59 protein-coding genes, 2 tRNA genes and 2 pseudogenes (2 of these 63 cut by a window edge) are annotated in these 57,421 nt (G+C 38.3%); 48 read left to right on the top strand and 15 right to left on the bottom strand.

The annotated features are described in order from the left end of the window. The 5 genes from AC2TFD_RS17725 to AC2TFD_RS17705 form a co-directional block, all read left to right on the top strand. Positions 1-521, top strand: the 3' portion of a protein-coding gene (locus tag AC2TFD_RS17725; RefSeq protein ID WP_484673654.1) for an ABC transporter permease. It extends 1,207 nt beyond the left edge of the window; only the last 521 of its 1,728 coding nucleotides appear in the window; its start codon lies beyond the left edge, outside the window; the stop codon is at positions 519-521. Between the two features lie 14 nt (positions 522-535). Next, entirely contained in the window at positions 536-1,267 is a 732-nt protein-coding gene (locus AC2TFD_RS17720) for a creatininase family protein (RefSeq protein WP_484673653.1), read from the top strand. Positions 1,268-1,289: 22 nt separating this feature from the next. Further along, positions 1,290-2,813, top strand: coding sequence for an argininosuccinate lyase (argH, locus tag AC2TFD_RS17715; RefSeq protein ID WP_335510479.1), 1,524 nt, complete (start codon positions 1,290-1,292; stop codon positions 2,811-2,813). Next, entirely contained in the window at positions 2,806-3,759 is a 954-nt protein-coding gene (locus tag AC2TFD_RS17710; protein WP_484673652.1) for an N-acetylglucosamine kinase, read from the top strand. Before argH ends, AC2TFD_RS17710 begins: the two co-directional genes overlap by 8 nt. A 143-nt stretch (positions 3,760-3,902) precedes the next feature. After that, positions 3,903-5,168 carry an MFS transporter gene (locus tag AC2TFD_RS17705; protein WP_335510483.1) on the top strand — a complete coding sequence of 422 codons (1,266 nt, stop codon included), beginning with the start codon at positions 3,903-3,905 and terminating at the stop codon, positions 5,166-5,168. Positions 5,169-5,333: 165 nt separating this feature from the next. Here the strand turns inward: AC2TFD_RS17705 and AC2TFD_RS17700 are convergent, their stop codons facing one another. Continuing rightward, positions 5,334-5,654: a winged helix-turn-helix transcriptional regulator gene (locus AC2TFD_RS17700; RefSeq protein ID WP_335510485.1), complete on the bottom strand. Its 321-nt coding sequence runs from the start codon at positions 5,652-5,654 to the stop codon at positions 5,334-5,336. Positions 5,655-5,815: 161 nt separating this feature from the next. Here AC2TFD_RS17700 and AC2TFD_RS17695 point away from each other — a divergent pair, with 161 nt between their 5' ends. From AC2TFD_RS17695 to ppdK, 11 genes are all read left to right on the top strand, one after another. Continuing rightward, the gene (locus AC2TFD_RS17695; protein WP_335510487.1) at positions 5,816-6,667 is read left to right on the top strand and encodes a VOC family protein; all 852 of its coding nucleotides are present in this window, start codon (positions 5,816-5,818) and stop codon (positions 6,665-6,667) included. 25 nt (positions 6,668-6,692) lie between these two features. Then, the gene (locus AC2TFD_RS17690) at positions 6,693-7,745 is read left to right on the top strand and encodes an LLM class flavin-dependent oxidoreductase (protein WP_484676337.1); all 1,053 of its coding nucleotides are present in this window, start codon (positions 6,693-6,695) and stop codon (positions 7,743-7,745) included. A gap of 19 nt (positions 7,746-7,764) precedes the next feature. Then, positions 7,765-8,403, top strand: coding sequence for an NAD(P)-dependent oxidoreductase (locus AC2TFD_RS17685; RefSeq protein ID WP_335510491.1), 639 nt, complete (start codon positions 7,765-7,767; stop codon positions 8,401-8,403). Positions 8,404-8,624: 221 nt separating this feature from the next. Beyond that, complete coding sequence (locus tag AC2TFD_RS17680) at positions 8,625-8,744, top strand: FbpB family small basic protein (protein WP_335510493.1); 120 nt, start codon at positions 8,625-8,627, stop codon at positions 8,742-8,744. A gap of 173 nt (positions 8,745-8,917) precedes the next feature. Next, complete coding sequence (locus tag AC2TFD_RS17675; RefSeq protein ID WP_335510494.1) at positions 8,918-9,193, top strand: DUF1450 domain-containing protein; 276 nt, start codon at positions 8,918-8,920, stop codon at positions 9,191-9,193. A gap of 72 nt (positions 9,194-9,265) precedes the next feature. Further along, positions 9,266-9,339 (top strand) — tRNA-Gly (locus AC2TFD_RS17670). A 12-nt stretch (positions 9,340-9,351) separates the two neighbouring features. Next, positions 9,352-9,425: transfer RNA gene (locus AC2TFD_RS17665), tRNA-Ile, on the top strand. A 101-nt stretch (positions 9,426-9,526) separates the two neighbouring features. Further along, on the top strand, positions 9,527-10,336 hold the full coding sequence (gene mutM / locus AC2TFD_RS17660) for a bifunctional DNA-formamidopyrimidine glycosylase/DNA-(apurinic or apyrimidinic site) lyase (protein WP_335510496.1): 810 nt from the start codon (positions 9,527-9,529) through the stop codon (positions 10,334-10,336). A gap of 179 nt (positions 10,337-10,515) precedes the next feature. Beyond that, positions 10,516-11,157: a transcriptional regulator CcpN gene (gene ccpN / locus AC2TFD_RS17655; protein WP_335519677.1), complete on the top strand. Its 642-nt coding sequence runs from the start codon at positions 10,516-10,518 to the stop codon at positions 11,155-11,157. Between the two features lie 6 nt (positions 11,158-11,163). Next, the gene (locus AC2TFD_RS17650) at positions 11,164-11,991 is read left to right on the top strand and encodes a pyruvate, water dikinase regulatory protein (protein WP_335519671.1); all 828 of its coding nucleotides are present in this window, start codon (positions 11,164-11,166) and stop codon (positions 11,989-11,991) included. A gap of 2 nt (positions 11,992-11,993) precedes the next feature. Beyond that, positions 11,994-14,663 carry a pyruvate, phosphate dikinase gene (gene ppdK, locus AC2TFD_RS17645; RefSeq protein ID WP_484673651.1) on the top strand — a complete coding sequence of 890 codons (2,670 nt, stop codon included), beginning with the start codon at positions 11,994-11,996 and terminating at the stop codon, positions 14,661-14,663. 128 nt (positions 14,664-14,791) lie between these two features. Here the strand turns inward: ppdK and AC2TFD_RS17640 are convergent, their stop codons facing one another. Then, entirely contained in the window at positions 14,792-15,232 is a 441-nt protein-coding gene (locus AC2TFD_RS17640; RefSeq protein ID WP_335519674.1) for a YaiI/YqxD family protein, read from the bottom strand. 241 nt (positions 15,233-15,473) lie between these two features. Here AC2TFD_RS17640 and AC2TFD_RS17635 point away from each other — a divergent pair, with 241 nt between their 5' ends. The 5 genes from AC2TFD_RS17635 (at position 15,474) to AC2TFD_RS17615 (ending at position 18,810) form a co-directional block, all read left to right on the top strand. Beyond that, positions 15,474-15,692: a hypothetical protein gene (locus tag AC2TFD_RS17635; RefSeq protein ID WP_335568047.1), complete on the top strand. Its 219-nt coding sequence runs from the start codon at positions 15,474-15,476 to the stop codon at positions 15,690-15,692. A gap of 222 nt (positions 15,693-15,914) precedes the next feature. Continuing rightward, the gene (locus tag AC2TFD_RS17630; RefSeq protein WP_335568048.1) at positions 15,915-16,484 is read left to right on the top strand and encodes a class I SAM-dependent methyltransferase; all 570 of its coding nucleotides are present in this window, start codon (positions 15,915-15,917) and stop codon (positions 16,482-16,484) included. Positions 16,485-16,691: 207 nt separating this feature from the next. Next, on the top strand, positions 16,692-16,835 hold the full coding sequence (locus AC2TFD_RS17625; protein WP_484673650.1) for a hypothetical protein: 144 nt from the start codon (positions 16,692-16,694) through the stop codon (positions 16,833-16,835). A 170-nt stretch (positions 16,836-17,005) separates the two neighbouring features. Next, positions 17,006-17,920, top strand: a complete 915-nt coding sequence (locus tag AC2TFD_RS17620) for a VOC family protein (RefSeq protein WP_335513145.1) — start codon at positions 17,006-17,008, stop codon at positions 17,918-17,920. A 200-nt stretch (positions 17,921-18,120) separates the two neighbouring features. Beyond that, positions 18,121-18,810 (top strand): hypothetical protein, encoded by a 690-nt coding sequence (locus tag AC2TFD_RS17615; protein WP_335568049.1) that lies wholly within the window; start codon positions 18,121-18,123, stop codon positions 18,808-18,810. 47 nt (positions 18,811-18,857) lie between these two features. On the opposite strand, the gene AC2TFD_RS17610 is transcribed toward AC2TFD_RS17615, so the two are convergent. Further along, on the bottom strand, positions 18,858-19,136 hold the full coding sequence (locus tag AC2TFD_RS17610; RefSeq protein WP_335513915.1) for a hypothetical protein: 279 nt from the start codon (positions 19,134-19,136) through the stop codon (positions 18,858-18,860). 212 nt (positions 19,137-19,348) lie between these two features. Between AC2TFD_RS17610 and AC2TFD_RS17605 the strand changes: the two genes are divergently transcribed. The 3 genes from AC2TFD_RS17605 (at position 19,349) to AC2TFD_RS17595 (ending at position 20,835) form a co-directional block, all read left to right on the top strand. Further along, positions 19,349-19,474 (top strand): hypothetical protein, encoded by a 126-nt coding sequence (locus tag AC2TFD_RS17605; RefSeq protein WP_420489067.1) that lies wholly within the window; start codon positions 19,349-19,351, stop codon positions 19,472-19,474. A 63-nt stretch (positions 19,475-19,537) separates the two neighbouring features. Beyond that, complete coding sequence (locus AC2TFD_RS17600) at positions 19,538-19,981, top strand: cell wall hydrolase (protein ID WP_335513912.1); 444 nt, start codon at positions 19,538-19,540, stop codon at positions 19,979-19,981. A gap of 77 nt (positions 19,982-20,058) precedes the next feature. After that, positions 20,059-20,835 (top strand): arylamine N-acetyltransferase family protein, encoded by a 777-nt coding sequence (locus AC2TFD_RS17595; RefSeq protein WP_335513910.1) that lies wholly within the window; start codon positions 20,059-20,061, stop codon positions 20,833-20,835. An 87-nt stretch (positions 20,836-20,922) separates the two neighbouring features. Here AC2TFD_RS17595 and AC2TFD_RS17590 read toward each other — a convergent pair whose 3' ends face one another. Next, positions 20,923-21,066, bottom strand: a complete 144-nt coding sequence (locus AC2TFD_RS17590) for a BA3454 family stress response protein (RefSeq protein ID WP_335568052.1) — start codon at positions 21,064-21,066, stop codon at positions 20,923-20,925. Between the two features lie 153 nt (positions 21,067-21,219). On the opposite strand from AC2TFD_RS17590, the gene AC2TFD_RS17585 reads away from it, so the two are divergent. Beyond that, positions 21,220-21,414, top strand: a complete 195-nt coding sequence (locus tag AC2TFD_RS17585; protein WP_335520425.1) for a YbxH family protein — start codon at positions 21,220-21,222, stop codon at positions 21,412-21,414. 74 nt (positions 21,415-21,488) lie between these two features. Beyond that, a complete protein-coding gene (locus AC2TFD_RS17580) occupies positions 21,489-24,062 on the top strand; it encodes a DEAD/DEAH box helicase (protein ID WP_484673649.1) in 2,574 nt (857 codons plus the stop codon). A 108-nt stretch (positions 24,063-24,170) separates the two neighbouring features. Here the strand turns inward: AC2TFD_RS17580 and AC2TFD_RS17575 are convergent, their stop codons facing one another. Further along, positions 24,171-25,607 (bottom strand): purine-cytosine permease family protein, encoded by a 1,437-nt coding sequence (locus tag AC2TFD_RS17575; RefSeq protein WP_484673648.1) that lies wholly within the window; start codon positions 25,605-25,607, stop codon positions 24,171-24,173. A gap of 506 nt (positions 25,608-26,113) precedes the next feature. Between AC2TFD_RS17575 and AC2TFD_RS17570 the strand changes: the two genes are divergently transcribed. The 3 genes from AC2TFD_RS17570 (at position 26,114) to AC2TFD_RS17560 (ending at position 31,336) form a co-directional block, all read left to right on the top strand. After that, complete coding sequence (locus tag AC2TFD_RS17570) at positions 26,114-27,157, top strand: ATP synthase beta subunit C-terminal domain-containing protein (protein WP_484673647.1); 1,044 nt, start codon at positions 26,114-26,116, stop codon at positions 27,155-27,157. A 235-nt stretch (positions 27,158-27,392) separates the two neighbouring features. Further along, entirely contained in the window at positions 27,393-28,736 is a 1,344-nt protein-coding gene (locus AC2TFD_RS17565; RefSeq protein ID WP_484673646.1) for a methyltransferase domain-containing protein, read from the top strand. After that, the gene (locus AC2TFD_RS17560) at positions 28,736-31,336 is read left to right on the top strand and encodes a polynucleotide kinase-phosphatase (RefSeq protein WP_335518529.1); all 2,601 of its coding nucleotides are present in this window, start codon (positions 28,736-28,738) and stop codon (positions 31,334-31,336) included. The genes AC2TFD_RS17565 and AC2TFD_RS17560 overlap by 1 nt, the downstream gene beginning before the upstream one ends. Before the next feature lie 131 nt (positions 31,337-31,467). Here the strand turns inward: AC2TFD_RS17560 and AC2TFD_RS17555 are convergent, their stop codons facing one another. Further along, positions 31,468-31,773 carry a monooxygenase gene (locus tag AC2TFD_RS17555; protein ID WP_335518525.1) on the bottom strand — a complete coding sequence of 102 codons (306 nt, stop codon included), beginning with the start codon at positions 31,771-31,773 and terminating at the stop codon, positions 31,468-31,470. A 304-nt stretch (positions 31,774-32,077) separates the two neighbouring features. Between AC2TFD_RS17555 and AC2TFD_RS17550 the strand changes: the two genes are divergently transcribed. The 3 genes from AC2TFD_RS17550 to AC2TFD_RS17540 all read left to right on the top strand — a co-directional run bounded on the left by AC2TFD_RS17550 (position 32,078) and on the right by AC2TFD_RS17540 (position 35,533). Next, the gene (locus AC2TFD_RS17550; protein ID WP_484673645.1) at positions 32,078-33,343 is read left to right on the top strand and encodes a glycosyl hydrolase family 18 protein; all 1,266 of its coding nucleotides are present in this window, start codon (positions 32,078-32,080) and stop codon (positions 33,341-33,343) included. Between the two features lie 148 nt (positions 33,344-33,491). Continuing rightward, the gene (gene dacB, locus AC2TFD_RS17545) at positions 33,492-34,955 is read left to right on the top strand and encodes a D-alanyl-D-alanine carboxypeptidase/D-alanyl-D-alanine endopeptidase (protein ID WP_420489064.1); all 1,464 of its coding nucleotides are present in this window, start codon (positions 33,492-33,494) and stop codon (positions 34,953-34,955) included. A gap of 143 nt (positions 34,956-35,098) precedes the next feature. Next, a complete protein-coding gene (locus AC2TFD_RS17540; RefSeq protein ID WP_335513452.1) occupies positions 35,099-35,533 on the top strand; it encodes a CBS domain-containing protein in 435 nt (144 codons plus the stop codon). 114 nt (positions 35,534-35,647) lie between these two features. Here the strand turns inward: AC2TFD_RS17540 and AC2TFD_RS17535 are convergent, their stop codons facing one another. From AC2TFD_RS17535 to AC2TFD_RS17525, 3 genes are all read right to left on the bottom strand, one after another. Further along, on the bottom strand, positions 35,648-35,806 hold the full coding sequence (locus AC2TFD_RS17535) for a hypothetical protein (protein WP_335513454.1): 159 nt from the start codon (positions 35,804-35,806) through the stop codon (positions 35,648-35,650). A 52-nt stretch (positions 35,807-35,858) separates the two neighbouring features. Next, positions 35,859-36,545 (bottom strand): YetF domain-containing protein, encoded by a 687-nt coding sequence (locus AC2TFD_RS17530; protein WP_335513456.1) that lies wholly within the window; start codon positions 36,543-36,545, stop codon positions 35,859-35,861. A gap of 128 nt (positions 36,546-36,673) precedes the next feature. Next, entirely contained in the window at positions 36,674-37,174 is a 501-nt protein-coding gene (locus AC2TFD_RS17525) for an HIT family protein (RefSeq protein WP_335513458.1), read from the bottom strand. 110 nt (positions 37,175-37,284) lie between these two features. Here AC2TFD_RS17525 and AC2TFD_RS17520 point away from each other — a divergent pair, with 110 nt between their 5' ends. Further along, positions 37,285-38,118: a deoxyribonuclease IV gene (locus AC2TFD_RS17520; protein ID WP_484673644.1), complete on the top strand. Its 834-nt coding sequence runs from the start codon at positions 37,285-37,287 to the stop codon at positions 38,116-38,118. Between the two features lie 63 nt (positions 38,119-38,181). Continuing rightward, the gene (locus AC2TFD_RS17515) at positions 38,182-38,907 is read left to right on the top strand and encodes a CBS domain-containing protein (RefSeq protein ID WP_335513462.1); all 726 of its coding nucleotides are present in this window, start codon (positions 38,182-38,184) and stop codon (positions 38,905-38,907) included. A gap of 195 nt (positions 38,908-39,102) precedes the next feature. Here AC2TFD_RS17515 and AC2TFD_RS17510 read toward each other — a convergent pair whose 3' ends face one another. From AC2TFD_RS17510 to AC2TFD_RS17500, 3 genes are all read right to left on the bottom strand, one after another. Next, complete coding sequence (locus tag AC2TFD_RS17510) at positions 39,103-39,831, bottom strand: hypothetical protein (RefSeq protein WP_484673643.1); 729 nt, start codon at positions 39,829-39,831, stop codon at positions 39,103-39,105. 558 nt (positions 39,832-40,389) lie between these two features. After that, positions 40,390-40,815, bottom strand: a complete 426-nt coding sequence (locus AC2TFD_RS17505) for an acyl-CoA thioesterase (RefSeq protein ID WP_335513466.1) — start codon at positions 40,813-40,815, stop codon at positions 40,390-40,392. 22 nt (positions 40,816-40,837) lie between these two features. Next, on the bottom strand, positions 40,838-41,209 hold the full coding sequence (locus tag AC2TFD_RS17500; protein ID WP_484673642.1) for an SRPBCC family protein: 372 nt from the start codon (positions 41,207-41,209) through the stop codon (positions 40,838-40,840). A 324-nt stretch (positions 41,210-41,533) separates the two neighbouring features. Between AC2TFD_RS17500 and AC2TFD_RS17495 the strand changes: the two genes are divergently transcribed. The 3 genes from AC2TFD_RS17495 to AC2TFD_RS17485 all read left to right on the top strand — a co-directional run bounded on the left by AC2TFD_RS17495 (position 41,534) and on the right by AC2TFD_RS17485 (position 44,438). Beyond that, a complete protein-coding gene (locus tag AC2TFD_RS17495) occupies positions 41,534-42,778 on the top strand; it encodes a multidrug effflux MFS transporter (RefSeq protein ID WP_335513470.1) in 1,245 nt (414 codons plus the stop codon). A gap of 143 nt (positions 42,779-42,921) precedes the next feature. Further along, entirely contained in the window at positions 42,922-43,701 is a 780-nt protein-coding gene (locus tag AC2TFD_RS17490) for a gluzincin family metallopeptidase (RefSeq protein ID WP_484673641.1), read from the top strand. Continuing rightward, positions 43,692-44,438 (top strand): M1 family aminopeptidase, encoded by a 747-nt coding sequence (locus AC2TFD_RS17485; RefSeq protein WP_484673640.1) that lies wholly within the window; start codon positions 43,692-43,694, stop codon positions 44,436-44,438. The genes AC2TFD_RS17490 and AC2TFD_RS17485 overlap by 10 nt, the downstream gene beginning before the upstream one ends. Positions 44,439-44,521: 83 nt before the next feature. On the opposite strand, the gene AC2TFD_RS17480 is transcribed toward AC2TFD_RS17485, so the two are convergent. After that, a complete protein-coding gene (locus AC2TFD_RS17480; protein WP_335513473.1) occupies positions 44,522-45,238 on the bottom strand; it encodes a CPBP family intramembrane glutamic endopeptidase in 717 nt (238 codons plus the stop codon). Between the two features lie 255 nt (positions 45,239-45,493). Between AC2TFD_RS17480 and AC2TFD_RS17475 the strand changes: the two are divergent. The 3 genes and pseudogenes from AC2TFD_RS17475 to cls all read left to right on the top strand — a co-directional run bounded on the left by AC2TFD_RS17475 (position 45,494) and on the right by cls (position 48,413). Next, positions 45,494-46,137 (top strand): annotated as a pseudogene (locus AC2TFD_RS17475) (SDR family oxidoreductase). A 183-nt stretch (positions 46,138-46,320) separates the two neighbouring features. After that, positions 46,321-46,926, top strand: coding sequence for a DedA family protein (locus AC2TFD_RS17470; RefSeq protein WP_335513477.1), 606 nt, complete (start codon positions 46,321-46,323; stop codon positions 46,924-46,926). Between the two features lie 38 nt (positions 46,927-46,964). Further along, entirely contained in the window at positions 46,965-48,413 is a 1,449-nt protein-coding gene (gene cls, locus AC2TFD_RS17465) for a cardiolipin synthase (protein ID WP_484673639.1), read from the top strand. Between the two features lie 154 nt (positions 48,414-48,567). Here the strand turns inward: cls and AC2TFD_RS17460 are convergent, their stop codons facing one another. After that, positions 48,568-48,876 (bottom strand): hypothetical protein, encoded by a 309-nt coding sequence (locus tag AC2TFD_RS17460; RefSeq protein WP_335519833.1) that lies wholly within the window; start codon positions 48,874-48,876, stop codon positions 48,568-48,570. Positions 48,877-50,079: 1,203 nt separating this feature from the next. Further along, a complete protein-coding gene (locus AC2TFD_RS17455; protein ID WP_335520714.1) occupies positions 50,080-50,835 on the bottom strand; it encodes a 2-phosphosulfolactate phosphatase in 756 nt (251 codons plus the stop codon). 648 nt (positions 50,836-51,483) lie between these two features. On the opposite strand from AC2TFD_RS17455, the pseudogene AC2TFD_RS17450 reads away from it, so the two are divergent. The 8 genes and pseudogenes from AC2TFD_RS17450 to AC2TFD_RS17415 form a co-directional block, all read left to right on the top strand. Next, a pseudogene (locus AC2TFD_RS17450) lies at positions 51,484-51,813 on the top strand (AAA-type ATPase lid domain-containing protein); the annotation flags it as partial. Positions 51,814-51,831: 18 nt separating this feature from the next. Beyond that, positions 51,832-52,020 (top strand): helix-turn-helix domain-containing protein, encoded by a 189-nt coding sequence (locus tag AC2TFD_RS17445; RefSeq protein WP_484676336.1) that lies wholly within the window; start codon positions 51,832-51,834, stop codon positions 52,018-52,020. 322 nt (positions 52,021-52,342) lie between these two features. Further along, entirely contained in the window at positions 52,343-53,497 is a 1,155-nt protein-coding gene (locus AC2TFD_RS17440; RefSeq protein ID WP_335519993.1) for a thiolase family protein, read from the top strand. 38 nt (positions 53,498-53,535) lie between these two features. Continuing rightward, positions 53,536-54,306 carry a 3-hydroxyacyl-CoA dehydrogenase gene (locus tag AC2TFD_RS17435; RefSeq protein ID WP_484673638.1) on the top strand — a complete coding sequence of 257 codons (771 nt, stop codon included), beginning with the start codon at positions 53,536-53,538 and terminating at the stop codon, positions 54,304-54,306. A gap of 152 nt (positions 54,307-54,458) precedes the next feature. Next, positions 54,459-55,244, top strand: a complete 786-nt coding sequence (locus AC2TFD_RS17430; protein ID WP_335520365.1) for an enoyl-CoA hydratase/isomerase family protein — start codon at positions 54,459-54,461, stop codon at positions 55,242-55,244. Positions 55,245-55,319: 75 nt separating this feature from the next. Beyond that, complete coding sequence (locus AC2TFD_RS17425) at positions 55,320-56,549, top strand: acyl-CoA dehydrogenase family protein (protein ID WP_484673637.1); 1,230 nt, start codon at positions 55,320-55,322, stop codon at positions 56,547-56,549. A 14-nt stretch (positions 56,550-56,563) separates the two neighbouring features. After that, entirely contained in the window at positions 56,564-57,064 is a 501-nt protein-coding gene (locus tag AC2TFD_RS17420; protein ID WP_484673636.1) for a flavin reductase family protein, read from the top strand. 59 nt (positions 57,065-57,123) lie between these two features. After that, positions 57,124-57,421, top strand: partial view of an NADPH-dependent FMN reductase gene (locus AC2TFD_RS17415; RefSeq protein WP_335518547.1) — the 5' portion only. 251 nt of this gene lie beyond the right edge of the window; only the first 298 of its 549 coding nucleotides appear in the window; it begins with the start codon at positions 57,124-57,126; its stop codon lies beyond the right edge, outside the window.

Below are 57,421 nucleotides of genomic sequence, written 5' to 3'. Positions count from 1 at the left end.
TACTGGATATCTTAATCATGGTTCCATGGGCACTGCCTGGTACAGTTGTAGCCGTTAACTTAATCGCTGCCTTCAGCGAACCAAGTGTATTCAGCTTTAATCAAGTGTTAATTGGGACGTTCTGGATTTTACCATTAGCGTATTTCGTCCGACATTTACCGCTTATTTTCCGATCTACTTCTGCGGCGTTAATGCAAATGGATGAATCCGTAGAGGAGGCTGCTCGAAGCTTAGGAGCGAATTGGTGGTATACATTCAGAAGGGTCGTTGTTCCAATGGCATTCTCAGGTATTCTTGCAGGAACCTTGCTGGCATTGGTTCAAGGGATAGGTGAATTTGTAGCCTCCATCTTAATTTATAGTACTTCAACCATGCCGTTATCTGTAGCAATATTCCAAAAAATGTATGCTTTCCAATTCGGAACTGCCTGTGCCTATGGTGTACTACAAATCATTTTAATTATTACCGTTCTGTTTATTTCACAAAAGATCACGGATGGAAAGGCAGGTTCTGCCATTTAAGGAGGAGACCCGAGTTGAACGCAAGCGACATTCATGGAAGAGACCTAAAAACGCTAGAGCAGGCAGCTTTTGCAGTTGTTCCGTTAGGTAGCTTTGAATACCACGGACCGCATTCTCCTTTAGGAACAGATATTGTATTAGCAGATGGGTTTGCCAAGGTAATAGACCCAAGCTTAGGTGGTGTGGTGTTCCCTACCGTTCCTTATACAGCCTGTCCGGGTAAAACAAATAAATATAAAGGAACCATTTCCATTCGCCCAAACATAATTCAAGAATACTTGATTGATATAGCGGTGGGAATAATTGAGCAAGGTATCAAGAAAATTATTCTCTTAAATGCTCATGACGGGAATATTGGTGTTTCTAGAACAGTAGCAGAATATGTTACGGGTAAGTATACAGATGCCAGCTTCTTGCTTGTAAACTGGTGGCAAATGGTCGATATCAATGCGGCAGTAGATATCGGCTTTAAAGGAACGAAAGGCAGAGGACATGGTGGACCGTATGAAATGTCTGCGGTTAAAGCGTTTCGTCCGGATTTGGTCCATGTTGACACAGACGATGAAGAATTTAAAGAGGTGCCGCCGCTTTCATCCTATCCATATATTCTTGTAGAAGGTACTCCAAAAGCATGGGATGGTTATACAGGACTCATTCAACAAACCTCCTATGAAAAGGGGAAGAAAATCGTCGAAAAAGCAACCGCAAATATGAATGAGTTAATTAAAAACTGGCTTGAAAATTAATCGACAGAAGGGATGGACCTAAGTGAAAACCTCACTGAGAGACCAAATCATAAAGAAGGAAGGCACGACTTTTCCTTCTAAAACCTATACATCCATAGTACTCGAACCAGCCTATGATGAAGCGAAACAACAATTTATTGACTCGATGGTTGAGATTCATAAAGCCCATTTAATTATGCTGGTTGAACAAGGACTGGTTGGAAAAGAAGGAGCCCGGAAAATTGCCAAAGCAGTAGCAAGCTTGGATGCTGAGGAGATTAAAAATAGAATATACACAGGTGAATTTGAAGATTTATTTTTTGAAGTCGAGCATGCTTTAATTGAAGAAGCGGGTGATATTGCAGGAAATCTCCATATTGCCAGAAGCCGAAATGATATGGGAATTGCGATTTACCGTATGACACTTAGGAAAAAGCTTTTAATATTAGTGGAAAAGGCATTAAAACTTCGCGAAGCACTGATCGAATTGACGGAAGAACACAAAGAAACGGTGATGATTGGCTATACCCATACCCAACAAGCGCAGCCTACTACGCTGGCTCATTACTTAAATGCAATGACGGATATGCTTACACGCGATATCTCGAGACTGCAGGCAGCTTATAAAACGGTTAATCGCAGCAGCATGGGAGCAGCGGCGCTAACCACTTCAGGATTTGGGATTAGCCGTGAGCGGATGAAAGAGCTGCTTGGATTTGAAGAGATTATTGATAATGCTTGGGATGCAGTTGCAGGTGCTGATTATATTGCAGAAACGGCAACGGCTGTTCAGTTGTCATCCCTAAATTTAGGCAGATCGATTCAAGACTTCCTATTATGGGGTACACAGGAGTACGGCGCATTCCTTTTATCTGCGCCGTATGTCCAAATCAGCTCGATTATGCCGCAAAAACGTAACCCTGTTTCCATTGAGCATATGAGAGGCCTTTTGTCGAGTGTAGCAGGAGATTGCCAAACCGTCTTGCTTATGCTCCATAATACACCATTTGGCGATATTGTAGATACTGAAGATGACATGCAGCCGTATATCTGGAAAGCAATTGAAAAATTAGGCGGCATTTATGATTTATTAACGTGTGTTTTACTTACTATGGAAGTAAATAAAGAAACCCTTCTAAAAAGAGCGAAGGAAAGCTTTGCAAACGTTACAGAATTGGCAGACACCCTTGTACGAAAGGATGGACTATCCTTCCGTCAGGCGCACCATGTTGTAAGTGCAACGGTTAAGGAGCTTTTGCAGGGTGGAAAAACGACATTAGAATCTTTAACTTTGAAGATTTTAAATATACAATCTAAAAAGGTAGTTGGAAAAGAAACTGTTCTAACAGAAGAAGAGCTAAAACAATGCTTGAGCCCTAAATATTTCGTTCAAATCCGAGATCTCGAAGGTGGTCCTAGCCCGAGCAGAATGGAAAAAACCATTCAAATACGATTAAATGAACAGAATCAATTGGCCAGCTGGTTAAATGAAAAACAAGAGCATCTTTCGACAGCCACCACTGTGGTTTACGAAATTATCACGGAATGGACTGGAGAGAATGAATAGGATATCCATCGAACTGCTAGCGGTCGATGGGGGAGGAACAAAAACGCGGGCTGTCCTTGTCGAAGGTGATGGAACCATCCTTGGGGAAGGGAATGCTGGGGCTTCTAATTATCAGGTAGTAGGGGCAGAAGGATCTGAAGAAGCTTTAATAAAAGCTATTTTAGCTGCCTTTATGAACGCTGGGATTGAAACTTGTAATAAGGTGAATGTGGAAAAAGCTGTATTTGCTTTAGCCGGAATTGATACATTGAAGGATGAAAAAGTAGTTGCAGGAATTGTTCAGCGGGTAGTAATGAATTTGTCTATCGAGATTCGTAGTTTACAAGTAGAAAATGATTGTCTTTCCGCCTTATTAGGGGCTACTGAAAACAAAGCCGGTGTTTTATTAATCGCTGGAACTGGTTCGATTGTGTTTGCACATGATGGCAACAATCGAATCATTCGTTCTGGAGGCTGGGGTCACCGTGTCGGTGATGAAGGAAGCGGCTATTGGATTGGTAAACAAGCTATTGCTTCTGTTCTCAGAATGGTGGATGGCCGTGGAGACGAAACACTTTTATCCAAATTGATATTAAAGAAGTTTAATTTTAATTCAATTGAAGATCTTTATAATTGGACCTATAGTGATGATTATTCTGTTGATGATGTAGGAACCCTTGCGGCTGTAGTGGATGAGGCTTTTCGATTAGGAGACCCAGTAAGTAAACGCATCTTAGATGCCGCAGTGGATGAACTACTGCTCCTTATTGAAACAGCGATTGGAAAAGCTGATATCCAGCAGGACGAATTTGACATGATTTTTCAAGGTGGTGTTTTCCATCACAATCACTACATTAGAAATCAGGTTTGCCAAAGGATCCAACAAAGTAAGTCAAAAGTGAATATTAAAACCACCACCGAAGAACCGATTCGTAACATCATTAGACGCGGCTTGGTATTAAAATAACTGTGGAAATTCTAAAACATTCGCAAACGAAGTTTGTGGGTGTTTTTTATTTTAAGTAAAAGGATAAAGGTGGTAGAATTTATATTTAAGAACACAATACCCTGATACAGTAGAATTTTATAAATGGAAGAAGTGACACCTTGATGAAAAAACAGGAGAGCGGCTATCGATGGGTCGTATTTGGTACGGCCTTATTCGCTTACTTTTTAATCGTAAGCCAAAGAACAGCTCCCGGACTTATTACTGACCAATTAATGAATGAGTTTCACGTTTCAGCTTCCCTCATAGGCCTTATAACTAGTATTCAATTTTTAGCCTATGCAGGTTTTCAAATTCCGGCGGGTCTATTATCTGACCGTTATGGTCCCAATCATTTTCTGATTTTCGGCACACTTCTAACTGGGCTGGGAAGCCTGCTCTATAGTGTTGCACCAAATGAATATGTATTGATTTTATCTCGACTTTTAGTTGGCACAGGAGATGCAACTATTTTTGTCAATCTAATTTTAATCTTAAATCAGTGGTTTAAGGCAAATGAATTTATAAAATTGTTAGGACTGATTTCTCTCGCTGGGGGACTCGGTTCACTTGCAGCTACGCTTCCTTTTTCCATCTGGATTTCACTTTCAGGCTGGAGAACGACATTCCTTAGCATTGGAGTTATTTTAGTGATAACATCCTATCTTCTCTATACCGTTCTCGTTTCAAAGCCTAAAACAATCTTTAAAGAAGATTTCGAAGGAAAAAAGAGGCCTGTTAGAGACCGGGAAAATGTATGGTTGACCCTCCGAAGAATCTTTTCTACTCGTCAAGCTTGGGCAACCTTTCTCTGTCATTTTGGGTTGGTAGGTACCTATATCGGATTTATTGGATCCTGGGGAGTTCCGTATGGAATTCACGTATTGGGACTTTCACTTTCAGAGTCAAGTCAGTTGATCATGTTTGGTCTGTTTGGTGTCATGATGGGGGGGTTATCCATCGGCTGGGTTACAAGTTTACTGAATTCGAATAAAAAAATATACACCCTTGTCCATATTATTGTGTTGATAAGCTGGATGGTCCTGTTTTTATTCGGCGAGAAACCTCCTTATATTGCGGTGATGGTTCTGTTCGTCATCATAGGTTTTTGCAGTGGAGCAAGCTCGTTAACTTTCGCAATCGTAAGAGAATCCTTCCCTATCAAAGAAGTGGGGGTTGTGACAGGATTTTCTAATATGGGTGGATTTTTAAGTGCTGTTTTATTGCCGATTGTTTTCGGATATGTACTTGATCTATTTCCTAAAGATTCAATCCACATTGGCTATCATTATGGATTTATCATCTCTATTCTATTTTCGTTGATGGGACTTATAGGGGTCCTATTAATTAAAGAGGAAAAAGTCAATAAAGCCGTTTTAAGTACTTCTTAATCTTCATGTCCTCCTATAAAAATTTTACTTTTAAACACCCGCAAGGTTGGTAAATCAATACTTGGGGTGTTTTTATATATTCCCAAAATGAAAAAGACATTTTCATAAGTGATTTCAATTAGGAATCACCAAGGAAATGTCTTTTTAGTTATTAATATAGAATGATCACTCATTTACTGGAGGAACCCAAAGCTGAGACCAGTTTTCAATTTCTCTCAAAACCGTTTCAAGTGAATGTCCCTTTTCGGTTAATGAATATTCAATGACTACAGGTGTTTCCGGGATAACCTTCCGTTTAACAACTTCTTGGTGCTCTAAATCCTTTAACCGCTCCGACAGTACTTTTCCACTTATACCAATCGCTGTTTGGATTTCGCTAAACCGTTGCGGACCTGATAATAATTGATATATCACTAATGCTGTCCATCGTTGACTTAAAAGCGAAATGGCTTTTTCGAATCTTGGACAAATTGTTGGCTGCTTCATAGTAATAACACCTCTTCAAATATAGTATACCACAAAATTGCAAATTTAGATTACAAAAATAAACATAGTTACTTGACAAAAACTAATTACTCTAATAAAGTTAGTTACATAAAGTAACTATAAAATATTCAACATGAAAAATGACTCTTGGGGGTATATGAATGGGATTTCACACTAAACCAACTACATTTGTTGGGCATGTTAAAATCAAGGTAGAAAATTTACAGCGTTCTCTAACTTTTTATCGAGATGTTTTGGGTTTTGATATTTTAGAACAAACGGTTACTACAGCAAAACTAACAAGCGATGGTAAAACAAGTATTTTGTCTTTGGAACAACCTGAAAATGTAATTCCGAAAAAAGGAAGAACAACAGGTTTATATCATTTTGCGATCCTTTTACCAAAAAGATCAGATTTAGCCAATATTGTCATTCACTTGGTGAATAAAGGGATAAAATTTGGCTCTTCGGATCATCTTGTAAGTGAGGCATTGTATTTAAATGATCCGGATGGAAATGGTATCGAAATATATATTGATCGGGATCCTTCAGAATGGGGCTGGAAGGGTACTGAAGTGGCGATGACAGTAGATCCGCTTGATTTTAAAAATCTACTAACTACTGTGATTCCAGGAACAACTTGGAATGGAATGCCGGCAGGAACCGTAATGGGGCATATTCATTTACATGTTTCTGAATTAAATAAAACAGAAGAATTTTATGTAAATGGACTTGGATTTGATGTTGTTAATCGATACGGTGCGCAGGCGCTTTTCATTTCAACTGGAAAGTATCATCATCACATTGGACTCAATACTTGGAATGGAATAGGGGCACCAGCACCGGCGAAAAATAGTGTAGGGCTAGAGTCTTTCACACTCATTTTGCCAAACGAAGAAGCACGTAAACAAATAATAAGGAATTTACGACAGATTGGTGCGAATGTTATGGAAGAAAACAATACATTTGTAACGCATGATCCTTCTGGAAATCGAGTGGAGTTAGCCATATAAGATAGGGGGTATCTCATCGTCAACGATTGAAAAGAACGGTATAGAAATAGGTATCTACACTCTTGCAGATATTGGTCCGGATCCGCTATCAGGAAAAACGATTACAGCGCAGCAGCGAGTAAAAGAGATCATTGAAGCAGCAAGGCTTGCGGATGAAGCTGGTTTGGATATTTTTGGTGTAGGAGAACATCATCGGTTAGATTATGCCGTCTCATCTCCAGCGGTTATTTTGGCTGCCATTGCTCAAGCAACCGAGCGTATTCGATTAACGAGTACCACAAGTGTGTTAAGTACGGTTGATCCTATTCGCTTATTCGAGGATTTTGCCTCCTTGGATTTGATTTCTAATGGAAGAGCAGAAATCCTAGCTGGCCGAGGTGCGTTTATTGAATCATTCCCTCTTTTTGGGTATAGCACAAATGATTATGATGAGCTTTTTACCGAACATATGGATTTGCTTCTACAACTTAATAGAAATGAGAGGGTCACCTGGTCGGGGGATTATCGTCCTGCTTTAAGGAATGCGGAAATTTCACCACGTCCGGTGCAAGAGCAAATGCCGATTTGGATTGGCGTTGGCGGGACCCCTGAAAGTGCCGTTCGTGCCGGAAGATTCGGGGTAGGCATGGCGCTGGCCATTCTAGGTGGAGATCCCGTACGGTTCAAGCCGCTTGTGGATATTTACCGTAAAGCCGGGTTGGAAGCAGGCCATTCACCAGAAGACTTAAAAGTCGGTGTAACAGGGCATACTTTTCTTGCTAACACGACACAGCAAGCTAAAGACGAATTCTTTCCTTACTATTCAAATTATTGGTACTATGTGAATCGCCAAAGAGGGATGGGGACTAGGATGTCAAGGGATGATTTCGAGCATATGGCAAGTCCAAATACAGCACTGTTTGTAGGAAGCCCGCAGCAAATTGTCGAAAAGATTCTTAGACAGCACGAGCTTTTTGGTCACACACGTTTCCTAGCGCAAGTGGATATAGGCGGACTACCTTTTAATAAAGTAGTCAAAAACATTGAATTATTAGCAACTGAGGTTGCCCCATTGGTTAAAAAGGCAACAAGTAAATAACGAACAGGAGGAATTGAGGATGAATATCGCAGTGATAGGAGCAAGTGGAAAAGCAGGAAGTCTGATTTTGGAAGAAGCTGTAAGCAGGGGGCATCAAGTAACAGCCGTCGTAAGAGATCCATCTAAGCTTCAAGATAAAAGTGCAGCAGTCATTGAGAAGAATGTGCTCGAATTAACAACGAATGATTTAAATGCATTTGACGTTGTTATAAACGCCTTTGGTGCTCCGCTTGGAGAAGAACAGGCACATGTGGATGCAGGTCATGCGTTAATTGAGGCACTAAAAGGAACGAGTACCAAATTAATCGTTGTTGGCGGAGCAGGAAGCCTCTTTGTCGATGAGAACAAAACGGTACGTTTAATTGATACTCCTGAATTCCCGGATTTTGTTAAACCAACAGCTATGGGTCAAGGAAGAAATCTGCAAGAATTACAGGAAACAGCTGACTTAACATGGACTTTTATTAGCCCTTCTGCTGTATTTAATCCAGAAGGAAAAAGAACAGGATCTTATCAGTCAGGGAAAGATCACCTTCTCGTTAATTCAAAAGGTGACAGTTATATTAGTTATGCAGACTTTGCAATTGCAGTAATAGATGAAGTCGAAAATCCTAAGCATGTTAATGAAAGATTTACAGTCGTTGGGGAAGCGGAATAAAAAGCGGTTCAAAAATTATCTTTAAGCGCTCCAGGTATTTAATATATTCTTTTAATTAAAATGTAAAGCTGCCCTTGGGGCGGCTTTCTTTATTCCATATTTTTGAAAAACGATTGTCTTAATTCAATAAATTTAATAAATGTTCAAAAAATTGTAATATTTAACTTATGATAACTTAAACAACTTTAGTATAATAGGAATATAGAAAGGTGGAACAGCAAATGAGAAAACGTAATATAAGTTTTAAGAAATTAGTAGATGACAATAAACAGGAAATTAAACGTGACGAAAAAGCAATGGAGAGAATCGAGGCGAAAATTGATAAGAAACATTCGAAATGATATCTATTTCCTGAATAGTCATTAGCAAAAGAGCAACCCTATCATAAAAAAGGTTGCTCTTTTGTGTGCTTATACGAAAAAAGTAAAATTACTATTAAATCAAAAATGAAGAATTGTTTAGCTTTTATTGTTATACTAAAAACATAGTAAAGCTAAGTGGAGTTGTGTAACCTATGAATTTTATTAAGAAGCTTTTTGCGAAAGAAAGAAAGTTGAAAATTGATTTTTGTGAAAAAAATCTAGATCGATTTCTACCAGACGATTTACAAAATGAATACAGCAGCTTTCTTAGTAAAAAAAATATCGAATTTAAAGAATACCATTGTCAGAGCAGATGTGAGGAATGCAAATTAACTCCCTATGCGATTGTTAATGGAGAATTTATTACAGCAACCGATTCACGAAAATTATTGGAAAAATTTAAACAACTTGAAGTAGAGAAAAAGTAGTTTACAACTCGTGTGAATGTTGTTATAATATTTCATGTACTAATTCATAGGGTAATTAAATGGAGCCAATTTGCGGGTGTAGTTTAGTGGTAAAACCACAGCCTTCCAAGCTGTTGTTGTGGGTTCGATTCCCATCACCCGCTCCAATTCATCTACATGGGCCTATAGCTCAGCTGGTTAGAGCGCACGCCTGATAAGCGTGAGGTCGATGGTTCGAGTCCATTTAGGCCCACTTCATAAATATTGATACATAAACCGAACTTTAAAAAGTTCGGTTTTTTTGCGTGTTTATGAGGAAAATATAGTGAAAAGCTAAATGGAGGAAGTGACTTCATGCCTGAGCTTCCAGAGATGGAAAATTATCGACGATTATTAAATCAAAAAATTGCTGGTCAAATGATTACAGAAGTAGAAATAAATCGAGACAAATCAGTAAATGTCGATCCCAATCATTTTATTCGTGCTGTCGCCAATCAGAGGGTTGTTACTGTTGACCGAAGAGGGAAGCATTTATTATTTCGTTTAGATAATAAACAAGTTTTGTTGCTTCATTTAATGCTTGGTGGCTGGATGTATTTTGGTACCGAGGAAGACAAACCGGAAAGGACAATTCAGGTTCGCTTATCGTTCGGTCAGTACCATCTTTATTTTATCGGATTGCGGCTTGGTTATTTGCATTTACATAATGAACAGACTGTTCAAAAGGAGCTTGCTGATTTAGGTCCTGAACCATTAGAACCATCATTCACGGTGCAGGAATTTTTAAATCTTCTTGGTGAAAGAAGAAGTAAAATAAAAACAAAACTGCTTGATCAGGAGTTTATTGCAGGGATTGGGAACTGCTATTCAGACGAAATCTGTTATCACGCAGGAATTAAAACAAAACGGAGTATTGAAGATATAGGTGAACCTGAACGAATCCAGCTCTACCATTCGATGAGGCATGTTCTCTTAAATGCGTTAAAGCTCGGCGGTTACATGGAAAATCCACTTTTTCAAGGAGACAACCTTACTGGCGGCTACACTAATCGCTGTCTGGTATATGACCGAGAAGGAGACAAATGCAATCGATGTGGAGGTACGATCATCAAAGAAATGATTTCTTCGCGAAAAACCTTTTTTTGTTCAAATTGTCAAAAATAGTATAAACCCTATCGCTGAGATATGGTTTTTTTTGAAGAATTTGATAATTTGTCAAAAATATGTTGAACAAATAGTATCGCATAGTGTATAAATGTAATATACTAATTGTAAATAAGTATAGCACATTTATATTTTATTAATAAAATTATAGCATAAATAAAATCGAAAAGGGGGTAAATGTGATCAAACTGACGAAACGCCAAGACGAAATTCTGAGGATTGTGAAAGAAAACGGTCCTATTACGGGACAACAAATTGCAGAAAAGCTTTCTCTAACGAGGGCGGCATTAAGACCAGACTTAGCAATCTTAACAATGGCGGGAAATTTGGACGCCAGACCTCGGGTAGGTTATTTTTTTAATCATAATTATGAAGTAAAGCTTCAGGCAGAAAAATTCCTGCACCAAAAGGTTGTCAATTACAAAGCTCGTCCAATTGTTGTTGATAAATCTACCTCCGTATATGACGCAATCGTCCAATTATTTTTAGAAGATGTTGGAACACTGTATGCGGTTGATAGCAGTGGTTATCTAGCGGGAGTCATTTCTAGAAAGGATTTGCTGCGGACAGCGATTGGCAATCAGGATTTGCAAGAATTGCCATGCAGCGTCATCATGACGAGAATGCCTAACATCATCACAATCACATCTGAAGAAACATTGTTAGAAGCTGCTAATAAGATGATCACCAATCACATTGACTCATTACCAGTAGTGAAAGAAATCAATCCTGGCAATCATACATATTTGTTGATTGGGAGAATTACAAAAACAACGATTACACGAGCATATCTAGAAATTATGGAGCAAAATTCGGTATAAAGGGGAGTGGCAGCGATTTTTGTAGAAAAAGAAGTTGTTTATGTGGTTTCAGACTCAGTTGGGGAAACGGCTGAGTTTGTAGTAAAAGCTGTAGCAACACAATTTAATGGTGGAAATGTTGAGATTCGCCGCAATTCCTATGTGGAGGATTTAGAGGATATTGAGGATATTATTCTTTTAGCTAAAAATGGAAAGGCGATTATCGCTTATACGATTGTCGTACCTTTTTTAAAAGAGTATTTAGATCGTCGTGCAGCAGAAGAAAACATTAACGCTGTGGATTTGCTTAGTCCATTAATAAATGCGTTCACGGCTAGTTTTAACAAAAAACCGCATCATCAGCCAGGTTTAATGAGAAAACTAGATGAAGAGTATTTTAGAAAAATAGAAGCGATCGAATTCGCAGTCAAGTATGACGACGGACGTGATCCGCGAGGAATCCTTAAGGCTGACATCGTTCTAATCGGAGTTTCGCGGACGTCGAAGACACCTTTATCGATGTATTTGGCACATAAACGCTTTAAGGTTGCGAATGTTCCGTTGGTTCCTGAGGTTCCAGCACCCGATGAACTGTTCGAAATTCCAAGAAAAAATTGTATTGGATTAATTATTTCGCCAAATAAATTAAATGAAATCCGTATTGAAAGACTGAAGGCATTAGGGTTGGGTTCCAAAGCAAGTTACGCAAGCTTCGAGAGAATTCTTGAAGAACTGGATTATGCTGAGAAAATCATGAAGCGAGTCGGCTGTCCAATTATCAATGTATCCAATAAAGCAATAGAAGAAACTGCAGGATTAATTTTAGAAGTGTTGAAAAAAGAGAGGAGCTTATAATGATGGAAAAGTTTGTTTACTTGTTTCATGAGGGAAATGGAAATATGAAAGAAACGCTTGGAGGAAAAGGAGCTAACCTTGCGGAAATGACACATATCGGGTTACCTGTTCCTTATGGTTTTACCATTTCGACGCAAGCATGTAATGCTTATTATGATGCGGGAAAAATGATTCCATCTTTAGTTGAAAGTCAGGTACTAGGAGCATTGAGTACCCTTGAAGAAAAAATGGGGAAAAAGCTCGGGGACGCTAAAAATCCATTACTAGTATCTGTCCGTTCAGGCTCTGTATTTTCCATGCCGGGGATGATGGATACAGTCCTAAACCTGGGTATGAATGATGAAACGGTTATCGGGATGGGGAAATTAACCAACAATCCTCGCTTTGCCTATGACTCTTACCGTCGCTTTATTCAAATGTTTAGTAATGTGGTTCTTGATATTAACACTTTTTATTTTGAACAATTATTAGAAGAAACGCGTGAGCAAAAAGGTTATCATGCCGATCCAGAGATGACAGCAGAGGACTGGAAAGAAGTCATTGAAGGGTATAAGGGTATTGTTAAAAAGCATACACGAAAAGATTTTCCGCAGGATCCGAAGGAACAGTTATTTCTCGCCATTAACGCGGTGTTTGATTCTTGGAATAATCAGCGTGCCATTGTTTACCGCCGCTTAAATAAAATTCCTGATCACCTCGGTACAGCTGTAAATATTCAAAGCATGGTGTTCGGTAATATGGGTAACGATTCTGGTACTGGCGTCGCCTTTACGAGAAATCCTTCTACCGGCGAACATAAACTATACGGTGAATACCTAATCAATGCTCAGGGTGAAGATGTGGTCGCGGGAATTCGTACACCACAACCAATTCAAACCTTAAAAGACGAAATGCCTGCGGTTTTCAAGCAATTTACTGAAACATGCAGACGTCTTGAGCAGCATTATAAGGAAATGCAGGATATTGAATTTACCGTGGAACGTGGTCAATTATTTATTCTTCAAACACGTAATGGCAAGCGGACTGCGCAAGCTGCCATTCGAATTGCGGTGGAAATGGTCGAAGAGGGAATCATTGATAAAAAGACAGCGCTGCTTCGTGTGGACCCAGATCAATTAAATCAACTGCTTCACCGCCGAATTGATGATAAATATCAGCGGACATTATTAGCAAAAGGTCTGCCGGCATCACCTGGTGCGGCTACTGGTCAAGTTGTCTTTGATGCAGATGAAGCAGAGGAATTAGGGAATGCAGGTAAAAAGGTTATTCTTGTCAGACCTGAAACTACTCCTGATGATATTCATGGTATCGTTGCGGCGCAAGCAATTGTTACAAGCCGTGGAGGTATGACAAGCCATGCCGCTGTTGTCGCACGTGGTATGGGGAAAGCGTGTATTTGTGGGTGTGAGGCACTTAAGATTGACCTTAAAGCGAAACAATTTAAGGTTGACGAGCAGGTGATTAACTATGGCGATGTCATCACCATTGATGGTTCTACTGGTGAAATTATGCTTGGCGAAATTCCAATGATTGAACCACAGCTTTCTGATGAGTTCCAGTTGTTACTCGCTTGGGCAGACCAAGAACGAAAAATGGGTGTACGTGCCAATGCCGACAATCCAGAAGATGCTCAAAAAGCGTTTGAATTTGGTGCTGGCGGAATTGGATTATGTCGTACGGAGCATATGTTTATGGATTTGAAACGAATTCCAATTGTTCAAAAAATGATTCTGGCTGAGAAATATAACGAGCGTAAGGAAGCGCTGGATGAGCTGCTTCCAATGCAGCAAGGTGACTTTGAAGGAATTTTTGAAGCCATGCAAGGATTCCCAGTTACTATTCGTTTATTGGATCCGCCATTACATGAATTCTTACCAGATAAGGAAGAGTTGCTCGTCGAAGTAACAAAGCTGCAAATTCTTGACCCTGCTTCACCAGATTTAAAGAAAAAAGAATTACTGTTGAAAAAGATACGTCAATTGGATGAATTCAACCCAATGCTCGGTCACCGCGGCTGCCGACTAGGTATGGTTTACCCAGAAATTTATGAAATGCAAGCAAAAGCTATTTTCTATGCTGCTGCTAAACTAGCAGATAAGGGCTTGGAAGTTCAGCCTGAGATTATGATTCCGCTGGTAGGTCATGTAAATGAGTTAAAACAAATGCGTCAGCTTGTGATTGATGCAGCTGAAAAAGTGCAGGAAGAAACAGGAAAGCAGTTTGAATACACGATCGGAACGATGATTGAGATTCCACGAGCAGCCCTTACAGCTGACCAAATTGCCGAAGAAGCTGATTTCTTCTCGTTTGGTACAAATGATTTAACGCAAACAACATTCGGTTACAGCCGTGATGACGCAGAAGGGAAATTCCTTCAGAATTATATCGAAAACAAGGTACTAGCTGAGAATCCGTTTGCAGTCCTTGATCAAGATGGCGTTGGCAGATTAGTAGAAATGGGCGTAAAACTTGGCCGCGCGGCAAAGCCTGCATTAAAAACAGGTATCTGCGGCGAGCATGGCGGGGAAAAATCGTCTATTGATTTCTGCTACAAAACCGGACTGGATTATGTAAGCTGCTCACCATACCGAGTGCCGCTGGCAAGATTAGCCGCAGCACAAGCAACGATTCGCCATGAATTAAATAAGGAAGAAGTTTATACAACCGCATAATATAGATGGGTACCACGGTATCCTAGCAAAACCGGCCCCTTTTGAGTAGGAGCCGGTTTTTGCTTTGATTTATAGTTTATTAGATGAATGAGAGATCGTGAACATGTAAAATGTAGGGAAGCGGTCACTTAGTGTGAAATCGCTCTTTTAAAAAGCTCCCTGAATTTCTCCTTATCCTCTGATGTAAATGGTTTGGGTCCCTTTGTACGCTTACCGCTTTTTCGAGCCATCGCACTCAAATAACGGGATTGTAATAATTGGTCAATGTTTTCATTTGTATAGGTATACCCGATATGGTGAAGAACAGTACATCCTTTAGCTAAGCCTAGTGAAGCAAGACCATAATCTTGTGTAATGATTATATCTCCTTTTTCTGCTAACTTCATAATCCGATAATCCGCAGCATCTGCTCCAGAATCAACATAAATGGTTTCCACTCCAGATGGTTGTTCCGCTGTTGAAAAGTGAGAAAAGCTTGTAACAAGGATAATTGGAATTTCAGCATTCGTGCCTTCAGAAATAATAATATCTTTTACTGGACAAGCATCTGCATCAACTAAAATTTTCATCTTTAATTCTCCAATAAATAAGTTTTAGTTGATGATAAAGGCAGGCGTAGTTTTTGTCAAACGATTAAGAGGCTTTGCCTGAAAACTATGTAGCAAATAATGAATCCTAATGAAGCTTTTAATTTGATAGTTTAGTTAGATACATATGGTAAAATGTGGTTAGTGATTCAATATAAGTTAGTATTATTTTGACCTTTTAATTACGAAACGGAGTTAAATTCTATAAAAAGGCTGGTGAAAAATGGGGCTAGTTCGATTAATTCTTGTCAGCGTTATCTTTTGGGTACTTGCCATCATTCTTGTTTTAATCTTAGGTATTACTTTTTCTATTTGGGGGATACAATTAAATGAGTTTGTAGAAAATGGATTGCAGATTATTATTATATTTTATGGAGTGAACAAGTTTGGTCTAAAAAAAGATAGTAAAAAAGATAACTATCATGACTTCCCTAGATTGTGAACCAATGTGGGGGAAGGATAAATTGTGTACCCATAACTTGCAATTATATAAATAAGTTTTATAAAAACTAAAATGAAAGGTGTGAAATCAATTGACTTTTTATCGTTCTTTAACACCTTATTATGATGAAATTTTTCCTACTAATGTAAAAGCTCTTAACTTTTTAGTATCCAATTTAAAAAAGGGAGGATTATTGCTCGACGTTGGTGCAGGTACGGTAATATGGCACTCTTCTTGTCAAAAGAAGGATTTAACGTTACAGCCACGGAACCTGAGGAAACAATGGCTAATCAAATTCGTGAAAAAGTAACTGACCATCCCATTCATGTATTTACGAAAACCATGCAGCAAATAGGTGAATTTGAAGAAACTTTTGATGGTATTTATTGTATTGGAAATACGCTAGTTCATTTAAACAACTTAGAGGAAGTGAACGGATTTCTTCACCAAGTACACAGGAAATTGAATGATGATGGTGTTTTTATATGTCAAATTGTTATCTTTGAAAAAGTATTAAATCAACAAGATTTTGCATTTCCTATTATTCAAAAGGAAAATTTTAAATTTAAACGCCGATATGACATATCAGAAGATAAGGTTTTATTTACTACTGCAATAACTTCAAATGGACAATCTATTTCAAATACGACTTCTTTATGTCCTATTACGTCACAACAATTACTACCCATACTAAAAAATAGTGGGTTTCAAACAATCGAAACATATGGTGACTTTGAAAAAGGACCTTATTCAGCAAATTCACCCGCATTAATTGTTGTAGCAAGAAAATGAAGATTACAAATGTTGATTAAACGCTCCTGTGTTTTTTAATAATGGGGCTGCAACAGAATAATAGGTTTGAACGACAAATTTACATAGATACCTCAAAATTTGAGAACTTGAGCCGTAATACTGGCGGATAGCGAGAAATACTGGCGGATAGCGAGAAATACTGGCGGATAGCGAGAAATACTGGCGGATGGCGAGAAATACTGGCGGATGGCGAGAAATACTGGCGGATGGGGAGAAATACTAGCGGATAGCGAGAAATACTGGCGTATAGCGAGAAATACTGGCGGATGGCGAGAAATACTGGCGGATGGCGAGAAATACTGGCGGATGGCGAGAAATACTGGCGGATAGCGAGAAATACTGGCGGATAGCGAGAAATACTGGCGGATGGCGAGAAATACTGGCGGATAGCGAGAAATACTGGCGGATGGCGAGAAATACTGGCGGATGGCGAGAAATACTGGCGGATAGCAAGAAATAATACAGGATAGTAATCTTTATAAAACGAAGGAGAAATATATATGTCTAAAACAAATCAAAGAATAGTTCCACATTTATGGTATGACAAGGAGGCAAAGGAAGCAGCTGAGTTTTACACTTCCATTTTCCCGGATTCAAAAATTACAAATATATCAACGATCCACGATACACCTTCAGGAGACTCCGATATTGTAACTTTTGACCTATGGGGGCAGAAGCTCATGGCAATTAGCGCAGGACCTTATTTCAAGATCAATCCGTCCATATCTTTTATCGTAAATTTTGATCCATCGCGAGATAAAAATGCGAGTGAAAAAATAAATGAGGTTTGGAACAAATTATCAGAAGGTGGAACAGCTTTAATGCCATTTGATACGTATCCTTTCAGTGAGAAGTATGGCTGGATTCAGGATAAATATGGATTATCCTGGCAGCTGATGCTTACCAATCCAGAAGGTGAAGAGCGGCCTGCGATAGTGCCTTCACTTTTGTTTGTTGGCGACCAATGCGGCAATGCAGAAGAGGCATTTACTTTTTATTTATCCGTATTCAAGAATGCAAAGATGGGACATATCGCACGTTACCCAAAAGGCATGGAGCCTGACAAAGAAGGAACCATCATGTTCTCAGATTTCATGCTCGAAAATCAGTGGTTTGTCGCAATGGATAGTGCGCACGAGCATAAATTCAGTATTAACGAGGCAATCTCATTTATGGTGTACTGCGACACACAAGAAGAAATTGATTACTACTGGGAAAAGCTTTCTGCCGTTCCAGAAGCCGAACAATGCGGCTGGCTGAAAGATCAATATGGTGTATCATGGCAGATTGTCCCAAGTGAGATGGACGAGATGATGAGCAAGAGTACTCCTGAGCAACTAGCTCGTGTAACAAAGGCATTTCTTACAATGAAGAAATTTGATCTTGGGGAATTACGAAAAGCATACAACGGATAACAGAATTCTTGATGTGATAGGCTCTAATAATTTTAAAAAATTATGTGATGACGTTGATGATTTTAGAGCTGGCTGCCACCAATGGCAGCCTTTTATTATTGAATCAGCAAAGTTTTGAAACATATAGTTGGTTTATATAAAAATAGTTCATATTGTTACTGCCAATAATAAAAGAAACATGTGTTAAAAGAGGTGTTAGATTGAAGAAGATTGCCTTGCTCTGCCTTGTTTGTTTATTGTTTCTGACCGCACTAGAAAAGCCGCGGGCATTTGTGTCTTTTTTACAACCAGTCGCAAATGGTATAAAACATAATACGAATGTTCCTGTGTACTTGCCCACATACTGGAGCGAACAAACTGTGGAATCAAATAAATATACGTCTGTAAAGGTAAAGTCTTATGAAAATGGGTACACAATCTATTTTTTATCGATGAATAAACCTTATCGAGCAAACGATTCAGCTTTATTTCATCACCCTGAATCGAGTGAAGTAGGAGAATTATCGGGTTTTGTTGGAAGTATGTCAACCAGTGATAGGCCGAGTAATTTTGTCTATTACAAAAAGAAGGATGGAGCAAAGTTATGGATTCAACCGTGGATACGATCAATCATTTATGCAAAGCGCGGCCCATGGGTCATGCTTTTTGATGGTGATAACGGAGATGAGCCCTATCAGCAAGCAAATGAGTTGTTCAACGCAATGGAGCAGGTGAAGTGGCTAAAGGACAAAAACGTTCATGAAGGGCATATCACCATTCTTGGAACAAGACGTGCTGCAAATACAAGCATTTCTTGGGAAAGTGATAATGGCTATGTTTATCATTTATTTTATAGAGGTCCTATTAAAGAAGCAGTGAAAATCGTCGATAGCTTAAGATATGTGAAATAGCGCTATCATTTTGTTAAAGTGTAGTGGACAAACGATACGTTCGTCTCCTACACTTTTTTCCATTCTTCGATTATTTCTTTAATTTTCTTCCTATCGATGATATTGATGGCATAATAAGTCAATTCCTCCAGCTTCATGGCCCGAACAGGATGGTTGGCAACACCATAAAGATCTCCTAATAAGAGTACATCGACAATCGTAAATCCAATTAAGATAATCATCGGTTTCCCATTCGCTGACCAGGTGCCTCGTGTACCTAAGACTAGTGGTAATGGCTTTTCCGTTCGTTGAACATACTCTTTAACCCACTGTTGTTCTGTTTTCATTGGGTTATTTTACCCAGTTATTGTTTCGTTTAGTAAAAAGTAAACAATAATAATATGATAAAATTCATTAATATTTTATTGCAAATCAATATATAGTGTGTTGGTTTTAAAACAATATTAAATCAGTAAGTGACTATTTAAACAAAATAGTTAATCGTATTTCCAATAAGGTGAACTTACCTAATTTCAAAAAAACGTAGGAGGCCTAAATTATGAGAGCGTTTAATCAACTTGTTCGTTTTGGTTGGGAGCCGAGTTCTTGGCTGTTATTAGTGATTGTGAGCTTTCTTATCGTAGCGACGTTAAAGCAGCTTAAGGCTAAAAATTCCACTTCATAACCAATGATAAAAACTATGACATCAATCCAGCCTCTTTTCATACTATATTTTGGGGTGAAAAGAATGCCGAGAATAAATTACAGAAGTTCAGACGTTGACTTAATGGCAAGGATGATGAGAGCAGAAGCCGAAGGCGAAGGAAAACTAGGGATGTTAATGGTTGGAAATGTCATCGTTAATCGTGTTAAAGCAGATTGTTTAGACTTTAAAGATGTAAGAAACGTTAACGATGTTATCTTTCAAGTCCAAGGAGGAAATTTTTCCTTTGAAGCTGTTCAAAAAGGAAATGTATTTTACCAAAGAGCGAGATCGGCTGAAAAGAGATTAGCCAAACAGAATTTGGATTATTGGAGAGAACACCCATCAAAATACTCCCTTTGGTATTTTAATCCATATGCTCCATGCCCTCCAACCTGGTATGGCCAGCCACATTCCGGACAGTTTAAACAGCATTGTTATTATGAGCCAAAAGCTAATACATGTGATAGTGTTTATAAGGGAGCTTAAGCTTACTCGTTGAGTAGGCTTTTTTACATATATGTGCAAGTGTGCCCAAACAATAATGAAATAAGGAGGCGGGAGGATTGAACAATTTAAACTTACTATTCCGTAGAAGAATAGGAATCCAAGAATATGAGGTCATTACCTTTGAAAAATTAGACAAGGTGCTTGAAAAGACAGCCAAAGCTATTCCATTTGAGAATTTGTGTATTATGGAAAATAGATCAATTGAAATCACAAAAGAAAGGATAATGAGTAAGATCCTCGAACAAAATGAAGGTGGACTTTGTTATGAATTAAATGCTATCCTTTACCTTTTTTTAAAGGAAAACAACTTTAGCTCCACGTTAATCCGAGCGGTAGTATATGACCATATGAAGCAACAATGGAGTGTAACTGGGAATACCCATGTTGCAAATCTTTTAACATTTGATGGTCAGGTATATCTAGTCGATACGGGTTTTGGGGGTAATTTACCTTTAAAGCCGGTTCCTTTAAACGGGAAGACGGTAGAATCTAAAACTGGTGAATTTAGAGTGGTTCAAACTGATAGTGAACATGGTGATTACATTTTGTACATGAAATTAAAGCATAAAGATGAGGATTGGAAAATCGGATACGCTTTTCGTTCTAATGAAGGATTTCATGATATAACGAATTTAAATGAAGTCCAAAAAATCATCATTGAACATCCAGGATCAGCATTTAATAAGAAGCCATTAATAACTAAAATCACAGACAAAGGGAACATCATTTTAACAGAATCCTCGTTTACTGAATGGAAGGATGGAAAAATGAAAAAGGAAGAGATTGATGAAAAGAGATTCAGTAAATTAAGAAAAGGATATTTTAATCTATAATCTTTAAACTATAGAGCATTTCTTTGTGAAAAGGAATGCTCTATAACTTAGTATGTACATAAAGCAAGTAATGAGAAGTTTTAGCAATTATAAATGTTTAATTGCCCATTGTTTCATAACTTGTTCTTTTGCTATTTGGTAAATTTCTTCTTCTGATTTGTTTTTATTTGCAATTACATTGGTTTGATATTTTTTTCCCTTAAATTGTACATAAATAGTATACTCACACATTTTGTTCCATCTCCTTCTTTTATAGTAATGGGTTTTGTACTTCTATTGTAAAAGTAATTCTTTAAGTTCTGATGGATTTTATGTAAAGTTTTATTTAATAGTTGCAAGGGATTGTGGTAAATACTAAAAAAAACTCAAAAAAGGGGATTCATCATGGGAGCGATTGAACGAAACGGGTTTCGGTTTGTACCAGAATTCAGCGTCAGCCACCAAAACGGTGCCATTCATGTTTATAATAATAAAGAGCGTTTTATTGAAGAGATTAAGTTTGAGTTTTCAGGGGATTTTCCTGAACTTAATCAAATAGAGGATTTAGTAAATGATTACTGCAAACAGAAGGAAATTTAGAGACCGAATATTCGTTCGGTTTCTTGTTTTTTGTTATAATTAAATTACTACATAATGGATAAGGTGGGAAGAAAATGAATAAATTAACCGCCGTATACCCTCAAGCCATTGAACATACGAAGGATAAAATAATCGAGGACATGAACCACTTTTTAGAAGCAAAAGAAAGTTTACCGGCCTTTAATGAATATTTAACCGCACGCGGACATTATCTAGAGCAAATTTGGATTAATGTCTGGTTAAATAAGGTGACAAATGATGTTCCGAAGAATGAGAAAAAAGAGTTTTTACGTGAAAAAGGCTATGAAGTTCAAGGTGTGGACCGAAAGCTTATTAACAAACTATTTCGGGATGAAATGAGAGAATATCAGCCATTTGATGTACTTAAATGGACGAAAGAAAACTTTACAGGCAAAGAAGTGGAATGGGAGCAAAGATACCAGCAATCCAAAGCTGATTTTTTAAAAAGACAGGAGATGTCCCGTCTTGAAGACGAGCGCCAACATATTCGTGCGGCCATTGTAGAAACCTCAAGTGATTTGCTTGAGAACGAGTATGCTCAGTTTTATCTTTATGTAAGGCATTTTACCGCCATTCAATTAGCTGCAGATATCAAGAACAATGTGAAGTTCCAATCGGTGGATACGTTTGCACTTGAAGAAAAATTAGTCAATGAGGGGCAGTTTAATCCGGATTCCTATACAACAGTTGCAACATTCTTTGAAGAATTAACAGGGGATATTCATAAGACGGTAAATTGGGGTCGAAGTTTATATGAGTACCAAACGTATTTTTTCGTTTATGAAAGCTTAATCTCAGACTATCTTTCAGAAATGATTCCACAAAAGGTTCTGGAAAAGCTTCCTGACCAAATAAAAAAACAGTTTCAAGAAACCTTTGGTGAAAAACTGACTCCTGCTTTCATTAAGGGCAGTATAACTCAGCTTCTTTATGAAGTAGAAGACTATTTTATCGAAGATATTCAAGAGGAATATTTGTCGGATCTTTTGAAGATAGCTCAGATTCCTTTTGACCTTAATGTTCACCGGCTAATCTTTGAAAAGGATTTTGCTGATAGAGAACGAAAGAAGGCGGAGGAGGAAGCAGAGTTACAACAAAAAAGAGAAGAAGAAGAGCGGATGATGGAGGATATTTTCGGTCAGGAATACAATCCATCGTTCGGGAGACGGGTTCGTTATGTCCTTCATATTGGAGAAACGAATACAGGGAAAACACACCATGCCCTTGAACAAATGAAGAAGGCAAACAGCGGCTTATATTTAGCTCCGCTCAGACTATTAGCACTTGAGGTTTATGATAAATTAAATGCGGAAGGAACACCATGCTCGTTAAAAACGGGGGAAGAAGAAAAAATTGTACCTGGTGCTAATCACTTTTCATGCACTGTCGAAATGTTTCATGAAAAGGAAAATTACGAAGTAGTTGTGATTGATGAGGCACAGATGATTACGGATAAAGACCGTGGCTTTTCTTGGTATAAAGCAATCACAAAAGCAAATGCGCGAGAGGTACATATTATTGGTAGCCGGAATTCTAAACCGATGCTTTTACAACTCTTAGGTGAATCGGATATCCTCATCCATGAGTACAGCCGTGAAATCCCACTCGAAGTCGAATCGAAGGAATTTCATATTAAACATGTAAAAAAAGGAGATGCGCTGATTTGTTTTTCCAGGAGGCGTGTTCTTGAAACAGCGTCTAGACTGCAAAATGATGGTCATACTGTCAGCATGATTTATGGGAGCATGCCGCCAGAAACTAGAAAAAAGCAAATTGAACAATTTAACAGTGGAAAAACAAAGGTAGTGGTTGCAACTGATGCAATTGGAATGGGCTTAAATCTGCCGATACGCAGGATTGTATTTTTAGAAAATGAGAAATTTGATGGAACAAGAAGGCGGCTGTTAACTTCACAGGAAGTGAAACAAATCGCCGGACGCGCAGGTCGTAAAGGGATTTATGAGGTAGGCAAGGTTGCCTTTACAAAGGATATTCGAATGATGAGGCGATTGCTAAATCAAGAGGACGAGCCTGTTCATACGTTTGCGATTGCCCCTACCAACACAGTTTTTGAGCGATTCCAACGTTATTACCGTGATTTAGGGACGTTCTTTGAGCTTTGGGGGAAATTTAACAGCCCGCCAGGTACAACAAAGGCTTCACTGACAGAAGAACGATCACTTTATCAATTAATAGCCGGAACAGAAATTGAAGCACGTTTACCTTTGATGGACCTATATGGGTTTTTACACCTTCCTTTTTCCAAAAACGAACCTACTTTAACAAGGCAGTGGGAAGATACTATGTATGCTATCATTCAGGGGAATCCACTACCCGAACCTCCATATAAGGAGCGAAGTCTTGAGGACCTCGAGCTGGCCTACAAAGCCCTTGGATTGCATCTGCTCTTTTTATATCGGTTGGGGGAACGGACAGAGGCAGTTTATTGGGAGCGGCTGCGTGAGGAAATGAGTGACAAGGTACAAGATAAATTAAAAACGGATATTAAAAAGTTCGTCAAGAAATGCAAAAACTGTGGCAAGAACCTCCCTTGGGATCACTCATTTCCAACTTGTGATGCCTGCCATCATGCTAAATATAGAAAGCGCTTTGCAGAGGATTTTTAAACCTTCGATTTCAGGTTCAACGGAAATCAATAATTGAAAAAAGCCCAAGAATCTCATCAAATTCATGATAGATTCTTGGGCCATTCATTTAAACATAAGCCATTTCTATTAAACTTGCTCTACTGTTCTTTCTTTTATTGAAGTGTTATTTTTCTTTGTCTGTGTTTGTCTTTGAATCATGTTTTTCGATTCGCTTTTACTGTAATATTTCCCTTTTGTGTAAATAGCAATGATTACCGTAAGAATCGAAGCTAAAATGGCCGCAAAGAAAGTTGCTGTATTTTGCAAGAACGTTCCCATATACCCTAGGGCTGCAATCGTTCCAAGAACACTTGACACAATTAATGGGACAACGCCAACTGGATTCCATTTGTATAATTTTTCTTGTCTTGCTTCATATTCTATCGGTACAATTTTTAATAATTTTTTAACGACTAAGGCATCCGTAACTAAAATGGCTGCCCATGCCATCAATAGGACCCCTTGGAATGTCATAGCACTTCCTAAATAATCAAGAATCCCACCTAACATTAAAGCGATCGATAGGACACCTGAGACAACAACCCAAAAACGTCGACTTGGTTTGAAATGAAATACATTCTCAAAGAAACTGGATAATGAAAGGGATGCACTGTAAATATTTGTGACATTGATTCTAATTTGTGTCAACATCGTAAATACTACGCCGCCTAGCCCAATAAGTGTGACAATGTATACCCCAGGATTCGATTCAGCTAAACGGACACCAAACCATATTCCAAGTAACCCCATGACACCAAAGCAGAAAATTTGTGGAACAAATCCAATCATAATAGAGCCAAGTTTAATATCCTTTGGCTTTAGAAAGCGCGCATAGTCTGATGCAATAAGAGCAGTTAAGCCCATAATCCCGTGCTGCATACCAATACATAACAGTAAGGCAGTACCACCTGTTTGGACACCCTCTGGTAAGTAAGTCCAAAAATTACCGTCAAATTTTGAAGGTGTGTTGTAAGCAAAAATAATCGTGAGAATTAGAAATATGCCAAAAATCGGCAACGACCATTTCTGAAGCTTATCCAATTGTTTAATACCAAACCAATTTAATGGAATAACAATTGATCCGAATACAATAATTAGCAGCCATAATGGAATTGCGGGGAAATATGCATGTACTGCTGCCACGAGAATCATCCCTTCGAAAGCACAATACATGATAAAGTTAGATGCGTAAATGAGCGAAGTTAAAGAGGCGCCTATATAGCCAAACCCTTGTCTAGACATGAGATTGACATTCATTCCTGATTTTGCCGATAAATAAGCAATGACAGTACCTAATAAGCCGGCGATAATAATAGCGTAAATCGCTGAAATGATAGCGTTTTTCGCACCAAACTGAAGGGCCATTACACTACCTGTTTGAAAATAAAAAATGGCTGTCGCAATTCCGAACGTAATATTGGTGACACTAAACCAACCCATATTGCGCTTTGATTCTGGAACCTGTTCAAATGAATAATCATCTTTCTCTTTTTCTTGGAGACCTGTAGTTTGGTTTACACTCATGCAACCATCCTTTCCTTTCTGTCCCCATTTCTAAACGTAATTTTCACATTCATCTATCCTCTTTCAAGACTGAATGCTTGTTTAGAGGGTAACAGAATGTTTTTTTTTTTTTGGAAAAAATCCACTGTTTTTTAGCGAATTTCCATTTCATATATACTATTATATACACAGTTAGTTGACATAATCAACCCTTTTTCGTAAACAGTTATCAAAAACACCTTAACATCAATACTTTATTTCGTTTATCTAAATTTATTTATACATTATTTTGTATAAAAACACAGAGAAATGAAAAATACCAAAAACCTATCTCAATAAATTTTGAATCTTTATACTCTTTAACAGACTTCTTACTTAAAAAATTACCACGATAAAATTACACCAATAGGAGCTGAATATCCAAAATGTTTTTTACGCTTAAAATGAAAATAATTACTCTTTAGCGTAATTTTTTATTGCGTTTTAGAGTAATATAAATTACTATATAAAGTAAGGAGGTGGTAATGTTGGAAAATATTAGATTGAACGTCCCCTTATTGAGAAGAAGGGTGCCGAACCTTACAAGTGCAGCGCGTGATGTAGGTTTACGGCCGGCAACCGTCTCGAATTTATGTACGGGGAAAATTCCAGTAGGACGCTCTGAAGTTCGCACCATCGTAGCATTAGCAGAATTAGCCCAATGTAGTCTAGATGAGTTGATTTTAAGAGGGGAGAACGTAGAGATGATCGAAACCAAAATAAAAACTTTAGATTTGTTTGCGCCAGTTGTTAAGGGAGGAACCATAGGGCTTGTAGCTCGACCAGGAATGGGTCAGCTTGTTGTACTAGCGGAATTATTCTATCGCTTTAAGAAGGAGGGGTATGCAACAGTTTTATTGAAGCCTGAAGGAAATCATCCTGAAATTAGTGAAGTAATGGATGATGTAGAAATCATTGCTGATACGATTGAAAAGGCTTTCTCAGAGATGTCAGTAGTTGGAAAAAATAAAGACATTATTTTTGTTGCTGACCGTTCGCATGTCTTAACGAGGGAAATTTATGAGCTTCAGGAAAAATTACATGATGTTGATATCAAGAGTGTTACCACGTTTTTACTCGATTTAAAAGGTGCATCAGTGGATGAAGACCTTCCATACGGACCACTTGAAACCTTATGGCATTTTGATATGGATCTTTCTGTTAGACATCGTTACCCTGCGGTGAACCCAATCTACTCTACATCTTCAGTGTTAGAGGGTGCACATGTAGACCAAAATCATCTATCTATCCAACAAAAGGCTCAAAAGCTGTTACGCCGCTATCGTGAATTACGTTCTCTTGTGAATGTGAAAGGGATTAATGGGATCCCAGCAGCTGAAATTGAAACCTTTCATCGAGGAGAGCGCCTAGAAGCCTATTTGACACAGCCATTCTATGTAGCTGAAACCTTTACGGGGATCAAAGGAGAAAAGGTAAGTTTGAAGGATACATTAAATGACGTGAAAAAGATTTTGGATGGGGTTGTGGATTCAAAGGATATTGATTCATTGAATTATATAGGAACGATTTGATTATGGAGTGACCGAGACGGCAGAAAAAATGATATTTCGGTCAATGCAACGGGTCTGGAGTGACCGAAACCAAAAATATACAGGCCACTCGGTTAATGCACGCAATACAAACTACAACAAATAACACTTTTTATTAGGAACATACTGAACAAGCGGTATGTTCTTTTAAATTTTCCATTTTTGTGCAATTATGGTAGATAGAGAAAAGTACTTCAGAAGAAGTGGAGTGTGAAAAATGCAGCTATCTTTAACCATTAAAGGGTCGGGTGTAGATGTTGTTTCTTATCTTATCGCCAAAAACCCCAATAATCCATATGAGCGGGATGAGAAAGGATTCAAAGTTCGACTTGTCTATCCCATTTTTACCAAAGAGGAAGTTCAGTTTGTCATTTATGTGAAGCCAGATCCCATTGATTTAGTTCGAAATTCATCGGATTTATTTGATATAACTCATTACATAAACGACCGCGAGTTTGCTGTCAGCAGCTTGTTTATCACCACCATCCGCAAAGCATTAGGAACAGCGTTAAATGGGAAACCAGATGAAGCGTATCTGCATTGGGTGGATCACCCATTTGATATGGAACTGGCTTTTGGTCCTGTATCAACGGATTTACGAGATCAAGAAATCGCTGATTTGTTTGAACCAATAGGTTACAAAATTGAAATTGAGCGTGGAGATAGTGCTTTCCGTGAAAAAAGCACGGCACGATTTGTCACAATATCCGGCAAGCAAAGCGTCCAAAATGCACTTAAACATGTTTCCATTCTCATACCTGTTATCGATAACTATAAGCACTATTTTTTAGACGAACGAGAAGTGGAGAAACTCGAACGCTATGGGGAAGGATGGCTGGAAACTCATCCGTTAAAGCAGATGATCGTCAAGCGTGCCCTTCGATTTAATGCGTTAATTTCTCAGTCTAAATACTATGACAAGAAACCGTACATTCGTAACCAGGGAGAAGGCACGAAGATTCGTTTAAATGACCTGCGTTATGAAGCAATCCTAAACGTTATTCGCGCATTGCCACAAAAGGAGAACATTGTCGACCTTGGTGCTGGGGAAGGAAGACTGTCTGTACAGCTAGGTTTTGTCGAAGGTGTTAAAGAAATTTTATCGATTGAGCCCTCGAATAAATCCCGCCTTAAGGCGATCGAAAGATTCGGACAAGTGATTGATAAAGAGGGATATGTGGAACCACAATCACTCCCTGGCTCATTATATTATTTTGATAGCCGGCTGCAAAATAAAGATATTATCATTTTGTGTGAAGTAATTGAACACATAGATGAAGAAAGGCTGCCTGAAATTTTTAATACCATCTTGAATGATTATCGACCCAAGACACTAATTGTGACAACACCAAACCAAGAATACAATGTCCTCTATGATATGGATGAAGCCATGCGTCATGACGATCACCGTTTTGAGTGGACAAGAGCTGAATTTGCTCAACATGTGGAAGCGTGGAGTAAAGGATATCCTTATCAAGTTAACATTCAAGGGATCGGTGAAGAACATCCAACATATGGTCAGCCGACACAAATGGCTATTTTTAGAAGGGAGGAGATTTGATGACAACAATAAATTTACCACATGCAGGGATTGTGCTATTGGTCGGCCCCTCTAATACCGGTAAAACGACTTTATTAAATCAGTTAATCCAAGAAAATCAAATTCTTGCTTCTGAAGTTATCAGCTCTGATCAATTCCGCGTTCTTGTTAGTGATATCGAATTTATTAGCTGGAATGGGCGACCAAAAGACGAAAGTGACGCACTGTTTCATGAATACCAGCAAATATCTAGCGCAGCCTTTGATGCAATGGATTATGTCATCTCAAAACGATGTAAACTCAATAAATTAACATTCATCGATGCAACCCATTTACGTGAAGAAGAGCATGAAAAATACCTTCAAATGGGGAAGAAATATCATGTTCCAGTCATTGCTATCGTCCTTAATATCTCGGAAACTGAATTGCTAAGACGAGATGCGGAGAGGGATTTTTCTCGGGGCAGAAACCGAATAAAGCAGCAGTATCAACATTTTAAAAATACGCTTCGCTTCATTAAAAAGAAGCATTACCGAAGGGTTTACTTGTTGGGTGAAGATGAACTTGAAGTATTGAATGTAAGTCGATTGGAAAATCCATTATTTATTGAGCTGGATAACGGAATCGATTTTATCGGTGATATTCATGGCTGCTATGAGGAATTTCTTGAAATCCTCTCAAAACTTGGATACCAAGAAAATGATGAAGGATATTACATCCATCCAGAAGGGCGGAAAATTCTTTCACTTGGTGATGTGTTGAGCCGTGGATCCCGGTCGATTGAAACACTACAATTTTTCCAAAAGCATGTAGCTGCAGGACATGCCTATATGATTGACAGCAATCATGGCTGGAAAATTGCACGCTGGCTGGAAGGAAAAAATGTGAAGATGGCACATGGGGATGAAAATGTTGCTGCTGAGTTTGAAGAATATGAGCGAAAAAATGGTACAGAAGAGACAGAGAAGTTAAAGGAACAAATAAAAGAGTTATTATTAGAAGCCAAATCACATTATATTATTCGGAAAAATGGTGTAAATGCTGTTGTCGCCGTTCATGCAGGAATCAAGGATCACTATATTGGGAAGCAGTCCCACCGTATTTCTGATTTTTGCCGATACGGAGATACTGATGGGCTTGATGAAAATGGGAAGCCAATTCGAAAAGATTGGTCCATCTCTCACAAATCTAGTGAACTCATTATCTGGGGGCATGATCCCAAGCCGCAGCCCTTATTAGTTAACAACACACTGAATATTGACCAAGGTGTGGTTTTCGGCGGCACTCTCACCGCCTATCGTTACCCCGAAAAACAATTCGTTTCGGTGAAGGCTAAGCAGGATTATGCAAATGTACCGGACAATCCATTGAAAGAGTGGGAGCTAAAGCGGCTCAATCCGCCAAATATTATGAAGTTCTTAGAAGGATATTCTGTGCTGACGGAGCACTATGGGGAAATCATGATTTATGATGATGGAGTGAAACCAGCTATAGATGACTTTTCCCATTACACACTGCCGCTTGAAGATATCGTTTATCTGCCGCCGACGATGAGCCCGACACCAAAAGCTTCTCGTCTTGAGGGATACCTTGAACACCCAATGGAGGCATTTGAATATTATCAATCGAATGGCGTCGAGACCATGGTTGTTGAAAAGAAACATATGGGCAGCAGGGGAATTCTATTTTTATTTAAAAATAAGGAAGTCGCCAAGGAATATATCGGCAGGGAAACATTAGGAAATATTTATACCCGGACAGGCAGGGCATTCTTCAAAAAGGAAGTAGAAGAACAAATTGTTGGTGTACTGAATGAGGATCTAGTGAAGAGTCGCTATTTCGAAACCTACAACACAGATTTTGTGCTGCTAGATGCTGAAATTCTTCCCTGGAATTTAAAGGCGAAGGACTTGATTTTAAATCAATATGCACATGTGGGGGAAATGGCATTGCTTGATCGTAAGAAGTTACAGGATTCGCTTCAACAAGCTTTTGAAAGCGGGAAGGGTGTTGAACGCTGGATACAAGAAAACGAGATGGGAATAGAGAACGCAAAGGTTTTTAAGGAAGTCTATCAAAAATACTGTTGGGAAATAGAGGGATTGGATGGGATTCAAATTGCACCCTTTCATACGCTGGCACATAGCAAAGAAACCTTTTTTGACAAGCCCCACAGATGGCATATGGAGAAAAACAAAGAATTCAACGGGATATCCCGGTTATTTCTGGAAACAGAGTACCGGGTTGTAAGTGATGAGGCTTCGATGAAAGCAGCGATTGAGTGGTGGGAAGAAATAACCGAGGCTGGACATGAAGGATTTGTTGTCAAACCAGATTCGTTTATTACCCGTCACAAAGGAAAACTGTTGCAGCCAGCCATAAAGGTGAGGGGACGAAAGTATCTGCATATTATCTATGGAATGGACTATCTGCTTCCTGAAAATTTATCTCGGTTAAAAAAACGGAATGCAGGCAAGAAACAGCGTAATGCGTTGAAGGAATTTGCGCTCGGTGTCGAGGGTGTGAATCGATTTGTAAAAAAGGAATCATTAGAACGTGTTCATGAATGTGTGTTAGGGGTACTGGCTTTAGAAGCTGAACCTATTGATCCAAGATTGTAGTTGAGTAAAAAGGAACTGTGCACACTTGTACACTTTTAATTCAATAGAAAAAGAGCAGCTGCTCTTTTTCTATTTGATTAATGGGAATACCAAACCTGTAAACTTTATTAATAAATGAACAGGCTTTTTATTTATTTTACTGGACCGTTGGTGATCTCAGTGAGTTTAGAATTAATCGCAAAGATTTTTGCATTTACATCTGTTATTCCAAAGCCAGCCAATCTTTTTGAGTGCATATCTAAATATTTTTCAGCTGTTTGTTTTGTTTCGAAAATATAAATTCCGCCTGCTTCGTTTGTTTCAGGACTCTCTGTCCAGATTTTCCACATGAATCCTTCTTCTTCATTTATACTTTTTGCTAAACCCGAAAACTCTTCTGCCATTTCATCTCCGAATGGTCCATTCATTTTAAAATCCACTTGTAAAACGTAAGCCATTATTGTCATTCTCCTTTAATTTACAATTCCTTAGAATCTCATTTTTATCATACAATTGCATTCTATCCATAACGAAACCATGAAAATACCAATAATTGATTGAATCTGTTGTTTATACAACACATTGGCAAAAATGTCTTAAAAGTACGAATGCCATTAATAACTCATTCAAAGACGGACCCCGAGTTTTTTGTACTCGCAAAATTCTTCTTCATTTACCTCGTACCAGTTTGTTTTTTTCATACAAAGAGCCATATTCCATGTGTATTCCCCATATGATGTAGGTAAAAAGGAGCGTGAGAGTATGGCTGTTCATATAGTAAGTGCGGGGGAAAATTTGTGGGCAATTTCAAACCGATATGGTGTGTCTATCCAAACCATTGTCGAGATAAATGGTCTGTCGTCGGCTAACGCCCTTGTCCCTGGTCTCGCATTGTACATTCCCGACAACCAGCTTCCCATCCGCTCCTATCAAATAAAACCAGGAGATCAAATTCGGAAATTGGCTCGGCGGTTCAATACGGATATTTCCTCGATTTTAGGGGCAAATTCCGGGATAGACCCGAGCAGGCTTTTCATCGGACAAAGGATTAACATTCCTTCTCCTAAAAAGTTGGAGATCTCCACTCTCGGGTTTCTTGTTCCATCAGGTGCAAGTACAGATCTCACGGTATTAGATTCCCTCGCCGGGCAATTAACATATTTAGCGGTAGTAGCATATGCGTTTACGTCAGAAGGTTATGCCTATAACTTGATTCAGGATACAGCGATTGTTGCACGAAGTAAGCAATTAAATATCACCCCTTTACTGATGATCCGTAATTTTACAGGAGTAGATTTCAGTGCCGAGCTGGCGGGGCAAGTGCTTAGAAATCCTGCCCACCGCCGAAATTTGGTCCTAAGTATTGTAAATTTAACAAGACAAAGAGGATTCGGGGGTGTCAGTATTGACTTTGAGTTTATTCCGCCCCCACAGCGCAATGATTTTAATCTATTCTTAAGAGAATTAAAGACTGCTTTGGGAGAGTTGTTATTACATGTAAATGTACATGCGAAAACAGCAGATCTCCCGACCAATCGAATTGTCGGAGCATATGATTATGCAGGTATTGGGAATGCAGCCGATATTGTGGCGGTTATGACAATTGATTATGGATACCCAGGCGGACCGCCGGATCCGATTGCCCCTATCTGGTGGATCGAGGAAGTTGTAAAATACGCCCTTTCAAACATTAATCCTCGCAAACTACAAATTGCGCTGCCTCTCTATGGATATGATAAAGTCGCCGGGACGAGTACGACACATGCCATGTCTGTTCTAGCAGCCCAGAATCAAGCTATTAGAACGGGTTCGCCAATTGAATTTGATCAAAGATCCATGTCTCCTTGGTATCGGCACTGGAGTACGGGGCTAGAACATATCGTTTGGTTTGAGGATATTCGAAGTTTCATAGCCAAATATCGTTTGATCGATTTATATAACTTATCAGGAACAACCTTCTGGCAAATTAGCTTGGCAGCACCACAAAATTGGGCGTTTATGAGTAAAAATATTACTGTTTTGAAATAGTATTTTCGAGCATCGCGGATATATTGGGAATAACGCAGATATATTTAGTTTATCGCCGATAAATATGAATTTACGCAGATAAAACCCGATTAACGCAGATATATTTATTTTTTCTGGAAAGACTTTATAAAAAACGAGAAAGTTGGAAATGGTTTTGCTGAGAAGATTGAATTTGATTATTTTTATAAGTGTATTTACAACAATACTACCACAAACACAACCAGTTCTTGCAGAGGACAATCTAGGACACCAATTAAATCAGCTGTTAAATGAGGAACCCGATTTACAGGGGGCTATTGCTGGGGTGAGCATACGAAATGCGACAAATGGTGAAGTTCTATATGACCACCTAGGAGATGTCCGCCTCCGCCCGGCTTCAAATATGAAGCTGTTAACAGCTGCCGCAGCATTATCAGTGTTAGGGGAAAATTACACCTTCAAAACCGAAGTACTCATGGTTGGGACCGTAAAAAAGAAAACCCTGCATGGGAATCTATATTTAAAGGGAAAGGGCGATCCGACTCTCTTAAAGGAAGACTTTGATAACATGGCCGCAGAACTCAAAACATTAGGGATACAAAAAATTACAGGTCATTTAATTGGCGACGATACATGGTATGATGATATCCGTTATTCGGTTGATTTGCCGTGGAGCGATGAACAAACCTATTACGGTGCACAAATTTCCGCCTTAACGGCATCACCAACAAATGATTATGATTCGGGTTCGGTCATGATTGAAGTCAAACCAGGTAACGACGAAGGTGATAAGGCGGAAGTAACACTTACGCCAAATACTGAATTTGTTAAAATAATCAATCAAACCGAAACGGTTGCTAAGGATGGAAAAAAGAAGCTGACCTATGAACGGGAGCACGCCAAAAACACGATTACCATAACGGGGACTTTACCGGTTACATCGAAAGGTGAAAAGGAATGGATTGGTGTCTGGGAACCGACTCGGTACGCATTAGCGCTTTTTAAACAATCACTTGAACAAAAAGGCATTCATCTAACAGGAAAAATAAAAATAGGAACCACTCCAACAGATGCGAAAGTCGTACATACACGGAGCTCGATTAAGCTTTCAGAATTACTTGTTCCTTTTATGAAACTGAGCAACAATGGTCATGCAGAAACCTTGGTAAAAGAGATGGGAAGAGTGGTAAAAGGGGAAGGCAGCTGGGAAAAGGGCATTGAGGTAATGGAAGCAGAGCTAGCCAAATTTGGGATCAACACGGAAACATTGGTCCTGCGGGATGGTTCTGGAATTTCACATGTTAATTTAGTTTCTGCTGCACAGCTGTCTCAATTATTAGTTGCTGTTCAGCAGCAAACGTGGTTTCCTGCCTTTCTTCATTCACTGCCAGTAGCAGGAGCTAGTGAAAAAATGGAAGGTGGCAGCTTACGAAGCAGGATGAAGGGTCCGGATGTAAAAGAGAAGGTATTTGCAAAAACAGGGACGATTTCTACAGTAAGTACCATATCCGGCTATGTAACCACGAAAAGTAGACAAACCTTGGTCTTTTCTATTATGTTAAACAATCTAATGGAGGATGCCAAAGGTAAGAAAATTGAAGATAAACTAATTTCGATTATAGCCAATCATTGATGGGTTGTGTCTTTTGATACAACTCTATTTTCGTCTTCCGGGTAAGGATAAAAAAATATTCATATAAATAAAAAATTTAAATTCATAATATCGTAAATATTCCCCATCCTATAAAAGTAAAAAGATACTTAGGAGGAAATTTTATGGCACAATTAAGAGATATCATGACATCAGATGTTGTAACCGTTAATGAAACACAGACCGTACAGGAAGCAGCAGCGTTAATGAGCAAATATAATATCGGAGCGATCCCAGTAGTAAATAACAATCGACAAATCGTTGGAATTGTAACGGATCGTGATATTACCCTCCGTACGACTGCACAAGGAGAAAATCCACAAACGCCTGTTTCCGAAGTTATGACTGCGCAGCAAATCGTACAAGGTACACCTGATATGGATGTGCATCAAGCTGCAAATTTAATGGCAGAGCAGCAAATTCGCAGATTGCCAGTGACTGAAAATGGTCAATTGGTAGGAATGGTAGCTTTAGGCGATCTTGCAGTGCAAAATCAATATGCAAATGAGGCAGAACAGGCATTACAAAGTATCTCAACTCCATCAGCACCTCAACAATAGGAAGAAGTTACCGGGAGAAATGGAACCATAAGTACACTTTTTGAAAATAACAAACTTTTTTAATACGTGTCCCATACAAATTGCCGTTAAAAAACCACTTGGAAAAGTGGTTTTTTAATCGCGCATTGCTCCTGCCTCTCGGGAAGTCATGGCACCTTCACCTTGGCTTATATCTTTTTGAATTTCTTGTTTTACTTTTTGTGGATCCGTTCCGGCAAAATTTGGTTTCATTATAGAATTGATATTCCCTTTAACTTGCTGATTCTGTTTCATATAAGTCCTCCTTCATCCATTCATTATTGAAATCATCTGAACGAATGTGTGATTATTTCCTTTTGATATCAATAAAAAGTGTACCATCGGGTTGAATTTCTGCATAAAAAACTTCAGATACCGAGGTAACCCCTGCTTTTTGAAGGTTTTGTTGTAACCAGTCAGTATTTAGATTCAATTTTTCCAAGCTTTCAGAGGTAATTTTCCCATCCAACACGACCCCGGTTGCTATAGGAAATACTTTTTTCCTAATACTTATGTTCATATCCTCTTTCGTTACAGGCTGTCCCGATTCCTTTTTCATCACCGAAAGTTTACCATCTGTTTCAAATATGGCGTACTCTACCTCTGCCATAGAAAAGACATTTTTTTGTCTTAGGATAGCCCTTAAGGAATCTAAATCTAATCGACAGCTTCGGAGAGCTTGTTCCATAATCTTTCCTTCTTTAATCAAGATGACAGGTTCACCTGTCAGCAATTTTCTAGCGTGTACAGATTTAATATCGATATAACTCATGATCAATGTGTAAATACTCCAACCAGCCAATGCGATAAGTCCATTGCGAATACTTAATTGGTGGTCAACTACAAGGCTCGCTGCTATTTCACCAATCGCAATAGCTGAAACAAAATTGAAAAAAGTCATTTGACTAATCTCTTTTCTGCCCATTATTCTTGTTAGTAAAAATAATACAAAAAAGCCCAATGTTATCCTTAGCAACAATGTGTGTAATTCCATAGAAACCACCAACCTTTGTGATTCTTCAATGAACTGGCCTTTCACCTCTTTATTGTTTCATTATAACTTGCGGATTTTTACATGTTGCTATTCGTTAGCTGATCAGTTTTTGATTTTTATTTCACTTTTCAATTAAACCCGTTACTTTCATTCAAACCTTTTCTTAATGCCTCGATAGCACGCAAAACATTTTTATGATTCTCCTCTGTGTTTCGATGATTTCTTGCATGAAGCAGGACCGGTCGAACGGATTCAACGGATCTTCCAAAGTCGTTCATCCACTCATATCGGGGTACTAACCAGGTATGGAAATGATGTGTGGTATCTTCGTTGTAGAAATAATAAACATGGTTAATGCCTAGAATCTCGCGTTGTGCTTTCCTGATTTCCGTAAGTATATTTATGTAATCCAGTCTTTCTTCATCCGTCAATTCATCCAAGCATTTTATATGTCTTTTTGAAGCCAGTATAACTAATCCTTCAATCGGATAGGCAACATCCTGGTGGGCATGGAAATGTTCTGTTTCTACTATCACGCCGCCATCTGGCACCACCAGCCCGCTCGTCAAAGCACAACTCAAGCATTCAACTTCAACCGTTTTCCCATTTGATAATGTAATTTTTCTCATCCAATTTCCCCCTCTGCAAGTATCCTGAATTATCTTACAACACACTCATCAATAAAAGAATAGTAAGAAGTTTTTTTGCGAAAAATAAACTAAAAAAACGGTGGGATACGATGATTTTTGGTTGTCATGTTAGCATTCGAAACGGGTATTTAGGTGCGGCAAAACGAGCAGAGGCTTACGGAGCTGCGGCATTTCAATATTTTCCGAAAAATCCACGGAGCCTTTCAATCAAAGACTTTGACCGAGGAGATGCGGGAAGCTGTAAAGAATTTTGCCAAGAGCATGGGATGGTTTCCGTTGCACATACACCTTACTCAACAAGTTTGACGCCTTCTGAGGATAAAAAAGAGTTAACGATTGCGTCTCTCTTAAATGATTTAGAAATTGCAGATTCCTGCGGCTCAGTTGGAGTAATTGTCCACTTTGGGAGTCAAATAAGCAAAACAGACCCACTTGCTAGTTATCATTTAATGTTAGAAATGCTTAATTCTGTCCTCAGTCAATGGAGTGGGGAATGTTTACTATTAATTGAGAATAACGCTGGAACAAAAGGAGCCCTCGGCACAACGTTTGAGGAATTAGTTCAAATTCGGAACCTGGCGGATTATCCAGAGAAAATCGGTTTTTGCCTCGACACTTGTCATATGTTTGCGAGTGGACTTTGGAATGGGGAAAATACAGAAGAATTTTTCGCAAAAGGTCAAGAACTCCATTACTTTAAACATCTTAAAATCATTCATCTCAATAATTCTAAATATCCGACTGGATCGAGAAAGGATCGTCATGCGAATATTTTTCAAAATGGACTCATCAAAGATGAGCACCTAAAGGATATCGTAACCTCGCCAATTCTAAAACAGATTCCATTTGTGTTAGAAACGCCAGATGATGAAGGAATAACACATCGAGAAGAAATTAAGCAGCTCTATCAAAAATGGGGATAGTTAAATTGTCACAATAAATATATAATTAATATAATAAGTAAACAATATTGGCAGGGATAGAAGATGAAACAAATGAAAAAAGGACCAATCCTATCAGAACGTTTTGAGGTTGCCTTCAATCAAGTGCATGATGCGATGAAGGATATTGTCAAAATTAATGATGATAGATTTGTAGTGTTGGTAAAGGTGGGCGCAAAGAAATACCAAATCATCGAAACCTTTAAAAAGGATCTCGAGCAATATGCGAAACTAAGGAATGCCATTGTTCATGAAAAAATGGAGGTCGGCTATTATATTGCGGAACCGAATGCAAAAGTGGTTGAACATATTGAGAAAATCGCGCATGTATTTAACCGTCCGAATTATGCAATGACCATTGCGACGAAAAATGTGGTTTACTTTGATTATAATGATAGTATTTTAAAAGTGACGGAGGCAATCCGTCAGTATAATTATTCCAAATTTCCAATCTATAAGAATAAGGAATTTGCAGGCCTTTTGACGGCAGGATCGATCGTGAAGTGGATGGCACAAAACATGGTGAGCAGTTCTGTGAATCTAGCACATACCCAAATATCTGATATTATGAAATATGAAAAAGAACATCCCATTGATTTTGTGGCGAAAAGTACCAATATCTTTGATGTTGAAACCATTTTTGAAAAGTCACATAAAGTAAAGAAAAAATTAGAAGCCGTTATTATTACTGAAAACGGAAGAAAAGATGAGACCCCGCTTGGAATTGTCACTCCGTGGGACTTAATTGAAATTGATTATACAGTTGATTAAAAAAAAGAAAGGAGCACACCAAAAAAAGGTATGCTCTTTTTCCTATTGTCTAGCTACATCGCCCAGCGGCTAGTGTACTTCGCTCTTCTCCCTACGATAAGTCAACATCGAAACGCTACGCTCTTCGTGTTTCCTTTATCTCAGTCGAAGTGCTCCAGTCCATACGCCGCTGAACGGGCGCTTCCGCTTTTCCTATTACATATCATCAAAATGAAACTCACTTAATTGATCCATATGACTGGCAATCATCGCGATAATTGTACTTGCTTCTTCTTTGCTGAAAATGAAATGGGATTCGTCTTTAATTAATTCATCATCGGTCGTCCAAATCCTGTTAATTCTTTTTAAAACACCGTCACCTGTTTCAGGAACGACTCCAAATTGATAGGTCACTTCAACCTCATCCTCGTGCTTGAATGCCGTTACCTCCGGTGTGTTCCAGTCTACATCAATTTCTTCAAAGATATCATCACTGCTTACTTGTTCAGCCTCATAATACTCGACACCATCATCAACCATTTCATCATAACATTCGTCGCTGTTTGCATACACTTCGGTTGAAGTCAAATAGACACCGTCATCGGTGTAGTGATCCTCATCATTCATATAATCATGAAGACTTGCATGGACTTCATCGACGATTTCTTCTATGTCCGAAAGGATGATTTTAGCAGTATGCCCACTGTCAACATCAAAGGTATCGATGTAGAATTCTTCGTTCCCTGGATCAAAGAATAATGTACAAAAATAGTCTCTATCGATATCTTCTGTATGCACATCTTCCGTTTCTACAAAAAATTCGATCCTCGGGTGTTTGGCAGCTCTTTCAATCGACATTTGACCAACCTGATCATACTCTTCACATATCGATTCCAGGTGATCCTGCAGCTCACTGCAAACTCTGTCAAACCATTCTAACGACATTAACATCCCATCCTTTCAAGGTAATCGAAGTTATTATCTCCAACATGCACATTAATATGTCTAACCCATGCATTTTTGTAAAAATATGGATTTCTTATCTAGCCTACATTGAGAGCGATATTATTTTGGAATCAGTGATCAAGAGCTATATGAATGGAAGGAGGCAAACGGAAGATTCTCGGTGTATAGTGTCTTCCGGAAACACTTTCTCAAGCCATTAAGGAAAAGTTTGAAAGTAAATTAATCATAATAAGATTATGTCAACAAAATGAACGTAGTTAGCAGCTACCGCTGCCATTCAAAAAATCATCGAGGATGTTGGTTTTTATCCATTGCTAGTAAAGAATGGTCGAAACAAGCATACTTACAAATGACTGCTTCAAATGTTGGAACCTCTTCGTAAACAAGAAATCATGGGGAACACAACTATAAGCAAATCCTTGATTCCTTAAAAATCTTGCTTTTTGAAAAGACAATGGTCGCTAATATGTATGCGAAGTCTTTATTTTCTAGAGCCTAATATATTGGTACTCGGATAAAAAGAAAAATTCCTCATTTTTAAAATGGGGAATTTTTTTGATAATCAAGCTCAAATTGTTCGATTCGTTCTCGGACAAAGTCAGGCACAGGGCAGGGTGACAGAGTATCGCGGTTTACACTCACATAGATAATCTCAGCCAGCAGAACGGGCTCGATTTCATCTTCTCTCGTAATCATAAAATTCATGGTCATGCTTTTGGTGCCGACTTTTTCCATTCGGCACCAAATGGTCAGCCAATCATTTAAGTATGCGGATCGTTTATACTCGATGGTCGATTTGGCCAGAACAAAATCAAAGGCTTCATCGTGTTGCAGAAGCTGCTGGAAATATTCTGTGACGGCCACATCTATATACGTTAAATAATGAGAATTAAAAACAATCTTTTGCCCATCAATTTCCGAATAGCGCACCTTTAATCGGTGGGAGAAACGATAATCTATCATTCTAGACTCCCTTCCTTACAGCCTATTTCACCAAGGCATTCTCTTCCTCGGCTAGGGTTTTAACCCTCTCAACAAATTTAACTACCGTCTTATCACTCGCAAACCATAAAAATAGTTTTAAAAAGGCCTTTAATGGTTTATTGGTCGTTGTATATTTGAAAATTGTTTTATGTTCCGTTATTTTCGCTAACTCATAGCCAGCTGTAATTTCAAACATGTTGGCTAAGGTGAATCCAACCTTCATTTTTTTGTGATCAGCTGTGTTCATATATTCTAATGTTTCAACATCATATTCTTCAATACGCTTTCCTTCCTTATACTGCTGACGATAAATGGTACCTACTTTTTCTTCTGTAATTTTAACAGGTGTATGACCCACAACTTGAGGCATCATTTTTTGCGTTTTTTCCAATGTACCATCAAATAAATCCCAAATATTTTCGATGGGAGCGTCAATTTCTATTTCCTTTGTCCATTCTCTCAGTTTGGAACACCTCTTTGTATATATAATTATTTTAATTTTTTCGAAAAAATACCTAGTAAAATTAATATTCTATTTATAATGGTAAAACACCTTTTCATTGTACCAAACTCCATGAGTAGTGCTGAAATTATCTATAATTTTTAGAATTTTTTATATCTAAGTTGTATCATTTGATGTAAAGTAGAAATAATTGCTAAATTAGATATAGGAATAATGGAAAGGAATGGTGCACGATTGAGTTCATCATTTAATAGTTCAATAGATAATTCAAATACGATTACCCGTTCCAAACGGGTATGGATAGCCATTATTTTAGGTTCTTTAGGGGCTTTCGCTCCCTTATCCATTGATATGTATCTCCCAGCGCTTCCAATCTTAGCGGATTACTTCCATACTAGCGCTTCTTCTATTCAGCTAAGTTTAACATTTTTCCTGCTAGGAATTTCCTTAGGACAGCTATTTGCAGGACCCATTAGTGATATTCGCGGGAGACGAAAACCACTGCTAATTGGATTAATTATTTATGGTGTCGTTTCAATACTGTGCGTATTTAGTCCATCCATTTGGACCTTCATATTGTTACGTTTTATTCAAGGACTTGCCGGATCATTTGGAATGGTTATCTCAAGGGCGATTGTCCGCGACTTATATTCCGGTACCGAACTAACCAAATTCTTTGCACTTCTTTCATTAGTAAACGGAGCGGCACCGATTCTAGCTCCAGTATTTGGTGCTATACTACTAAGATTTGTTCCTTGGCAAGGGATATTTATTGTATTAGGATTAATCGGTTTTATTATGTTTATTGTTGTCCTTTTTGGCTTAATGGAAACATTGCCAGCTGAGAAACGGGTAAAAGCTGGAATCAAAAATACACTTATTACCTTTCAAAAATTGATTGTTGATCGAAGTTTCATCGGGTATGCCCTTACACAAGGACTGGTCAGTGCATCAATGTTTGCCTACATAGCAGGCTCTCCTTTTGTGGTGCAAAGCATTTATGGTGCTTCACCGGAAACCTTCAGCCTTATTTTTGCCATCAATGGAATCGGCATTATGATTGCTAGTCAATTAACAGGCAGGCTGTCTGTCAGATTCCGGGAGTCAAAGCTATTGGCCATCGGCTTATCTATGTCTGTTTTTGGTTCAGTGATGTTACTTATCTTATTGTTGTTTCAGGCAAAGTTATGGATTATTACCATCCCGTTATTTTTCGTCATATCCAGTGTGGGTATGGTCAATACGGCAGGATTCTCGCTTGCCATGCAGGAGCAGGGGAAAAATGCAGGAAGTGCCGCTGCGCTGTTGGGGGTTCTCTCCCTCTTATTTGGCGGTATCACTTCTCCTTTAGTCGGATTAGGAGGAGATCAATCCGCGATCCCAATGGGGCTTGTCATCGCCTGCGCTTCCATTGGCGCTGTGATTACGTATATATTCTTAGTGCTAAGAAAATCCTCAAAGCAAAAAGCTTCTTCATAAAAATTCATTTAGTAGTGGTAGTCAGCATTCGGTGCATTAGGGCATCGAATGCTTTTTTATATGGATAATTTTGGTTAATTTGAAACTATTTACGAGAAAAGACGTCTAGAAGTTAAGTAGAGAGTACATAGTAGGAGGTCACTATGAATAAAGGTGAAATGAAAAAGGGAAGAGGATATTGGATAGCCGCTATTTTGCTAGTATTGGCAGTATTACTCGCAGGGTGTAAAGAAGAAAATTCAAAGGAGACAACTTGGGCTAAAAAAAGTGAGGTTCAGAAGTCAGAGGCGCAGTTTATACCAACAGAATACGATGCAGATGTGAAGGTAAATGCAGCGGAAAAATCCTTAACCGGTACACTTAAAGTGAAGGCAACAAACCAAACAGGAAAGAGCCAGGACAAAATTTACCTCCATGTTTACCCGAACCAATTTCGTGAAGGTGTAGATTTATTGGGTGGGTTCTGGCGTCAAATCATTGATGAGAATTCTGAACCTGGAACTATGGAAATTTCAGAAGTTCAAGTCAATGGAAAGGCAAATAAATTTGAGATCAAAGACACAGTCCTTGAAATCCCTTTGGATAAATGGGATAAGGGTCAAGCGATTACGATCGAATTTAATTTTTCAATGAAGGTCCCGAAAAATAACGGACGATTTGCGTATGATGAGCATGCGATTTGGCTGGGAAACTGGCTTCCTATTCAAGCTGTTTATGATAAGAGAGGCTGGGTTACAGATCCGTATCATTCAATGGGAGATCCATTTTATAGCCTGGTTGGGAAGTATACTATGAATGTATTAGTTCCGGGAAATTATAAAATCGCCAGTACTGGCAAGGAAACAGAGGGTATAAAGGAACAAGACGGAACTCTGCGGTACACTACGTCCATTGAAAATGTAAGGGACTTGCCATGGTCATAATGGATGAATCGTATCAAAAGTTATCTGACCAAGTAGGAGATACAATCGTTCATACATGGTTCCTAGCAAGTGACAACCAGGAGGCAGTAAGGAAAAACCATGAAGCGGGAAAAAAGGCATTAGCTTATTTTAGTGAAATTTATGGTCCTTATCCATATCCTGAATATGATATCGTTCGGACGGGTATGTTTACCGCAATGGAATTTCCAGGCATAATTTACCTTCCAAAAAACATTCTTGAGAGCAATGAAACGGAAATTGGTTCTGTGGTCCATGAAACCGCACATCAATGGTGGTATGGAATAGTAGGAAATGATGAAGTAAAAGAGCCTTGGTTGGATGAGGCATTGGCAACGTATACTACAACGAGATTTATGTTAGAGGAATTTCCGGAACATGGAGCGGCAAATTTAGAGAATAGAAAGCAAATGACAGCTGGAACGGAAATGTTTGAACGAGATGGCATATTTATTGGGAGTCCTATTGATCAATTCAAAAGCATTGGCAGCTATTCACAGCTTGTCTACCAAAAGGGTGCTTTAATGTTGGAAAACCTTGAGAAGGTAATAGGGAAAGAAAAAATGGACCAAATCCTACAAACATATTTTAATGAATATCAGTATGGAATAGCGTCTGGAAGTGACTTCGTTGCTGTCTTTGCCAATGAACTAGGTCCAGAGGCAAAGGTTTATTTTGAGGGATGGCTGAAGGGTAAAGAACCTGAGTTTAAGAAATAAATCGATGAAGACCATCACTTAGTGAAAATTCCTGAGAAATGGTCTTTGTTTACCTAATTTTCTTAAATAGGGAATAATCACCTTTACATCCTTCCACTCCAATCGATGGGGATGTTGGTCTTTTCGTAGGTAGACTGGCTGTAGAACTTGATTACCAAAATGACAAAGATAAACATTAACCCAGGTATCAAGTAATAAACAACCTCTGAAACTAGCGATTCATTCAAAGTAGCTTTCACAATAAAAATTGAGGTGCCAGGACTGCCGACCATTCCGAAGAACAGCCCATAGGCAACATTTAATCCGTAATGAATACCCGTATTCGCCCAAATCGAACCTGTTTTGTAGAAAGCATAAGTAAGTGAAAGCCCTAGAAACAATGAAAAGATAAAGTTACTTAAACTGAAGCCAGCATACCAGTAATCATCCAAAGCGTAAATCAAAATACTAATCGTAAAAACCCAACCTATTTGCATTTTATCCTTTAAAAGATTGACCACAAACCCCCGAACAATCAAATCATTAATAAATGACCCCATGAAAAATCCTACAATAATCATTAAAACTGGCAAAAGTAATTCTGAAGGTTCTCTCGTGCCATTCCACTGTAAATCGCCACTTAAAAGCTGAATTCCAAACATCAACATCCAAAAACAGAAGCCAATTCCAAAACTTAAAAAGAAGTTTCTTAACCATCCTTGATGAAAAACTAATCCTAACCCTTTTAACCCATTCAAACCAACCCATTTTGTAATAAAAGATGCCAGTGGGAAAAAGACAAGCAGAGCGACAAATTGCAAGATGGGATTACCTAGTAGTGAAGGAGCAAATACAAAATATAAATCTAGAGCGAGGAAACCAATCACAGCTTTAATAATTCTATTAATAGTAACGCCCCCTCCAATATATAGAGCACAATTTTATTTTAGCATTTTCAGGAAAAATCATCCAAATTTATTAAGCATGTTAATAAGATTTTTAGCCTCAATGTCTTAGTGAATAAGTTATTCACACTATGAAATAATACTCATAAACAAGCTAAGGAGCTAACATCTATGAAAGTATTAGTGGTTGGGGCAAATGGACAGGTGGGAAGGCTTCTTGTTCATCTGCTAAGGGATAGTAAGGAACATACGGTCAAAGCGATGGTAAGGGAAGATGAGCAAGCAGCCGCTTTGAAACAACTGGATATCGAAGTAGCTGTGGCCTGCTTAGAGCAAAGTGTAGAAGAGATTGCTCAGGCAGCGAGAGGCTGTAATGCCATCGTGTTTACTGCAGGTTCTGGCCGGCATACGGGATATGATAAAACCTTGCTCATAGATCTTGATGGTGCCGTGAAAACCATCGAAGCAGCTGAAAAAGTTGGGATTAAACGCTTCATCATGGTCAGTGCGATCCAGGCGCATAGAAGGGAAAACTGGCATGAAAAATGCTTCCTTATTATGCAGCAAAATACTATGCGGATAAAATGCTAGAAAAAAGTGATTTAACCTATACGATTATCCGTCCTGGCGGGTTAATGAGTGAGTCTGGAACTGGTAAGGTTACAGCTGCGACGGACATCCGAAGTGGAAAAATTCCTCGTGAAGATGTGGCAAAAACAATAATCCAGTCCCTAACGGAAGAAAATACATATTACCAATCATTTGATCTTATTAGCGGTGAAGTTCCAATTGAAAAAGCATTAAAATTGCTCTAAATGATCTAACTAAACAATAATGGCGAAAAGCATTTGATCCTTTCAAATGCTTTTTTTTATGGTTATGGTTTTAATTCTTTCTCGTAAAAATATAGTAATTAGAAGAGGATGTCCAGGTTTGAAACTTTTCAGTAAGTGGAACGTAAATCAATAAAGTTACTTTTTATTTGGTTGGAGGGTATTATGGACTTATGGATAAAAGAATTTATTGAACAGTTTGGTTATTGGGGAGTCTTTCTTCTCATTGCACTTGAAAATATTTTCCCTCCGATTCCATCGGAAGTGATTCTTACATTTGGCGGATATATGACAGTTCAAACCAACTTGACTGTTCTCGGGGTTATTACTGCATCCACGATAGGCTCCGTGTTCGGTGCTGTTGTCCTATACCAGATTGGCGCTATCTTAGATGTAAAAAAATTAGAGGGACTGATTGAAAGGTATGGACGCTACCTCCGCTTAAAAAAGGATGACCTCTATCGAGCGGAATCCTGGTTTGAAAAATATGGTATTTGGACGGTCTTTTTTTGTCGTTTTATTCCACTTATCCGCAGTTTGATTTCAATCCCTGCGGGTATGGCGAAAATGAATTTCTGGCATTTCATCAGTTTTACAACCATGGGCACGATCATATGGAATACAGTGTTGATTAATTTGGGTGCAGGAGTAGGAGAAAATTGGGAACTCATTGTGGAAAAAATGGACCAATATTCTAACCTGATGTACATACTACTCTTCATTCTCCTTATATTCGTTATCGGATGGCGAAGAAAAAGGAAAAGATATTAGAAGAAACTACGGATAAATTCTATGAGAGGGTTATTACCATGAATATTACGTCTATATTATTAGGCTTTCTCCTTGTATTGAATATCATGTTGGCCCTCATTGTCATTTTTCAAGAAAGAAGGGACGTCGGTTCTACGTGGGCCTGGCTATTAGTACTATTTTTCATTCCAATCCTTGGATTTGTTATGTATTTATTATTAGGACAAAATTTGAGTCGAAAACGACTATTCCAATGGGACGATCTCAAAAAGACAGGTTTTGAAAAAGTATTAGAAACACAATTGACCAAACTTCGTTTAAATCAATTCTATTATCGCAATGATGTCACGAGAGATAACCATGATTTGATTTACATGCATATGATTAACAATCAAGCGATTTTAACAGAGGATAATGCTGTCGAGATTTTTACAGACGGTAAAGAGAAATTTAATCAGTTATTTAAGGATATTAAGGCTGCTAGGAATTATATTCATATCCAATATTACATTATAAAAAATGATCATCTCGGTAAAAAATTAATTGAGGCTTTGACGGCAAAAGCGAAGCAAGGTGTTAAGGTTCGTATTCTATATGACGAATTGGGGTCTCGCAGCTTACCGAAAAAATCATTTAAAGAATTTCGGAAAGCTGGAGGACAAGTAGAGGTCTTTTTCCCTTCTAAATTTCGGTTTATTAATCTTAGATTGAACTATCGAAACCACCGGAAGTTAGTCATTATTGATGGGAAAATTGGCTATGTGGGCGGCTTTAATGTGGGCGATGAATATTTAGGTCTTAATAAGAAATTTGGCTATTGGCGTGATACGCATTTACGCATTCAAGGGACGGCGGTTTATGCGCTTCAGACCCGTTTTATACTTGATTGGAATCAAGCATCAGACGATCAAGATGTTGACTATGTTCCGAATCTTTATCCTGAAGATGTATCTCATGGTAATATCGGAATACAAATTGTAACGAGCGGTCCAGATTCTGAGTTTCAACAAATTAAAAATGGCTATATAAAAATGATTATGTCCGCAAAAAATTCTATTTATATTCAAACCCCTTACTTTATACCGGATGAAAGTTTGTTGGATGCTCTTCGAATTGCCTGCTCATCTGGTGTGGAAGTCAATATCATGATTCCTGATAAACCCGACCACTTGTTTGTCTATTGGGCAACTCTCTCTCATGTAAGTGAATTATTAAAAGTTGGCGCCAAGGTTTATATATATAAAAATGGGTTTATTCACGCAAAAATGATTGTGGTTGATGAAGAAATAGCCTCTGTTGGCACTGCGAACATTGATTATCGAAGCTTTAAACTTAATTTTGAAGTAAATGCCTTCTTATATGATGAAGGAATATCTAGAAAGCTAACGGAAATCTTTAAAGATGATATAAAGGTATCGATGTTACTTACATTTGAAAATTACCAAAGACGGTCACTGGAAATTCGTCTGAAGGAATCTATTTCTAGACTGCTTTCACCTATTTTGTAAAAATAGAATTTGTTAGTAAACAGGTGCCTATCCCTTAGGGGGGAGGCTATTTTAAGCAAATTTATTCTAGTACCAGAATTTGAAAAAAAACATATGGAAAACGCTTGGATAAATAGTTCCAAGCGTTTATTAGGATTATAAATAGTTTAATGGATTAACGCTTCAATCGTTTAAGCACGCTTTCTTCAAAACCAGCTTGATCTATATCTAATCCGATGATTTCATTTCTAAAGGACTTGAAACGTCCATTCTCAACCTCAAGTGTGAAATATCCCCTAGGGCTTGATGGATTAATATCCCCAATGATGTTTTTTCGACGCGCAGGGTCAAATAGGTTCACTAAATTTGGATTGCTTGGATGTGGCTTGAACCGACAGCCCTGTTCCACACAAACTCTAACAATATTTCGTACCTTTGGATGAGTAATACTTTCGATTTTTTTAATTACATCCTCTTTGACCATAGGTGTGAGTCTCCTTTCCATTCTTAAAACAGTATGCTGGTGCTAAGGGAAATATGCATAACTACTAAAGCAACATATTAGTCTATGTACTTAATCTTAAAAAAGAATAGGGTTCTCTTATTTTCAGGCTATTTTTGCAATCATTAATGCTTTTTGAAATTATTTTCAAACAACGCTGAATGAGACCGGTTTTTGGACAGCTAAAGCCTTATTGGATCTTGCCTAGTCTGAATGAGACTGGTATTCAGACAGGTTAAGCTTTTGGAGGTAAACTTCGTCGATAAAGAAAGAATCCTATGCTGAAACGTCCTCCAAAGCATTTGCAAATGAACATGCAATAGAAATTGCTTAGTCGGTAAAGAGGTTTACAATGACATTACCTTGAATATTTCCAATAAAGAATTTAAAAAAATCATTGAAAATTATTCAGAATACTTTCTCCTATAAGAAAACAAATGATTTATTAGTTGCTCATCCATCGGTATGATAATATAAAAAAAAGTGCAAATAGGTGATTTGCAATTGGTTAAATAACAGAAATTAGTGAATAGGGTCAGTCTCAAATGGGACTGACCTTTTGTTTTTATTATAGTTTGTTTATTGGTGCGTTTAATCTAGTTAAAAAAAATATTTTAACTCACTTCTAGGAAAGGTATAGATAATAAAGTTTAACTAATCCTAGACTATACAATAAAAATTGAAGGGTGATTCAAATGTGAGAAACAGATCAAAAGATATAGTGAAGAATGTGAAAGAGAAATACTTCAAGTAGCGAGTGAAGATGCTTTAGAAATACAATATCATTGCACAGAATGGTAATAATGATGAAAATGTGATTAAGTCGTTTTTTTTGAGTTTATTAAGTGTAAATTTGTTTCAAACTCTCTTAAGTAATGAATGATACTCGTAATATACACCTCCAAAAATGAAAATTGAAGGTGGTGAGATCTTATAATGTTTATTAATTATCAGAATTTTTACTATAATCTGCAGCATGAATCAAATAACCTCCAATGAAAAAGATCGCAAAAAATATCAAAAGGACAATAAATTGCATGCGTATTCACCCGCCCATTTATAGTAATGAATCAATCGTTCTTATTAATATAATGAAGGTCCTAAAACCTTTCATTGTATGATTTTCGATTGCTCTATTGCTCTGCCCAAATTTCAACTGTATACTCTTTTTTATCATTTTTTGAATCATAAAGAGCTTTCAAGTTCCAAGTAAGGATATTCCCCGGTTTTTAAAATTGGTACGGCATTATAGATATCCCGTTGAACAGAATGATAGACTGAAGACTTGTATCCTAAAGATGTTAACAATTTACCAGTATGTGACGTGAAAAAATGCTTTACCAGTGACTCTTCGTGACATTGTTCGTAAAATTGAGCGGCCACTTTTGCGGAATCTGACAATTGGAATGCGGTTCCAGAAAATTTGTGCAAATGGTGTATAAAATGACCCGCACCGATAAAATCTTCCATCGAAAAACACCCATGGTTTCCTGAACAAACAAGGAGAATGGATTGCTGGTTATAGTTTTGTAAAAGCTTCTGCGCAACAAATTTCCCATTTAACAAACACGAGGCGTAAACGAATGGGGCCCCGAGTGATTTTTTTAAAGCTACAGTTCCGTTTGTCGTGGATAGAATAACGGTTTTTCCGTCAACATTTGATTCAAGTAGTTCCAATGGGCAAGGGTATATAAATTGATTAAGGGAGTACCCGTTTTTTTCACCAGATAAAATACAGGAATCTTGGGGTAAATTAAGATTTTTGCTAACTTCAAGCGCTTCATCACTGTTTAATACGGGAATGACTTTTTTAGCACCGTATTGTAAAAGAGTGGTAATTGTCGTTGTTGCTAACAGGACATCAAAAATAACCACAACACAATTTTTTAGTCTACTTGGATCAATCAATTCTTTTTGTAGTAAAACATTGATTTTTGTCATTCTGTGTCCTTTCTTATCTTTTATTTAAAAAAATCACATCATGAGATAATGTCATTAAATTTTGTATGCCCTCATTTAAATTACTAAATCGATTATCTGTAAGATGTCCTTCCTTCCATTTTAATAAGGAAGGTTAAGTTTGAATATCCTTCTGAAAATTGTTTTACTTCCATATTAGCGCTTTTATCAAGTTCGATTTGATTTCTAAGAAAGGCTTCAAACTTAGCCCAGTTAATTTCTTGTTCGGATTGAGTCGAAACATTGATTTTTTGTTTTAATATCGTTAAGCCTCCTAAAAACATTTATTTGTGTAAAAAACATGCAAGTACCATGCCAATATTAAAAAATTGTTTACCTGCCTTGAAAAGAGTATAAATAGGTTTTAAGATGTGGGGTTTGTAGCATCCTATCTTTTAAGATGATAAGTTTTCGTACAATACGCTATTAGTAGTGTAGTTATATCATACAATTCCATAGATTCGAGCAATTATCGGCTTGACTATTCTTAATTTTCAAACGGTAATTTATAAAAAAGCTATATCTGCTTAGATAAGGGGATGAATGATGTGGAAATTATTAAGGACTTTATGACGATTTTATGGAAGTGAAAGGCATTAACTATATTGTTCACCGGATCCGCTCGATGTTCGAATAATAACAGCGACTCATCAGAAATTAGAAGAAATGGTCGAGGAAGGAAAGTTTAGAGAGGATTTGTTTTATCGATTAAATATCATCTCGATTGAAATTCCTCCACTCAGGAAAAGAAAAGAAGATACTTTAATGTTAAGTCATGCATTTATGCGAGATTTAAACAAACAAAATGGAACTAGTATTATTGGTTGGAATCCCTTAGTTGAATATGCTTTATTAGAGTATGATTGGCCGGGTAATATTCGTGAACTCCGCAATGTATTTGAACGAGCAATGGTTTTTGCAGAAAATGGAATGATCTCTTTGGAAGATTTACCCGAATATTTACTCAAGAAATTTGGGATGGATCGATTTATAGAAGAAGAGAATGAAGACTGTGAGAAAACAATGTTAGAGAAGGCCGAAGAAATGGCGATAAAGGCAGCTTTAAAGATAGCGGATGGAAACAAGAGTCAAGCGTGCAAGCTATTAGGCATTAGTCGCTCCGTTCTATACGATAAACTAAAAAAATATAAAGATATAAAAATCTGAGCATTTAGTCAAAAAGCACTCTAGTGTGCTTTTTTTTGTTGGTCAGAAAGACATTACAATCTACTACCTGTTTGAATTTCAAACACAATGATAAACCTTTTCATATTTTTTCCTAACTTGGTTATGGTTTGTTTAAAATTATTTTTACATAATTAATAGTCTTAAATCTCGTCATTTCAAGAGATTAAGAAATAAAATTTCAAAGAATTGCGATTTAATTTAAAAGTTGGCACAGATATTGCATTATGTATTGATGACTGGCTAAGAAACTCCAAATAAAATAGGAATCTTATATTAATAAATTGTTACAGGGAGGAAAAGTATGCGTGAGGTAGTAATTGTTGAGGCTGTTCGAACCCCGGTTGGAAGAAGAAAAGGTGTGTTAAGTAATATCCGTCCTGATGACTTGGCTGCTGAAGTGCTAAAAGAATTGGTGAACCGGGCGGGAGTTTCGCCTGATTTAATAGAGGACGTGATTTTAGGGTGTGTTACTCAAATTGGCGAGCAGGGGGTGAATGTCGCCCGAACAGCTGCATTAACTGCTGGTTTCCCAATTCATGTACCTGGGACGACCATTGACCGCCAGTGCGGCTCAAGTCAGCAGGCAGTTCATTTTGCGGCCCAAGCGATTTTGAGTGGAGATATGGATATTGTGATTGCAGGTGGCATTGAAAGCATGACGCGTGTTCCAATGTTATCCAATTTCCAAGGAATTTCCTGGAGCGAAAAGCTTACCTCTCGACACGAAATCATTCATCAAGGATTATCTGCAGAGCGTATTGCCGAAAAATGGGGAATTACCCGTAGCAAGGCAGATGAATTTTCATTAGAAAGTCACAATAAAGCAATAAAAGCTCAAGAAGAAGGTCGGTTCGATCGAGAAATCATGCCGATTGAGGTGACACTGGAAGATGGGACAAAGCAAGTGATTACCCAGGATGAAGGCCCACGCCGAGGCACGACCATTGAAAAACTTGCAAGCCTAAAACCAGCATTCACTGAAGACGGTATCATTCATGCAGGGAATGCTAGTCAGATGAGTGATGGAGCAGCAGCATTACTGCTTATGTCAAAAGCGAAGGCATTAGAATTAGGTCTTAAACCACGTTTTAAAGTACTTGCTCGTACTGTAGTAGGATCTGACCCAACCTTAATGTTAACGGGACCGATCGAGGCGACGAAACAGGTACTTAAAAAGGCAAATATGGAAGTTTTAGATATTGATATTTTTGAAGTTAATGAAGCTTTTGCTCCTGTCCCAATGGTCTGGTTGGAAGAGCTCGGAGCGGATCCATCTAAGCTGAATCCAAATGGAGGTGCCATCGCTCTCGGTCATCCATTAGGTGCAAGTGGAGCTCGAGTGATGATCACCCTTATTCATGAATTGGAAAGAACAGGCGCCCGGTTTGGACTTCAGGCTATCTGCGAAGGAAACGGCATGGCTAATGCGACCATCATTGAGAGAATAGAGGAATAAAAAGAATAAATTTTAACCTAACGAAGGAGGAATATTGAATGAAAATGAAAGATGTGATTGCAGTAGTAACAGGTGGAGGTTCTGGATTAGGAGAAGCGACTGTCACGCGAATTGTCGAAAACGGCGGCAAGGCAGTTATTATTGATTTATCTGAAGAAAGAGGAGAAATTGTGGTTGAAAAATTAGGCTCAGATAATGTCCTCTTTACAAAAGCAGATGTTTCAAATGAGGAAGAGGTTTCACAAGCTTTATCCCAGGCAATTGAAAAATTTGGTCAAATCAATACCGTGGTGAATTGTGCTGGAATCGGCCCTGCTAAAAAAGTGTTGGGACGTGATGGCGTTCATGATTTAACAGGATTCAACAAAATTATTCAAGTGAATTTGGTGGGAACATTCAATGTCACACGATTAGCAGCTGAAAAAATGGTAAACAACGTACCGAATGCAGAAGGGGAGCGCGGAGTCATCATCAACACAGCTTCTGTTGCTGCTTTTGATGGACAAATCGGTCAGGCTGCTTATAGTGCTTCAAAAGGCGGAGTCGTAGGGATGACGTTACCGGTCGCAAGAGAATTTGCACGCTACGGGATACGAGTGATGACAATCGCACCAGGGTTAATCCAGACGCCATTATTCGATACTCTTCCGGAAAAAGCAAGAGAGTCCCTTGGTGCGATGGTTCCATTCCCATCTCGACTTGGATACCCATCTGAATATGCGCAACTCGCAGAAAGCATTATTCAAAACCCATTGCTCAATGGAGAAACTATTCGTTTAGATGGAGCGATTCGAATGCAGCCGAAATAAGAACCTAGTAGAAATAGATATTGATAAATGGTAATCGGTTACATCCAAACATTGCTCGATTGTTGTTTTAAAACTTGTGGTAAATGAATGTTCCTACCTTAAAGTCAACAAACTTTACGAATAGAGCCAGCAAATAAAATAGGAGGTTTAAGATGAGTCAACTGGTTCAATTAACTAAACAAGATGGTGTTGCTATAGTAATTATTGATAATCCACCAATGAATGTTTTAAGTAGTCAAGTCTCACAAGAGTTGAAGGAAGTTTTTACACACCTAAACGAAGATTCAGAGGTTATTGCAGTCATTGTAACAGGAACCGGTGAGCAGGCATTTATGGCTGGCGCAGACATTAAGGAATTTCCTAGTTGGGTGGGATTAGGAAAAGAAGAGATTAGAAAGATTGCAAGAGGGAATCAAGAGGTATTCAATTTGATTGAAAATCTACCAAAGCCCACCATAGCTATGTTAAATGGTTTTACACTTGGTGGAGGCTGTGAGTTAGCATTGGCTTGCGATATTCGTATTGCTGAAGAGCATGCAAAGCTTGGTTTACCTGAGATTAAATTAGGTCTATTTCCTGGGGCTGGGGGGACTCAAAGGCTTCCGAGGTTGATTGGACCGGCTAAAGCGAAAGAGTTAATGTATTTAGGAAATTCAATTTCCGCAGAGGAATGCTTGAAAATAGGGTTAGTTAACCATGTTGTTCCGAAAGGACAAGGCATGGAAGCGGCAAAATCAATGGCCAAAAAGCTTGCTAGTCATTCTTTGCAATCTTTAAGCAGAATCAAGCAAGCTGTGAACGAGGGGGCAGATCAATCTTTTGATTCCGGTCTTGATCTAGAGTTAGCTCTTTTTGTAGATGTATTTGGTTCAGATGATGTTAGAGAGGGCGTTCAAGCCTTTATTGAAAAACGCCAAGCAAAATTTACACATAAATAAGCTAATTTTAAGCTGAATGTAGTTTATATGAATTTACTTAAATGATTTTAAAAATTGTTACTGGAGGGGTATTTTATGATATTTGAAAAGAGTGCAAAAGTGCAAGAGTTAGAGGAAAGAGTATCGGCTTTTATGAATGATATTGTATTACCGAACGAAAGTGTGTATGAAGAACAATTAAACGCAGGGAAAAGCCGCTGGGAAATACCACCAGTTATTGAAGAAATGAAAGCGCAAGCAAAAGAAGCTGGACTTTGGAATCTATTTATACAAAGCAAGGAGCATGGGCCAGGTTTAACAAACCTTGAATACGCGCCGTTAAAGGAAATCATGGGTCGCTCGCTAATTGGACCAGAAGTTTTCAACTGCTCTGCTCCAGATACAGGAAACATGGAACTTTTAGAACATTATGGTTCCCCTGAACAAAAGCAACAATGGCTGGTTCCACTTTTAAATGGAGAAATTCGTTCTGCCTATGTCATGACAGAACCTGACGTCGCTTCTTCTGATGCAACAAATATTTCGACTCGCATTGAGCGTGATGGCGATGAGTATGTTATAAATGGTAAAAAGTGGTGGATTTCTGGTGTTAAGGACCCGCGTTGTAAGCTCATGATTTTAATGGGAAAAACCGATCCAAATGCTGAAAGACATAAGCAGCAATCAACGATTATTATCCCAATGGGGACACCTGGTGTAGAAATAAAAGAACATCTTCCTGTCTATGGTTATGATGATGCACCACACGGACATGCATTTGTTGACTTCAACGATGTTCGTGTTCCGGTTGAAAACATGATTCTCGGTGTAGGTCGAGGCTTTGAAATTGCCCAAGGCCGTCTTGGACCTGGTCGGATTCACCATTGTATGCGCCTGGTCGGGATGGCGGAACGTGCATTAGAACTGATGATCGACCGTGCGCAAAACAGGGCTACCTTTGGAAAATCAGTCATTGAACAAGGTGTCATCCGCAGGTGGATTGCAGAATCACGTATTGAAATTGATTCAGCAAGATTGTTAACTTTAAATGCTGCTCATATGATGGATACAGTTGGAAACAAAGTAGCTCGAAAAGAAATCGCGATGATTAAGGTGCTTGTACCAAATATGGCTGTAAATGTAATTGACCGTGCGATCCAAGTTCATGGAGCAGGCGGCGTAAGTGATGTTTTCCCATTGGCACAACTTTGGGCGCATGCTCGTTCGTTAAAATTTGCTGACGGCCCAGATGAAGTACATGCTGAAGCTGTTGCGAAATTAGAAATCAGAAGTCAGAGTAAAAAAGTCGAGGTTTTAAATAAATAAATGAAGGATGCAATATGACAGAAACAATAGAAAAAGCAAATGCTTTTAAGCAAATTATGGGTCAATATCCTACTGGAGTAACCATAGTAACAACGATGGATGAAGTGGGGAAACCTGCAGGTTTGACAGTAAATTCCTTTGCATCTGTATCCATAGATCCTTTAATTGTGCTATGGAGTATTGATAAAAAGGTCTCTTCTGTAGATAAATTTGTGAAAGCGGAAAAATTTGCTGTCCACACCCTTTCTACAGAGCAAGAAGCCGCATGTTGGGCATTTGCCGGCAAAGAAGCAGATCGCTTTTCAAAGGTGGATTGGAAGGTATCGGAGAATGGTTTACCAATCATTGCAGATTCGTTGGGAACGTTTGAGTGTAAAACCATTCAGCAAATTGATGCAGGGGATCACATCATCCTTTTAGGAGAAGTAATTGATTTAAATAAGGCAGAAAAGAATCCACTACTTTACTACAACCGAAATATAGGTCCAATTCCAGTTAATTGGCCGAAAAAATAGAAAGATATTGGAACTCAAAAATAGTTTTGATGAAAAAAATGTTAGGAGTGGGGCTTACTATGAAAATATTAGGAATCTCTGGCACAATCACAGGCTCTAAAACGTTAATCGTGGTAAATGAAGTAATCAATATGATTAAAAAAATGAATCCTGAGGTTGAGACGGAAATTTTAGACCTTAAGCAATATGATGTTCAATTTTGTGATGGCCGTCCACCCTCAGAATATACAGGTGACACAAAAAAGGTAATCGACATGATTTCATCTGCAGATTCTTATATTATCGGGACTCCTATTTTTCAAGGGTCCTTCAGTGGGACGTTAAAAAATTTGATCGACTTGGTGCCTCCATCCGAAT

This window comes from Neobacillus sp. plas4 (assembly GCF_057221695.1).
This window is presented reverse-complemented; position numbering and strand designations above follow the sequence as displayed.

What these genes read in the sequence shown, in the direction of transcription:
- AC2TFD_RS17710 (WP_484673652.1), top strand. Translation starts at nt 2,806, where the DNA reads ATGAATAGGATATCCATCGAACTGCTAGCGGTCGATGGGGGAGGAACA.
- AC2TFD_RS17705 (WP_335510483.1), top strand. Translation starts at nt 3,903, where the DNA reads ATGAAAAAACAGGAGAGCGGCTATCGATGGGTCGTATTTGGTACGGCC.
- AC2TFD_RS17700 (WP_335510485.1), bottom strand. Translation starts at nt 5,654, where the DNA reads ATGAAGCAGCCAACAATTTGTCCAAGATTCGAAAAAGCCATTTCGCTT.
- AC2TFD_RS17695 (WP_335510487.1), top strand. Translation starts at nt 5,816, where the DNA reads ATGGGATTTCACACTAAACCAACTACATTTGTTGGGCATGTTAAAATC.
- AC2TFD_RS17685 (WP_335510491.1), top strand. Translation starts at nt 7,765, where the DNA reads ATGAATATCGCAGTGATAGGAGCAAGTGGAAAAGCAGGAAGTCTGATT.
- AC2TFD_RS17680 (WP_335510493.1), top strand. Translation starts at nt 8,625, where the DNA reads ATGAGAAAACGTAATATAAGTTTTAAGAAATTAGTAGATGACAATAAA.
- AC2TFD_RS17675 (WP_335510494.1), top strand. Translation starts at nt 8,918, where the DNA reads ATGAATTTTATTAAGAAGCTTTTTGCGAAAGAAAGAAAGTTGAAAATT.
- mutM (WP_335510496.1), top strand. Translation starts at nt 9,527, where the DNA reads ATGCCTGAGCTTCCAGAGATGGAAAATTATCGACGATTATTAAATCAA.
- ppdK (WP_484673651.1), top strand. Translation starts at nt 11,994, where the DNA reads ATGGAAAAGTTTGTTTACTTGTTTCATGAGGGAAATGGAAATATGAAA.
- AC2TFD_RS17640 (WP_335519674.1), bottom strand. Translation starts at nt 15,232, where the DNA reads ATGAAAATTTTAGTTGATGCAGATGCTTGTCCAGTAAAAGATATTATT.
- AC2TFD_RS17635 (WP_335568047.1), top strand. Translation starts at nt 15,474, where the DNA reads ATGGGGCTAGTTCGATTAATTCTTGTCAGCGTTATCTTTTGGGTACTT.
- AC2TFD_RS17630 (WP_335568048.1), top strand. Translation starts at nt 15,915, where the DNA reads ATGGCACTCTTCTTGTCAAAAGAAGGATTTAACGTTACAGCCACGGAA.
- AC2TFD_RS17625 (WP_484673650.1), top strand. Translation starts at nt 16,692, where the DNA reads ATGGCGAGAAATACTGGCGGATGGGGAGAAATACTAGCGGATAGCGAG.
- AC2TFD_RS17620 (WP_335513145.1), top strand. Translation starts at nt 17,006, where the DNA reads ATGTCTAAAACAAATCAAAGAATAGTTCCACATTTATGGTATGACAAG.
- AC2TFD_RS17610 (WP_335513915.1), bottom strand. Translation starts at nt 19,136, where the DNA reads ATGAAAACAGAACAACAGTGGGTTAAAGAGTATGTTCAACGAACGGAA.
- AC2TFD_RS17605 (WP_420489067.1), top strand. Translation starts at nt 19,349, where the DNA reads ATGAGAGCGTTTAATCAACTTGTTCGTTTTGGTTGGGAGCCGAGTTCT.
- AC2TFD_RS17600 (WP_335513912.1), top strand. Translation starts at nt 19,538, where the DNA reads ATGCCGAGAATAAATTACAGAAGTTCAGACGTTGACTTAATGGCAAGG.
- AC2TFD_RS17590 (WP_335568052.1), bottom strand. Translation starts at nt 21,066, where the DNA reads ATGTGTGAGTATACTATTTATGTACAATTTAAGGGAAAAAAATATCAA.
- AC2TFD_RS17585 (WP_335520425.1), top strand. Translation starts at nt 21,220, where the DNA reads ATGGGAGCGATTGAACGAAACGGGTTTCGGTTTGTACCAGAATTCAGC.
- AC2TFD_RS17580 (WP_484673649.1), top strand. Translation starts at nt 21,489, where the DNA reads ATGAATAAATTAACCGCCGTATACCCTCAAGCCATTGAACATACGAAG.
- AC2TFD_RS17575 (WP_484673648.1), bottom strand. Translation starts at nt 25,607, where the DNA reads ATGAGTGTAAACCAAACTACAGGTCTCCAAGAAAAAGAGAAAGATGAT.
- AC2TFD_RS17565 (WP_484673646.1), top strand. Translation starts at nt 27,393, where the DNA reads ATGCAGCTATCTTTAACCATTAAAGGGTCGGGTGTAGATGTTGTTTCT.
- AC2TFD_RS17560 (WP_335518529.1), top strand. Translation starts at nt 28,736, where the DNA reads ATGACAACAATAAATTTACCACATGCAGGGATTGTGCTATTGGTCGGC.
- AC2TFD_RS17555 (WP_335518525.1), bottom strand. Translation starts at nt 31,773, where the DNA reads ATGGCTTACGTTTTACAAGTGGATTTTAAAATGAATGGACCATTCGGA.
- AC2TFD_RS17550 (WP_484673645.1), top strand. Translation starts at nt 32,078, where the DNA reads ATGGCTGTTCATATAGTAAGTGCGGGGGAAAATTTGTGGGCAATTTCA.
- dacB (WP_420489064.1), top strand. Translation starts at nt 33,492, where the DNA reads ATGGTTTTGCTGAGAAGATTGAATTTGATTATTTTTATAAGTGTATTT.
- AC2TFD_RS17540 (WP_335513452.1), top strand. Translation starts at nt 35,099, where the DNA reads ATGGCACAATTAAGAGATATCATGACATCAGATGTTGTAACCGTTAAT.
- AC2TFD_RS17535 (WP_335513454.1), bottom strand. Translation starts at nt 35,806, where the DNA reads ATGAAACAGAATCAGCAAGTTAAAGGGAATATCAATTCTATAATGAAA.
- AC2TFD_RS17530 (WP_335513456.1), bottom strand. Translation starts at nt 36,545, where the DNA reads ATGGAATTACACACATTGTTGCTAAGGATAACATTGGGCTTTTTTGTA.
- AC2TFD_RS17525 (WP_335513458.1), bottom strand. Translation starts at nt 37,174, where the DNA reads ATGAGAAAAATTACATTATCAAATGGGAAAACGGTTGAAGTTGAATGC.
- AC2TFD_RS17520 (WP_484673644.1), top strand. Translation starts at nt 37,285, where the DNA reads ATGATTTTTGGTTGTCATGTTAGCATTCGAAACGGGTATTTAGGTGCG.
- AC2TFD_RS17515 (WP_335513462.1), top strand. Translation starts at nt 38,182, where the DNA reads ATGAAACAAATGAAAAAAGGACCAATCCTATCAGAACGTTTTGAGGTT.
- AC2TFD_RS17510 (WP_484673643.1), bottom strand. Translation starts at nt 39,831, where the DNA reads ATGTCGTTAGAATGGTTTGACAGAGTTTGCAGTGAGCTGCAGGATCAC.
- AC2TFD_RS17505 (WP_335513466.1), bottom strand. Translation starts at nt 40,815, where the DNA reads ATGATAGATTATCGTTTCTCCCACCGATTAAAGGTGCGCTATTCGGAA.
- AC2TFD_RS17500 (WP_484673642.1), bottom strand. Translation starts at nt 41,209, where the DNA reads ATGATGCCTCAAGTTGTGGGTCATACACCTGTTAAAATTACAGAAGAA.
- AC2TFD_RS17490 (WP_484673641.1), top strand. Translation starts at nt 42,922, where the DNA reads ATGAATAAAGGTGAAATGAAAAAGGGAAGAGGATATTGGATAGCCGCT.
- AC2TFD_RS17485 (WP_484673640.1), top strand. Translation starts at nt 43,692, where the DNA reads ATGGTCATAATGGATGAATCGTATCAAAAGTTATCTGACCAAGTAGGA.
- AC2TFD_RS17470 (WP_335513477.1), top strand. Translation starts at nt 46,321, where the DNA reads ATGGACTTATGGATAAAAGAATTTATTGAACAGTTTGGTTATTGGGGA.
- cls (WP_484673639.1), top strand. Translation starts at nt 46,965, where the DNA reads ATGAATATTACGTCTATATTATTAGGCTTTCTCCTTGTATTGAATATC.
- AC2TFD_RS17460 (WP_335519833.1), bottom strand. Translation starts at nt 48,876, where the DNA reads ATGGTCAAAGAGGATGTAATTAAAAAAATCGAAAGTATTACTCATCCA.
- AC2TFD_RS17455 (WP_335520714.1), bottom strand. Translation starts at nt 50,835, where the DNA reads ATGACAAAAATCAATGTTTTACTACAAAAAGAATTGATTGATCCAAGT.
- AC2TFD_RS17445 (WP_484676336.1), top strand. Translation starts at nt 51,832, where the DNA reads ATGGATCGATTTATAGAAGAAGAGAATGAAGACTGTGAGAAAACAATG.
- AC2TFD_RS17440 (WP_335519993.1), top strand. Translation starts at nt 52,343, where the DNA reads ATGCGTGAGGTAGTAATTGTTGAGGCTGTTCGAACCCCGGTTGGAAGA.
- AC2TFD_RS17435 (WP_484673638.1), top strand. Translation starts at nt 53,536, where the DNA reads ATGAAAATGAAAGATGTGATTGCAGTAGTAACAGGTGGAGGTTCTGGA.
- AC2TFD_RS17430 (WP_335520365.1), top strand. Translation starts at nt 54,459, where the DNA reads ATGAGTCAACTGGTTCAATTAACTAAACAAGATGGTGTTGCTATAGTA.
- AC2TFD_RS17425 (WP_484673637.1), top strand. Translation starts at nt 55,320, where the DNA reads ATGATATTTGAAAAGAGTGCAAAAGTGCAAGAGTTAGAGGAAAGAGTA.
- AC2TFD_RS17420 (WP_484673636.1), top strand. Translation starts at nt 56,564, where the DNA reads ATGACAGAAACAATAGAAAAAGCAAATGCTTTTAAGCAAATTATGGGT.